The organism is Wohlfahrtiimonas populi (genome assembly GCF_002006795.1).
GTDB classification, from domain to species: domain Bacteria; phylum Pseudomonadota; class Gammaproteobacteria; order Cardiobacteriales; family Wohlfahrtiimonadaceae; genus Wohlfahrtiimonas; species Wohlfahrtiimonas populi.
On the sequence record NZ_MVDN01000007.1, the window covers coordinates 57,672 to 115,342 of the forward strand.

At 37.6% G+C, this 57,671-nt stretch carries 52 protein-coding genes, 4 tRNA genes and 3 pseudogenes (2 of these 59 cut by a window edge); 53 read left to right on the forward strand and 6 right to left on the reverse strand.

The genetic code is table 11. The features are described from left to right. Positions 1 to 2,319, forward strand: the 3' portion of a protein-coding gene (locus BZK16_RS09005) for a pilus assembly protein (RefSeq protein ID WP_077928564.1). It extends 1,230 nt beyond the left edge of the window; 2,319 of the gene's 3,549 nt are visible here — the last part of the coding sequence; its start codon lies off the left edge, out of view; the stop codon is at positions 2,317 to 2,319. 66 nt (positions 2,320 to 2,385) lie between these two features. On the opposite strand, the gene radA is transcribed toward BZK16_RS09005, so the two are convergent. Further along, positions 2,386 to 3,765, reverse strand: a complete 1,380-nt coding sequence (gene radA / locus BZK16_RS09010) for a DNA repair protein RadA (RefSeq protein ID WP_077928565.1) — start codon at positions 3,763 to 3,765, stop codon at positions 2,386 to 2,388. A 595-nt stretch (positions 3,766 to 4,360) separates the two neighbouring features. On the opposite strand from radA, the gene hfq reads away from it, so the two are divergent. From hfq to BZK16_RS09045, 7 genes are all read left to right on the forward strand, one after another. Then, positions 4,361 to 4,627: an RNA chaperone Hfq gene (gene hfq / locus BZK16_RS09015; RefSeq protein WP_077928566.1), complete on the forward strand. Its 267-nt coding sequence runs from the start codon at positions 4,361 to 4,363 to the stop codon at positions 4,625 to 4,627. A 47-nt stretch (positions 4,628 to 4,674) separates the two neighbouring features. After that, positions 4,675 to 5,964, forward strand: a complete 1,290-nt coding sequence (gene hflX, locus BZK16_RS09020) for a ribosome rescue GTPase HflX (protein WP_077928567.1) — start codon at positions 4,675 to 4,677, stop codon at positions 5,962 to 5,964. Between the two features lie 18 nt (positions 5,965 to 5,982). After that, positions 5,983 to 7,341, forward strand: a complete 1,359-nt coding sequence (gene hflK / locus BZK16_RS09025; protein WP_233145252.1) for an FtsH protease activity modulator HflK — start codon at positions 5,983 to 5,985, stop codon at positions 7,339 to 7,341. A 20-nt stretch (positions 7,342 to 7,361) separates the two neighbouring features. After that, a complete protein-coding gene (gene hflC / locus BZK16_RS09030; protein WP_233145253.1) occupies positions 7,362 to 8,342 on the forward strand; it encodes a protease modulator HflC in 981 nt (326 codons plus the stop codon). After that, positions 8,267 to 9,502, forward strand: coding sequence for an adenylosuccinate synthase (locus BZK16_RS09035; protein WP_233145263.1), 1,236 nt, complete (start codon positions 8,267 to 8,269; stop codon positions 9,500 to 9,502). Before hflC ends, BZK16_RS09035 begins: the two co-directional genes overlap by 76 nt. Positions 9,503 to 9,714: 212 nt before the next feature. Then, positions 9,715 to 11,076 (forward strand): phosphomannomutase/phosphoglucomutase, encoded by a 1,362-nt coding sequence (locus BZK16_RS09040; RefSeq protein WP_077928569.1) that lies wholly within the window; start codon positions 9,715 to 9,717, stop codon positions 11,074 to 11,076. A gap of 2 nt (positions 11,077 to 11,078) precedes the next feature. Beyond that, on the forward strand, positions 11,079 to 11,669 hold the full coding sequence (locus BZK16_RS09045; protein WP_077928570.1) for a Smr/MutS family protein: 591 nt from the start codon (positions 11,079 to 11,081) through the stop codon (positions 11,667 to 11,669). Position 11,670: 1 nt separating this feature from the next. Here the strand turns inward: BZK16_RS09045 and BZK16_RS09050 are convergent, their stop codons facing one another. Further along, positions 11,671 to 12,396 (reverse strand): IclR family transcriptional regulator, encoded by a 726-nt coding sequence (locus tag BZK16_RS09050; RefSeq protein WP_143691163.1) that lies wholly within the window; start codon positions 12,394 to 12,396, stop codon positions 11,671 to 11,673. Positions 12,397 to 12,568: 172 nt separating this feature from the next. Between BZK16_RS09050 and BZK16_RS09055 the strand changes: the two genes are divergently transcribed. From BZK16_RS09055 to trmD, 26 genes and pseudogenes are all read left to right on the forward strand, one after another. Continuing rightward, a complete protein-coding gene (locus BZK16_RS09055) occupies positions 12,569 to 13,609 on the forward strand; it encodes a DUF481 domain-containing protein (protein WP_077928572.1) in 1,041 nt (346 codons plus the stop codon). Between the two features lie 126 nt (positions 13,610 to 13,735). Further along, positions 13,736 to 14,119, forward strand: coding sequence for a hypothetical protein (locus BZK16_RS09060; protein WP_077928573.1), 384 nt, complete (start codon positions 13,736 to 13,738; stop codon positions 14,117 to 14,119). A gap of 19 nt (positions 14,120 to 14,138) precedes the next feature. Beyond that, the gene (locus tag BZK16_RS09065) at positions 14,139 to 14,981 is read left to right on the forward strand and encodes an AraC family transcriptional regulator (protein ID WP_233145254.1); all 843 of its coding nucleotides are present in this window, start codon (positions 14,139 to 14,141) and stop codon (positions 14,979 to 14,981) included. After that, positions 14,971 to 16,707 (forward strand): ABC transporter ATP-binding protein, encoded by a 1,737-nt coding sequence (locus BZK16_RS09070; RefSeq protein ID WP_077928574.1) that lies wholly within the window; start codon positions 14,971 to 14,973, stop codon positions 16,705 to 16,707. The genes BZK16_RS09065 and BZK16_RS09070 overlap by 11 nt, the downstream gene beginning before the upstream one ends. A gap of 1 nt (position 16,708) precedes the next feature. Next, positions 16,709 to 18,629: pseudogene (locus BZK16_RS09075) on the forward strand (ABC transporter ATP-binding protein). A gap of 76 nt (positions 18,630 to 18,705) precedes the next feature. Continuing rightward, a complete protein-coding gene (locus tag BZK16_RS09085; RefSeq protein ID WP_077928577.1) occupies positions 18,706 to 19,245 on the forward strand; it encodes a chorismate--pyruvate lyase family protein in 540 nt (179 codons plus the stop codon). Between the two features lie 73 nt (positions 19,246 to 19,318). Beyond that, positions 19,319 to 21,157, forward strand: a complete 1,839-nt coding sequence (locus tag BZK16_RS09090) for an SLC13 family permease (protein ID WP_077928578.1) — start codon at positions 19,319 to 19,321, stop codon at positions 21,155 to 21,157. 7 nt (positions 21,158 to 21,164) lie between these two features. Continuing rightward, complete coding sequence (locus BZK16_RS09095; protein WP_077928579.1) at positions 21,165 to 22,325, forward strand: iron-containing alcohol dehydrogenase; 1,161 nt, start codon at positions 21,165 to 21,167, stop codon at positions 22,323 to 22,325. A 56-nt stretch (positions 22,326 to 22,381) separates the two neighbouring features. Then, positions 22,382 to 22,909, forward strand: coding sequence for an acyloxyacyl hydrolase (locus BZK16_RS09100; RefSeq protein ID WP_077928636.1), 528 nt, complete (start codon positions 22,382 to 22,384; stop codon positions 22,907 to 22,909). A 30-nt stretch (positions 22,910 to 22,939) separates the two neighbouring features. Continuing rightward, positions 22,940 to 23,482: an isochorismatase family protein gene (locus tag BZK16_RS09105; protein WP_077928580.1), complete on the forward strand. Its 543-nt coding sequence runs from the start codon at positions 22,940 to 22,942 to the stop codon at positions 23,480 to 23,482. 190 nt (positions 23,483 to 23,672) lie between these two features. Beyond that, positions 23,673 to 24,584 carry a Dyp-type peroxidase gene (locus BZK16_RS09110; RefSeq protein ID WP_077928581.1) on the forward strand — a complete coding sequence of 304 codons (912 nt, stop codon included), beginning with the start codon at positions 23,673 to 23,675 and terminating at the stop codon, positions 24,582 to 24,584. A gap of 150 nt (positions 24,585 to 24,734) precedes the next feature. Then, positions 24,735 to 25,076 (forward strand): ribosome hibernation-promoting factor, HPF/YfiA family, encoded by a 342-nt coding sequence (gene hpf / locus BZK16_RS09115; protein WP_077928582.1) that lies wholly within the window; start codon positions 24,735 to 24,737, stop codon positions 25,074 to 25,076. A gap of 56 nt (positions 25,077 to 25,132) precedes the next feature. Next, positions 25,133 to 25,636: a hypothetical protein gene (locus tag BZK16_RS09120; protein WP_077928583.1), complete on the forward strand. Its 504-nt coding sequence runs from the start codon at positions 25,133 to 25,135 to the stop codon at positions 25,634 to 25,636. After that, positions 25,623 to 26,996 (forward strand): UDP-N-acetylmuramoyl-L-alanine--D-glutamate ligase, encoded by a 1,374-nt coding sequence (gene murD, locus BZK16_RS09125; protein ID WP_077928584.1) that lies wholly within the window; start codon positions 25,623 to 25,625, stop codon positions 26,994 to 26,996. Before BZK16_RS09120 ends, murD begins: the two co-directional genes overlap by 14 nt. 5 nt (positions 26,997 to 27,001) lie before the next feature. Beyond that, positions 27,002 to 28,189: a putative lipid II flippase FtsW gene (gene ftsW / locus BZK16_RS09130; RefSeq protein WP_077928585.1), complete on the forward strand. Its 1,188-nt coding sequence runs from the start codon at positions 27,002 to 27,004 to the stop codon at positions 28,187 to 28,189. Continuing rightward, complete coding sequence (gene murG, locus BZK16_RS09135) at positions 28,164 to 29,240, forward strand: undecaprenyldiphospho-muramoylpentapeptide beta-N-acetylglucosaminyltransferase (RefSeq protein ID WP_077928586.1); 1,077 nt, start codon at positions 28,164 to 28,166, stop codon at positions 29,238 to 29,240. The genes ftsW and murG overlap by 26 nt, the downstream gene beginning before the upstream one ends. Before the next feature lie 25 nt (positions 29,241 to 29,265). Further along, entirely contained in the window at positions 29,266 to 30,699 is a 1,434-nt protein-coding gene (murC, locus tag BZK16_RS09140) for a UDP-N-acetylmuramate--L-alanine ligase (protein ID WP_233145256.1), read from the forward strand. Between the two features lie 222 nt (positions 30,700 to 30,921). Further along, positions 30,922 to 31,848 carry a D-alanine--D-alanine ligase gene (locus tag BZK16_RS09145; RefSeq protein WP_077928587.1) on the forward strand — a complete coding sequence of 309 codons (927 nt, stop codon included), beginning with the start codon at positions 30,922 to 30,924 and terminating at the stop codon, positions 31,846 to 31,848. 7 nt (positions 31,849 to 31,855) lie between these two features. After that, positions 31,856 to 32,698 (forward strand): cell division protein FtsQ/DivIB, encoded by an 843-nt coding sequence (locus BZK16_RS09150; protein WP_077928588.1) that lies wholly within the window; start codon positions 31,856 to 31,858, stop codon positions 32,696 to 32,698. 24 nt (positions 32,699 to 32,722) lie between these two features. Next, a complete protein-coding gene (ftsA, locus tag BZK16_RS09155) occupies positions 32,723 to 33,346 on the forward strand; it encodes a cell division protein FtsA (protein ID WP_456300695.1) in 624 nt (207 codons plus the stop codon). 38 nt (positions 33,347 to 33,384) lie between these two features. Then, positions 33,385 to 34,251 carry a cell division protein FtsA gene (gene ftsA, locus BZK16_RS09160; protein ID WP_233145257.1) on the forward strand — a complete coding sequence of 289 codons (867 nt, stop codon included), beginning with the start codon at positions 33,385 to 33,387 and terminating at the stop codon, positions 34,249 to 34,251. Between the two features lie 58 nt (positions 34,252 to 34,309). Next, positions 34,310 to 35,437, forward strand: coding sequence for a cell division protein FtsZ (gene ftsZ / locus BZK16_RS09165; protein ID WP_077928591.1), 1,128 nt, complete (start codon positions 34,310 to 34,312; stop codon positions 35,435 to 35,437). Beyond that, positions 35,438 to 36,364, forward strand: a complete 927-nt coding sequence (gene lpxC, locus BZK16_RS09170) for a UDP-3-O-acyl-N-acetylglucosamine deacetylase (protein ID WP_077928592.1) — start codon at positions 35,438 to 35,440, stop codon at positions 36,362 to 36,364. Between the two features lie 129 nt (positions 36,365 to 36,493). Next, complete coding sequence (rpsP, locus tag BZK16_RS09175; protein WP_077925067.1) at positions 36,494 to 36,745, forward strand: 30S ribosomal protein S16; 252 nt, start codon at positions 36,494 to 36,496, stop codon at positions 36,743 to 36,745. 66 nt (positions 36,746 to 36,811) lie between these two features. Continuing rightward, positions 36,812 to 37,324, forward strand: coding sequence for a ribosome maturation factor RimM (rimM, locus tag BZK16_RS09180; protein ID WP_077928593.1), 513 nt, complete (start codon positions 36,812 to 36,814; stop codon positions 37,322 to 37,324). After that, entirely contained in the window at positions 37,308 to 38,003 is a 696-nt protein-coding gene (trmD, locus tag BZK16_RS09185; RefSeq protein ID WP_077928594.1) for a tRNA (guanosine(37)-N1)-methyltransferase TrmD, read from the forward strand. Before rimM ends, trmD begins: the two co-directional genes overlap by 17 nt. A gap of 1 nt (position 38,004) precedes the next feature. Here the strand turns inward: trmD and rnz are convergent, their stop codons facing one another. Then, entirely contained in the window at positions 38,005 to 38,979 is a 975-nt protein-coding gene (rnz, locus tag BZK16_RS09190) for a ribonuclease Z (protein WP_077928595.1), read from the reverse strand. A 125-nt stretch (positions 38,980 to 39,104) separates the two neighbouring features. On the opposite strand from rnz, the gene BZK16_RS09195 reads away from it, so the two are divergent. From BZK16_RS09195 to BZK16_RS09205, 3 genes are all read left to right on the forward strand, one after another. Further along, positions 39,105 to 39,902, forward strand: a complete 798-nt coding sequence (locus tag BZK16_RS09195) for an endonuclease (protein WP_077928596.1) — start codon at positions 39,105 to 39,107, stop codon at positions 39,900 to 39,902. A gap of 90 nt (positions 39,903 to 39,992) precedes the next feature. Then, positions 39,993 to 40,835, forward strand: a complete 843-nt coding sequence (locus tag BZK16_RS09200; RefSeq protein WP_077928597.1) for an ABC transporter substrate-binding protein — start codon at positions 39,993 to 39,995, stop codon at positions 40,833 to 40,835. 188 nt (positions 40,836 to 41,023) lie between these two features. Beyond that, positions 41,024 to 41,863, forward strand: a complete 840-nt coding sequence (locus tag BZK16_RS09205) for an ABC transporter substrate-binding protein (RefSeq protein ID WP_077928598.1) — start codon at positions 41,024 to 41,026, stop codon at positions 41,861 to 41,863. 91 nt (positions 41,864 to 41,954) lie between these two features. On the opposite strand, the gene pepQ is transcribed toward BZK16_RS09205, so the two are convergent. Together pepQ and BZK16_RS09215 are read right to left on the reverse strand one after the other, a co-directional pair. Beyond that, a complete protein-coding gene (pepQ, locus tag BZK16_RS09210; protein ID WP_077928599.1) occupies positions 41,955 to 43,271 on the reverse strand; it encodes a Xaa-Pro dipeptidase in 1,317 nt (438 codons plus the stop codon). 51 nt (positions 43,272 to 43,322) lie between these two features. Next, positions 43,323 to 44,204: an acetamidase/formamidase family protein gene (locus tag BZK16_RS09215; RefSeq protein ID WP_077928600.1), complete on the reverse strand. Its 882-nt coding sequence runs from the start codon at positions 44,202 to 44,204 to the stop codon at positions 43,323 to 43,325. 221 nt (positions 44,205 to 44,425) lie between these two features. Between BZK16_RS09215 and BZK16_RS09220 the strand changes: the two genes are divergently transcribed. The 13 genes and pseudogenes from BZK16_RS09220 to BZK16_RS09275 all read left to right on the forward strand — a co-directional run bounded on the left by BZK16_RS09220 (position 44,426) and on the right by BZK16_RS09275 (position 52,929). Next, positions 44,426 to 45,172 carry a YebC/PmpR family DNA-binding transcriptional regulator gene (locus BZK16_RS09220; RefSeq protein ID WP_077928601.1) on the forward strand — a complete coding sequence of 249 codons (747 nt, stop codon included), beginning with the start codon at positions 44,426 to 44,428 and terminating at the stop codon, positions 45,170 to 45,172. A gap of 5 nt (positions 45,173 to 45,177) precedes the next feature. Beyond that, a complete protein-coding gene (ruvC, locus tag BZK16_RS09225) occupies positions 45,178 to 45,663 on the forward strand; it encodes a crossover junction endodeoxyribonuclease RuvC (protein WP_198932450.1) in 486 nt (161 codons plus the stop codon). Beyond that, the gene (gene ruvA, locus BZK16_RS09230) at positions 45,663 to 46,262 is read left to right on the forward strand and encodes a Holliday junction branch migration protein RuvA (protein WP_077928603.1); all 600 of its coding nucleotides are present in this window, start codon (positions 45,663 to 45,665) and stop codon (positions 46,260 to 46,262) included. The genes ruvC and ruvA overlap by 1 nt, the downstream gene beginning before the upstream one ends. 80 nt (positions 46,263 to 46,342) lie before the next feature. Continuing rightward, complete coding sequence (locus tag BZK16_RS09235; protein WP_233145258.1) at positions 46,343 to 46,945, forward strand: ATP-dependent zinc protease family protein; 603 nt, start codon at positions 46,343 to 46,345, stop codon at positions 46,943 to 46,945. A gap of 6 nt (positions 46,946 to 46,951) precedes the next feature. After that, positions 46,952 to 47,512: pseudogene (locus tag BZK16_RS15005) on the forward strand (UUP1 family membrane protein); the annotation flags it as partial. A gap of 324 nt (positions 47,513 to 47,836) precedes the next feature. After that, a pseudogene (locus tag BZK16_RS15010) lies at positions 47,837 to 48,799 on the forward strand (7TM domain-containing protein); the annotation flags it as partial. Position 48,800: 1 nt separating this feature from the next. Continuing rightward, positions 48,801 to 49,778: an alpha-L-glutamate ligase-like protein gene (locus BZK16_RS09245; protein WP_077928605.1), complete on the forward strand. Its 978-nt coding sequence runs from the start codon at positions 48,801 to 48,803 to the stop codon at positions 49,776 to 49,778. Positions 49,779 to 49,784: 6 nt separating this feature from the next. Then, positions 49,785 to 50,927: a CCA tRNA nucleotidyltransferase gene (locus BZK16_RS09250; protein ID WP_077928606.1), complete on the forward strand. Its 1,143-nt coding sequence runs from the start codon at positions 49,785 to 49,787 to the stop codon at positions 50,925 to 50,927. A gap of 64 nt (positions 50,928 to 50,991) precedes the next feature. Next, positions 50,992 to 51,068, forward strand: a tRNA-Pro gene (locus tag BZK16_RS09255). Positions 51,069 to 51,097: 29 nt separating this feature from the next. Then, a tRNA-Arg gene (locus tag BZK16_RS09260) sits at positions 51,098 to 51,174 on the forward strand. Between the two features lie 29 nt (positions 51,175 to 51,203). Then, positions 51,204 to 51,279 (forward strand) — tRNA-His (locus tag BZK16_RS09265). 41 nt (positions 51,280 to 51,320) lie between these two features. Next, positions 51,321 to 51,397, forward strand: a tRNA-Pro gene (locus BZK16_RS09270). Between the two features lie 125 nt (positions 51,398 to 51,522). Further along, positions 51,523 to 52,929: an MFS transporter gene (locus tag BZK16_RS09275; protein ID WP_077928607.1), complete on the forward strand. Its 1,407-nt coding sequence runs from the start codon at positions 51,523 to 51,525 to the stop codon at positions 52,927 to 52,929. A 72-nt stretch (positions 52,930 to 53,001) separates the two neighbouring features. On the opposite strand, the gene BZK16_RS09280 is transcribed toward BZK16_RS09275, so the two are convergent. Continuing rightward, positions 53,002 to 54,288 carry a Glu/Leu/Phe/Val family dehydrogenase gene (locus BZK16_RS09280; RefSeq protein ID WP_077928608.1) on the reverse strand — a complete coding sequence of 429 codons (1,287 nt, stop codon included), beginning with the start codon at positions 54,286 to 54,288 and terminating at the stop codon, positions 53,002 to 53,004. 195 nt (positions 54,289 to 54,483) lie between these two features. On the opposite strand from BZK16_RS09280, the gene BZK16_RS09285 reads away from it, so the two are divergent. The 3 genes from BZK16_RS09285 to serA all read left to right on the forward strand — a co-directional run. Continuing rightward, positions 54,484 to 55,278 (forward strand): hypothetical protein, encoded by a 795-nt coding sequence (locus BZK16_RS09285; protein ID WP_077928609.1) that lies wholly within the window; start codon positions 54,484 to 54,486, stop codon positions 55,276 to 55,278. 94 nt (positions 55,279 to 55,372) lie between these two features. Next, positions 55,373 to 56,773, forward strand: a complete 1,401-nt coding sequence (gene thrC, locus BZK16_RS09290) for a threonine synthase (protein WP_077928610.1) — start codon at positions 55,373 to 55,375, stop codon at positions 56,771 to 56,773. Positions 56,774 to 56,790: 17 nt separating this feature from the next. Continuing rightward, positions 56,791 to 57,671, forward strand: the 5' portion of a protein-coding gene (serA, locus tag BZK16_RS09295) for a phosphoglycerate dehydrogenase (RefSeq protein ID WP_077928611.1). It continues 346 nt past the right edge of the window; only the first 881 of its 1,227 coding nucleotides appear in the window; its start codon is at positions 56,791 to 56,793; its stop codon lies beyond the right edge, outside the window.

Sequence of the window (57,671 nt, forward strand, 5' to 3'; positions counted from 1 at the left end):
TCTTCTATCATCAGAAGTACAAGTAGTACGTTAGCAACGAATGATCGAAATAATGCTGATGTGCTAGATGGTCGTCCAGCTATTTCAGGTGGTAATATTGATTTGTCAACTGTTGGAACGATTCGTTATGATACAACGTATAATTTTAGACAGCGAATTGGTAATATTCGTGCAGTTGTACCATATATCAGTGAATATAAAGAGATTACGGGAAGTAAGAAAAAAGAGCCTGTGGTTTCGACTTTAGAGCTGTGGAATACTAATACAACAATTAAATCTAACCAAGGGCGCTATTTGACGTTCATAGATTCGGGTAAAGGTAATAACGGCACTAAGTTTACATACTTAACAGATGCAAGTGTAAATAAGCAGTTTAGTAGCATTTTCGATGCCACTAATTATGGTGTGAAATTTGATAAAAGTTACATCGATTGGTTAGTGGACTTTGAAAAAACAACTCATCCAAATCAATTGAGAGGGCGATTGCAGCCAATGGGTAGTATTACAAACTCTGACTTAGCTTTGGTGAATAAAGATGCATTGAATATCAATGTTGTTAAAGAAAAAATGTCAAGAAATTTAAGTAAAGAATTGGTTGGATACTTAAAATATAAAGCAAAGTATCAGCCTACAAATTTATTGATCGTGACGGATAATGATGGATTTATCAATTTTATTAATGCACAGCGAGGATTAACTGGTAATGAGAAAGCTGGTGCTCGTAATACAGCTTACTTCCCACAGCTATTGGCTCATCGATTAGATGAAATTGCTAAGGATAATAGAGAAGCAACTTTAGTGATGGAAGGCAAAACAAATTTAACAGATGCGAAAGTGTATCAACAAACTGTTGGCGATATTTATGCAACGATAGGTTTGACTGCGATGGGTAGTGGAGGAAAAGGATTAGTAGGTTACAGAATTTATGCGGCTTCTCAAGACTCTGTAGATCGCTCAGTTGCTCCTTCCAATAATGCTGCTGATACCATTGATAAAGTATTGCCATTATTTGAAATTACCAACCAAGGGCCAGAACAATATAGAACGAAAGGTTTTGAAAACTTGGGTTATACATATTCGGGCTTTGAATTTTTTAACCGCCTTGTAGATCAAGGCAATAACAAACGTGGGCAGTCAGTTGCAATTTTCGGTAATGGTTTCGGTGTTGATCAATCAGTTTTATATTTCATTGATGCTTATACTGGCGAAAAGTTACAAGAAATTATTTTAAGCAAAAATGGTGGTGGAGCAGCAACACCTTCAATCATTGTACGTAATGATCCAGCTAATAATGGTCAAGTTTTAGATCGTATTTATGTGGGAGATTATTCTGGAACTTTATATAAAATAGATTTTAATGGCCAAGATTTTACAGATCAAAATGCTGTTAGGGTAACGGCTTTATTTAAGGCTTCAACTAGCCCAAATAATTTAGGGCAATCGGCAATTTCTGTTAAACCATTGGTGATAAAAAATAAATCATCAGGTTTATATAATATATCGTTTGGTACGGGAATTGCAGTAAGCAAAGAGTTGGATCGAGGCAAGAATTCATTGGTTGAACATAGTATTTACAATATTATAGATCATAACCGTACTTCAGTAGATTCAACTGCAACAGTTGCAGAGTTAGCGAAAAATGATGTGGCATTGAAACCACTTTTATCTCAAAATTATTTAAAAGTCGGCAAAGTTAGTTATAAAGATGGAGCTAATATTGATTATTTATCAGAAAATAAATATCAATTAGATATTGAAACTCCTAAAGCTTCTGGTTCAGAGTCAAATGTGAATCAATATGGATGGAGTATGAGATTGTTGGCCGATGGTTCTACTTCAGGTGAACGTGTTATACAAAATCCTAAGTATGATGCGAGAACAGATGCTGTAGTATTTGCAACATGGGGAATACATGAAAGGGATCTTTCATATTCTGTGGGTAATGTTTATGATCCATGTTTGGCGGATGCAGCCTTTGGTAAATTGTTATCATTCAATGTGAAAACAGGTGGTTCATCTGGTAAAAAAGGTATCATGAATCAAGGTACAACCAATACCGCGCCTGGTGGTGTGACGGGTGATGATATTGTCAGTGATCCTGAAGGCAATAGCACTACAGATTTAAGCCAATTGGATAATGATTTGCAAAATGAAATTATAGACATTGTAGGTAAAGATGATAGTGCATATACAACTGATCCTGATAATTTAGGTTATGAATGCTCTGGGGATATTTTGGGGCAGCTAGAGTGTGAGGGCGGAGAACGACCTAAATTAGATTTGCATAAAGGTCGCGTTAGCATTCAAAAAATTCTTTAAAGCTATAATAAAAAATCCCGTATACTGCGGGATTTTTTATATATTACGTATTGATTATAAAAATAATTATCGACTCATTTCAGATAATGCATCAATGACTTCTGCTAATTTTGAAACAGAGACAACTTTAAAACCATTTTGTGTTTGGCGTGGTGCATTGCCTTTAGGGATAATTGCTTGCTTAAATCCATGTTTGAAAGCTTCTTTCAATCTATCTTCACCATTAGGAATTGGACGAATTTCCCCAGACAAACCCACTTCACCAAAAATGATTAGATTAGAAGGTAGGATTTTATTTCTAAAGCTTGAGTATGCTGCTGCAATCACAGCTAAGTCAGATGCAGTTTCCGTAACTTTTACGCCACCCACAGCATTGACATAAACATCTTGATCATTCATTGCAATACCTGCATGGCGATGTAATACTGCCAAGAGCATCGTTAATCTTGCTTGTTCAATACCTAATGTGACGCGGCGAGGATAATTACCAAAGGATTGATCCACTAAAGCTTGAATTTCTACTAATAATGGGCGAGTGCCTTCTTTGGTTACCATGATGACACTGCCTGCGCTTGGCTCTTCATTGCGAGATAAAAAGATTGCGGAGGGATTATTAACTTCACGCAAGCCTTTATCTGTCATTGCAAAAATACCGAGTTCATTCACAGGCCCAAAACGGTTTTTATAAGCACGCATAACTCGGAAACGTGAACCCACTTCACCTTCAAAATATAAAACTGAGTCCACCATATGCTCTAAAACTCTAGGGCCAGCAATTGCTCCTTCTTTTGTGACGTGACCCACTAAGAAAATGGCTGTATTTGTACGTTTTGCAAATCGTGTCAAAAGCGCTGCACTTTCTCTCACTTGTGCAACATTACCAGGTGCAGAACTAAGAAATTCGGTAAATATGGTTTGTATTGAATCGATGACCATAATTTTAGGAGATAGTGCCTCAGCAGTTGCGATGATTTTTTCAACAGATGTCTCTGATAAAATTTTAAGATCACTCTGTTCCAATGATAAGCGTTCTGCACGTAGGGCGATTTGGCTTGGTGATTCTTCACCTGTGACATAAAGAACATCTAAAGTTTGGCTAAAATGCACCATAGTTTGTAAAAGGATAGTTGATTTGCCAATCCCAGGGTCACCACCAATGAGTACGACAGAGCCCGTAACTAAGCCATCACCTAAAACACGGTTAAGCTCTGTTAACCCTGTATCATATCGTTGATGTTCTTCTTTTTTAATATTATTTAAGGTTTGGATGGCATTGCTACCAGCTGTACCAGCATAGCCTGATAAACGAGAAGATGAAGGTAAAGTTTTTTCAACCATAACTTCTTCAATACAGTTCCATTCTTGGCAGTCTAAACACTGGCCTGACCATTTTTGAGTGATGCTTCCACAGGACTGACAGACAAATTTTTTTTTGTTTTTACTCATAGAATGTTAACCTAGTCTACTAATCGAGGAATGGATCATAACAATTTTAGAACGGTAAGTTCTATAAGGCTGTAAAAAAAATCTATCAAAATTAGTTATTTCATAAAATTAAGTCTATATAATTACTCTACGTTTAGGGATATTTACAAAAAAAATATAATATAACTTGACGTATAAGAAAATGGATCTAAGATGTCATATCCCTTATTTTGTAGATTAGTGACGTCTCAATTAAGGGGGCTTTGATAATAATTAAATGTTTAAATATGTAAATTAATGCTAATTAGTTGTAATATTTTGAATATATTGTATTTCAAAGTCTGATATAAAATAGTAAAGATAATAACTGAATTATTACGGATATGTTCTATACTTTTTTATCATCGATGTGAAAACTGTATAAGTATTGATCTAGCTCTGCATTGATTAAAAAAAATACTAATTAACTTGCCAGTATTAGTTGTTTTAATCAATAACGCGCTCCATATCATTTAAAGTATGTTTATAGGTGATTGGTATGCAGATACAGTCGAAAATAAAAGATGTAACAAATTTTCTCAACAAAATTAATTAATTATTAGTGAAGGATATAACAATGGCAAAATCACAATCTCTACAGGATCCATTCTTGAATGTGCTCTGTAAGGAAAAAATTCCCGTATCAATCTACTTGATTAACGGTATCAAATTACAAGGACAAGTTGAGTCTTTTGATCAGTTCGTAGTTTTATTGCGTTCAAACGTTAGCCAAATGATCTATAAGCATGCGATTTCTACAATCGTACCTGCACGTAGCATTCGCGTTAGCTTTGATGGCGAAGAAGCAGTATCTGAAGAATCAGAAGCTGAAATTACTATTTAATTAGGATTTCATGGTAGAATTGAGCTTTTGTACGAATCATATTTAGAATGTTCGAAAACGAAAGCCAATCAAATCAAGGAGACCAAGCAATCTTGGTCTCTTTACAATCTCAAAACTCACATTCAGAAGAAATCAGTGAATTTCAAGAGCTAGTTAAAGCTGCTGATGTCAGTGAACTTACTTTGATCAAAGGAAAGTTGCTTGCGGCTAATCAAAGATATTTCTTAGGAACTGGTAAAGTTGAGGAAGTCCGTGAAGCAGTTGTTGCCTTAGGCGCAAATGTTGTCATCGTAAATCATGAACTTTCACCCAGTCAAAATCGTAACTTAGAAAAATATTTAAATGTCCGTGTGTTAGATCGTACGGCACTCATTTTAGATATATTTGCACAGAGAGCAGAGAGCTTTGAAGGTAAACTTCAAGTTGAGCTAGCACAGCTCACCCATATCTCGTCTCGATTAGTGCGAATGTGGACTCACTTAGATAGTTTACGTGGCGGTAGCGTAGGATTACGTGGCCCCGGTGAATCTCAATTAGAGATGGACAAACGTATGATTGGTCTAAGAATTAAACAATTGAAAAAGAAACTAGAAAAAGTTCAGCAAGTTCGTCATCAAGGCCAAGCTTTGCGTGATCGCTTATGCGTGCCTGTGATTGCGTTAGTTGGTTATACGAATGCGGGTAAATCTAGTTTATTTAATCGTTTAACGGATGCTGAAACATACGTGGAAGATAAGCTGTTTGCAACGTTGGATCCAAAACATCGCACATTATTTTTAGATAATATTGGTGATGTTGTAATCGTGGATACAGTTGGCTTTATTTCTAAATTACCACATGAATTAGTGACAGCATTCCATTCAACATTACAAAGCGCTGTAGATGCAGACTTATTATTAGAAGTTGTCGATGCATCTGATCCTGAACGAGAATTCAAAAACGAACAAGTGGCACAAGTATTAGAAGAGATTGGCGCGGATAAAGTGCCAAGGATTCTTGTGAACAATAAGATTGATTGCTTAGATGATGTTGTGCCGCATGTTACTTACAATGATGAAGGTATACCTCAATCGGTTTGGATCTCTGCAGAAAAAGATTTGGGGATTCAATCACTAAAAGATTCTATTGCTGTTTATTTTAAAGAGAAACATATTTCAAAAAATATTATTTTACCACCTTCAAAAGGTAGATTACGTGCTAAGCTATTCGAGTTAAATGCGGTAAAAAATGAGTCTATCAATGAGAATGGCGAATTTGTTATAGAGTTATTTATGCAAAAATCAGATTGGGATCGTTTAGTGAAACTAGATGATGATGCCCAAAAATACCTCAATTAGAGATTTTAGATGCAATTTATGGCAAAAATTGGTAATTTATTTCCACTTTTGTCTAAAACATTCTTGAATTTATTTAAGGGAAAAATGAAAGAGAGTACTTTGGAAATGGCTTGGAATGAGCCAAAAGATCGAAACAATACTGGTGGACAACAAGAGCCATCACGTGATCAAGAGCAAAAGCCGAAACAGGAAGATATGCCTGATTTGGATGTTTTGTTAAAAGATCTCAAAAATAAAGTTTTGGGTAAATCAACTCAAAATAAAGGTAATGGAAATGGCAACCCAAATGGTGGCAATAATAATCGCACGCCTAATATCCCTTTTGGTGGTGTGAGTGGAAAATTAGTTAGCTTCGGTGTTGTTGGTGCATTTCTTTTATGGATGTTAACTGGAATTTATATTGTTGATACAGGGAATAATGCCGTTGTATTGTTCTTAGGTAAAGAGCAAGCAGTAACAGGCCCAGGTATGCATTGGCGTTTTCCGTCGCCAATAGGTGAACATCGTATCATCAACGTAGAAAATCGTTTTTCTGCAACAATTGGTGGTCGCAATGAAACAATGATGCTAACTAAAGATGAAGCAATTGTAGATGTACGTGTTGAAGTTCAATATGAAATTAATCGTGCGGATCCAGCTAGCTATTGGTTTGCATCAACTAATCCTGATGAAGTTTTGCGTGATGTTGTAGAAAGTGCACTGCGTGAACGCGTCGGCCAAACAAGTTTGGATGCAATTTTAACATCTGGCCGTGCTCAATTAGTGGCTGAAGTTAAAGTTTTGGCTCAAGAAGTATTGAATCAATACAATATTGGCTTAAATATTACTAATGTAAACTTGGTAGATGCACAAGCACCAAAACCAGTTCAAGCAGCCTTTACAGATGCAATTAAGGCACGTGAAGATGAACAACGTATGATCAACCAAGCTGAAACATATGTAACAGATGTATTGGGTCGATTAAACGGTGAAGTAGAGCGTGAATTGGCAAAAGCAGAAGGTTACAAGCAAAGTGTGATCGCGAAAGCAGAAGGTGAGGCGAATCGCTTTACTTTATTGAACCAAGCATATGCACAAGCACCTTCCATTACTCGCCAAAGATTATATTTGGATACAATGGAAACAATCTTTAAAGATACAAATAAAGTCTTGATGAATACAAACAGTAATAATTTGATGGTATTACCATTGGATCAATTATTGAAAGGTAAATCTCAAGCGGATTCGGCAAAAGCTTCAGAATCAAGTACTGGCACATCTTCGCAAAAATTACCTGCGATTGGTAGCTTAGTAACACCTTCAACAAGCCAAAATAGTCTATCTCAACAAGAAACTACTCAAGAACGTGCTATTCGTAGCCGTCGCGATGGTCGTTAATTTAGGAAGTAGGACAAAGCATGAATCAGAAATTTACACCAATCGTTATTTTATTAGCTGTTGTAGGATTTTTATTAGCTAATTCAATCTATGTTGTTAAACAGTGGGAGACTGCGATTCGCTTGCAGTTCGGTGTTGTTCAAGAGAATAACATTGGCCCAGGTTTGCACTTTAAAGTGCCATTCATTAACACTGTTAGAAAATATGATCGTCGTTTGCAAACACTAGAAACAGATCCAGAGCCTTTCTTGACATTGGAAAAGAAAAACTTGATCGTGGATACATTTGTGCAATGGCGTGTGGCTGATCCAAAAGTATTCTATGAACGTGTTCAAGGTAATGCAATGCGTTTGAATAGTTTATTGAAGCCAGTTGTACAAGATAACTACCGTGCAGAATTTGCAAATCGTAATCTTCAAGAAGTGGTTGCAGGTTTTGATGGTACAACTAACAAAACTGTTCGTTCTGTGATTCAGAATGACATTTTGAACAATATTCGTGAAACAGGCCGTCAATACGGTGTTGAAATCGTAGATATGCGCATCAAAGGTGTTGAGTTGCCTGAGGATGTTAAGCAAAGTGTTTATGATCGTATGAATACAGAGCGTGAACGTGCAGCAAAAGAGTTCCGCGCACGTGGTGAGGCAACTTACATTGAGAAAGTTGCAAATGCAGATAAAGAGCGTGAAATTAGGTTGGCAGATGCTTATAAGCGTGCTGAAATTTTACGCGGTGAAGGCGATGCAGAAGCAACAAGCATTTATGCAAAAGCATTTTCTGCAAATCCAGAATTTTATGAATTTAATCGTAGTTTAGAAGTCTATCAGAAAGGTATTAAAAAGGATGGCGACATCTTAATTNNAAACAAATGGGTAAGAATGTCATTGTCGTTGGCACTCAATGGGGTGATGAAGGTAAAGGTAAGATCGTTGACCTTCTCACAGAAAAAGCTACAGCAGTTGCTCGCTTCCAAGGTGGCCACAATGCTGGTCATACATTAGTGATTGACGGTAAGAAAACAGTTTTACGTTTGATTCCATCAGGTATTTTGCGTTCTCACATTACTTGCTACATTGGTAATGGTGTTGTGTTGTCTCCAGTTGCTCTATTGAGCGAAATGGATGAGTTGTTGTCAAAAGGCGTTGATGTTGATAAGCGTTTGAAAATTTCAGAAGCTTGTCCATTAGTGATGCCTTATCACATAGCGATTGACTTGGCGCGTGAAGAAAAATTAGGCGTAAACAAAATTGGTACAACAGGTCGCGGTATTGGTCCAACTTATGAAGATAAAGTTGCGCGTCGTGCGATTCGTGTTGCAGATCTTTTCTATCCAGAGCGTTTCAAAGAGAAATTGACTTTGGTGATGGATTACCATAACTTTGTATTGAAAAACTACTTTGGTAAAGAGCCTTTGTCAGTTGACGCTGTATACAATGAAATCATGGCATTGGCGCCACGTATTTTGCCAATGGTGACAGATGTATCAGAAGAGTTGAACGCACTTCGTAAAGAAGGTAAAAGCGTAATGTATGAAGGTGCTCAAGGTACTTTCTTAGACATCGATCACGGTACATATCCATTTGTAACATCAAGCAATACATCAGCAGGTGGTGCAGCAGTTGGTACTGGTGTTGGTCCATTGTATTTTGATTATGTAATGGGGATCGTTAAAGCTTATACAACTCGCGTAGGTTCAGGTCCATTCCCAACAGAATTGTTGGATGAAGTGGGTCATGGCTTAGCAGAACGTGGTCATGAGTTTGGTTCTGTAACTGGTCGTGCACGTCGTTGTGGCTGGTTTGATGCACCTGTATTGCGCCGTTCTGTAGAAGTGAACAGTATTTCTGGTTTATGCTTAACAAAATTAGACGTTTTGGATGGTATGGAAGAGATCAAAATCTGTATCGGTTATGAATTAGATGGTAAGCAAATTGATTATCCTCCTTATGGTGCTGATCGTTTTGCAGCTTGCAAACCAATTTATGAATCTCATGCAGGTTGGACAGAAAGCACAGTGGGCGTTGCTTCATTTGAAGAATTACCAGTGAATGCACAGAAATACATTAAGCGCATTGAGCAATTGATTGGTGCGCCAGTGGATGTAATTTCAACAGGCCCAGATCGTTCTGAGACAATCGTATTGAAAGACCCATTTGCATAATGGTTTAAGTTAATCAAAATTGAAAAAGGGTTATGTAAATAGCCCTTTTTTATTTAGTAAAAAATATCTAGTTTGACTTGTGATAATTTAGATACAACAATCGCTTTAACTGAGCCTAAAACCTATTTTGCCCGTAGGGCGAAATAGGAAGAATGATTAAAATTTAAGGATTTAAAAGGCGATTGGATGGTCAATAAAACTGTGAGATTGATATGAATGAAATGAAATGCTTTAAAGCGTATGACATTAGAGGTATTGTACCAACAGAGCTGAATGAAAGTTTTGCCTATGATTTAGGTCGAGCTTATGCTTCTGAGTTTCAGCCCAAAAATGTTGTTTTAGGACATGACATTCGCGAATCGAGCTTGATGTTATATTTATCATTGATGAATGGTCTATTGGATTCAGGTGTTGATGTTATCTTGCTGGGCTTATGTGGCACAGAAGAAGTGAGCTATCAAACCTCTGCCTTAAAAACTGATGGTGGCATTATGGTGACAGCAAGTCATAATCCTATGGATTACAATGGCATGAAGTTATCTTTGAAAGATAGCGCGCCATTGGGGCAAGATACAGGTTTATGGCGTTTAAAAGATCGAATGATGCAGCAGCAATTTTCTGCACTGACATTTGATGGCAAAACCACTGAATATGATGATAAATCTGCTTACATTCAGCATCTACTCAGCTATGTTGATCTCACTAAAATTAAGCCTATAAAAGTAGTTGCCAATACTGGTAATGGCTGTGCATCTTTAGCTTTAGAACAATTGATTCCACATTTACCGATTGAATGGATCAAAATGAATTATGAGCCAAATGGCTCATTTCCAAATGGCATTCCTAATCCTTTATTGCCAGAAAATCGTTTAAGTACATCGCAAGCAGTGATTAAGCATCAAGCTGATTTTGGTTTGGCTTGGGATGGTGATAATGATCGTTGTTTCTTCTTTGATCATGAAGGTAATTTCATTGAAGGCTATTATTTGATGGGCTTGGTTGCTCAACAGATGTTGATGAAATATCCTCAGAGTAAAGTTGTGATGGATACGCGTTTGACTTGGAATACTGAAGCCATTGCGCACCAATACCAAGGTGAAGCGATTATGTCTAAAGGCGGGCATTCTTACATTAAACAAACAATGCGAGAAGCGGATGCTGTTTATGGCGCAGAAATGAGCGGGCATCATTATTTCAAAGCTTTTGCTTATTGTGATTCAGGTATGATTCCTTGGCTGCTCATTGCGGAGTTATTATCCAATTCTGATCGATCACTGAAATCATTGGTGGAAGAGAGTATTCAAGCTTTTCCATGCAGTGGCGAATTGAATTTTAAAGTTTCAGATTCGGATGAAGTTCTGCGTTATTTGGAGAATTATTTTGTGGAAGATCAGCCAGTGAAGCAAACATTGGATGGTTTAACATTAATTTTCCCTGAATGGCGTTTTAATGTGCGGGCATCGAATACGGAGCCATTATTAAGATTAAATATTGAAACACGTGGCGATATCGCTTTGTTGAAAGAAAAGCAGACATTGTTAGAGCAGTTGATTCATTTATATGTGATTGAATAGTTATGACAGATGATTACCAAAAAACACTAAAGTCACTGAAGAAAACGATGCGAAAGCAGGAAGAGCAAAAGAAAGCTTTGAAGCCTGTGAAAAAATTTGAGCCAAAAATTTTGGATTTTGCAGAGTTAATGAAAGATGTGAAGCGCATTGAAAGTGATACTGTGATTTTGCAACCTGATCGTCATCCCATTCGTGTGAAGCCAATCGTTGAAGAGGTGGAATATCAATATTTCTATGTGGGTGAATCTTATTTAGAGGCGCCAAAAAGCCATTCTAAAAATGGGCAGGGCAATCGTGATATTCAAAAGCTACTGGAATATAATTTTTCTATTGTGTCTAATTTAGATCTGCATGGTGTGAAATTGGATGGTGTCGATGAATTGCTTACTGAGTTTTGCTATTACGTGCAATCCAAAGGTGTTTGTGGACGAATCATTCATGGTAGTGGCTTAGGATCTAAACATTCAACGCCAGTTTTGAAAAACAGAGTACGTGCTTGGCTCGCTGAATATCCTGAAGTATTAGCATTCACAGAAGAGAAAAATAATGATGGTTCTGTGTTGATCCTGCTTAAAAGAAAAGGTTATCTCTAACCTAATCTTGGTTGATCAACAGCGTGATAGATTTCGCTGCTTTTAGTATCATTGCAGTTAAAACTTGTTGATGATCTTTGCCACGGAAATAAGGTGCCATTAATGTCACAACTGCGATCACGGATTGATAGCGAAAAATGGGTGCGGAAATGCCCAAAACGCCTTCATCAATTTCACCAACCGTAATGCCATAACCTTGTTCGATGATTTGATTCAATTCTTGATCCAAAGCTTTTTGCTTGCCTGCATTATTGGGAAATGCACGTTGAACGATACCATCTCGAACATCTAAAGGTTTATGTGCTAACAGTGTTTTACCACTAGCACCAGAAATTAAATCATTGGATCGGCCAGTTAAGAAAGAACAACGCAATGCTTGTGTACTTTCCACCATTTTAATGCAAATCGTTTCTGTGTAATCAGCAGCGATGATGGCAGCAGATTCACCTGTAGCTTCTGCCAGTTCACGTAAAACTTCATCACATTCGGGGCCAAATATTGAATAAGCTTGGTGCAATTGCTGACCTTTCAAGCTTTGTGCACCCAAAGTATAGGCACCATACAATTTAGATGGCGTTACGAATTCCCATGACATGAGAATATTCAATATTCTATAAACTGTGGATAATGGAATATTTAACTCGCTCGCAATATTCTTAGGGAAGGCTGGGCGTCCACAAGATGCGATATAAGACAATATGTTTAATAAACGATCAGTGCTTTTCATGATATTTTCTCCATAATAAACAATAACAATGAAAATATATAATGGCAAAAACTATTCTCATTGAATGAGAAAGTTAATTTATTGGTGCAATGTTATAGAGTTTTTATAACGAAGATGCCATTAACGTTCTATAATTATCCAACGAGTTAAACTGTGATTGAATGAATCGGATATGCGAAAAATACTTTATGTTGTATTAATTGGAATGATGGCAAAAGTGGCGATTGCAGATGAAGTTTATCTTAAAAATGGCGATCGTTTAACAGGTACAATTATCTATTTTGAAGGGCAATATCTCTTCATTAAAACGGAATATGCAGGTACTGTAAAAATCAATAATGATAAAGTGCGCACGTTTTCTGTTGCCAATCCTGTGAATATTAAGCAGAATCTATTTTCCTCCAGTATTGTGGCGGAAGAAGCCCATTTAAAAAATTATAAATCCAATAAAACAGGGCAATCTAGAAAAGTTTTGGTGATTCAAAATGGTGATGGCGTGACAGAAATTCCCATTACTGATGAATTATCATTGGCTAAAATTAATGGATCATCTCCAAAGAAAGAGCCATTAACATATTCAGGTACAGTGAATTTCGGTGCATATATTGATACCGATACTTCTAAAACATCCCGTTATAACTTTGATGGCGTTGTGGGTATGAAGTATGACTTTTGGCGCCATGCTTTAAAGGGCAAGTTTTATCGAAAAACTGAAGATGAAAAAACAAAAAGCTATTATTACAATTTAGATTATTCAGCAGATAGATTCTTTTCAAAATCATTCTTCTGGCAGGGAGCAATTGCTTATCAGTATGATTGGTTAGAAGATATTCGAGAAAATAAATCTATTGGTACAGGTCCTGGTTGGCAAGTTTGGGAAAATGAAGACTCTGCACTTTCTCTTGCTTCATTGGTGAATTACCAAATGTTGGATTATCGTGATGGTGGACACAGCGAAAATCCGCAAATGGCATTGAAGTGGGATTTTTACCAATATTTTGGTGATCGAGCTTTTAAATTCACGACCTCTGGTGAAGTTGGGCGAAGTTTTAATCGAGATGTATTGCTGGATCTCACAGCGAATGCCAACTTATCTTATAAACTCACTGAATCTATACTATTGAATACAGGTATTTCATACGAGAAGGTTCGTGCGAAAGATGGTAATTCCCGTAATAAAAGCATCAACTTAGGCATTGGTTATCAATGGTAGGTTTATTCACAAAATGATATTTGGCTGAGTTGAGATATTTATTGTCTGAACGAGCTAATTACAAAACTTCAAAAAAATATATGATATCAATTCTTATTTAAGAGTTTTTATTATTTTGGAGTGCTTGTGAAAGTTGATGCAATAGAATTCCCGTTTGTGCGGGTGGATTATATCAAAGGCCCCAATGAAATCATTGAGGATACATTATCTGATTTGTCTGATTTACTAAAAAGACAACAACCATTCGTTTTTATGGGTGAAGGTTCACCGAAAAAAGAAAACACGAATGAAGAGGAACGCAAAAAAGTTGCCCTCTGGATGAAAGCAAATCATGTGGATGTTCAGCGCTGGATTAAAGGCCATGTGCATGTCATTACTGAGCCAGATAAGTTCGAAATGATGCAAGAATTTTCAGTTATTTTCAAAAAATTTTGGGGTTACCCAATGATCGTTGTGCGCACGCAAGAAGAAGCGTTGGCTGAAGCAACATTATTGTTGAAAACCGAATAATCATTGGGGAGATGTTTTTGTGTTTATAAATCACTATGGGATTGCGGCTGATTATCCTGATAAGGTAGATCGTCCTGTATTTGTGATGGGTCTAGGATTAATTAACGAAAATTGGGAGATTCCATTCCATCGCCATTTTAAATCCCAGTTAATTTTTGCAAACTCTGGTGTTGTCACTTTGGAAATGCCAGATAGCATTTGGAATGTGCCATTTCAAGGCGCTGTTTGGATTCCTTCTAATTTAACTCATCGTGCGAAGATTAGTGGCAATGCAAAAGGCTTTGTTGTGTTTGTAGAGCCTGATGCGATTGACGGGTTACCACAATCGTGTTGCACAATTGCTATCTCCCCTTTGATTCGAGAATTGTTGCAACGAACTGCAACGTTACCCGAGTTATATGATGAGAATAGCTCAGAAGGGCGATTGATGACGGTGCTATTGGATGAAATTAGCACAGCGCCTTCGGCTAGCATGAATTTACCTATGCCAAAAAATCCGCGTTTACGCAAAATGGCAGAAGCAATGCTAGATGATCCTGCTAAAAAACTAACATTGGATGAATGGGCTCATTCTATCAATATGAGTGAGCGCAATTTATCCCGAGTATTTGCCAATGAAACAGGTTTAAGTGTGAACCGTTGGCGCAGGCAAATGCATGTGATCAAGACAATGTCCATGTTGGCAGAAGATATGCCTATTCAATTGATTTCTGATGCATTGGGTTATGAAAATTCTAGTGCCTTCATTACGATGTTCCGTAAAGCCGTTGGTGTCACACCAAAGCGCTTCATTATTGAGCATAACGAATTCAGTCGTAGTAACCCTTTGTATGTTCCAACCGGGAGTTTTTATGAGTATTGATGCATCTACACAAAAAAATAAAAGCCCAATGAGTTTAGTTTTATTGCCAATTAAAGGGCAATTGACTGTAGCTTCTTTATTAGCAGCCATTGGTATTATGCTAACGATGGTGCCTTTAGTTGGCATTGCAAAGATTGCCAATATTGCTTTAACTCATTTTGATAGTGAAGCCGTTTGGCAAATTGTGACTGTGAGCTTGATCTGCCTATTTGCAGGTTTAATCATTAATACATTGGCGGAATATTATGTGCATTGTGCAGATAATCGTTTAACGCATCGCTTACGTAATGATGCGATTAAGCGCTTATCGCAAGTGCCATTAGGTTGGTTTACAGGCAGAGCATCAGGCGATGTTAAGCAAGCAATGCAAGATGATGTGGGGGCTTTGCATGATTTGACTGCGCATTTTTTCACAATGATTGCACGCGCTGTTGCTGTAGTGCTTTTCTCCGCAATTTATCTATTTTGGATGAATTGGCAGTTAGCGATTTTGACATGCATTCCATTCGTCAGTTTCTTTATTTTGTATGGTAGAGCATACAAAGCAGGCGCTGATTTCATGGGGGATTTTATCAAAGGTATGGTGAGAATTGATAATGCAGTTGTAGAATTCATCAGTGGGATTCCTGTAGTGAAAGCATTTGGTGCTGCAGGGCGAGCGCATAGTAGTTATCGTGAAGCCGTGGATGAATTTGCTAAAGCATTCCGCAATATGATCGGTGCGACCACAGGCTCTGTTTCCAGTGCCAATGCTGTGATGAATCCTGTCACAGTATTAGGCTTCATTTTAGCGATCGGCTTATTGTTCATTGCAATGGAGTGGATTGCGCCGACTGAAATTATCCCATTTTTGCTGATTGCACCGGGTATTTGTGCACCAATGTTGATGATCTCTTTCATCACACATGGTTTACGTAATGCAACGAGTTCGGCAGAACGATTACATGGTTTGTTGAACACACCAACTTTAGAGCAACCTGAAATATTGGCAGAAAAGCCTAAAAATACAGTGGTGAAATTTGAACATGTGAATTATGGCTATGATGCTGAGCATTTGGTGGTGAATGATTTTAATCTCACATTGAAAACAGGCACAGTGACGGCGATTGTGGGTGCATCTGGCGCAGGGAAATCCACGATTGCAAGGTTATTGCTGAGATTCTTTGATCCCACAGAAGGAAAAATTACATTGGGTGATGTGGATTTGAAAGATTTTCCTTCACAAGCTTTATATCAAAACATTGGCTTTGTATTGCAGGAAGTTCGCTTAATTCACGCAAGCATCCGTGACAATATTGCGCTCGCAGCACCAAATGCAACACAAGATGAAGTAGAAGCTGCCGCTAAAGCTGCCAATATTCACCAGCGCATTATGGCATTACCGAATGGTTATGATTCTGTGATTGGTGAAGATGCCATTTTGTCAGGCGGTGAACAGCAGAGAATCAGCATTGCACGTGCGATTTTATTAGATCCTCCAATTTTAGTTTTAGATGAAGCAACAGCCGCTGCGGATGCTGATAATGAAGCGATCATTCAAGAAGCTTTATCTCGATTTGCTGTGGGCAGAACATTGCTCATCATCGCCCATCGTTTAGATACGATCATGTATGCAGATCACATTGTTGTGATGGATGAAGGCAAAATCATCGAAGAAGGATCACATTCCGAATTACTCAAGTGCGATGGCAAATATGCACAGTTATGGGCACAAGGAAAATATTAATATGTGGAAGACATTCATACATTTGTTGGGTAGTGATGCAAAATTACTGCATCAATACATCATTAAAACTGTCATTTACGGCATTTTGAGTGGATTAACCATTACAGCATTCATTCCTGTTGTGATGTATACATTGCAAGCTGAAACGAAGGTTGCAGCCATGTGGTTGGCATTGTTATTGATCGGCGTGATTGCTTGTTGGCAATGGCGCAAAGTGACAGAGAAAGCTGGCATTAAAGTGGGCGAAGCTGTATTGAAAAATGCTCGCCATCGCCTTGGTGATCATGTAGCAAGCTTACCAATTGGCTGGTTTAATCCTGAAAATACTGCAAGATTGAATCACATCATTACGAAAGGCATGATGGAAGTTGCTCAATTACCTGCGCATTTAATTACGCCAATTGTGAGTGGTTCAATCGCACCTTTAGTTTTGGTGATTGCGCTGTTTATTTTGCATACATCGTTGGGATTGATTGCTTTGATCAGTTTGCCAATCATTGTAGGCACTTTAATCTTGGCAAGTCGATTGGGTGAAAAAGCTGATCGTGATTTTAATGATCGTTCAGCAGAAACAAGCCAGCGCATTGTGGAGTTTGCACAAGCACAATCAGTCTTGCGCGCATTCAGTAGCCAAGGGAATAGTAGTCGATTTTTAGCAAAATCCATAGAAGATCAGAAAAATGCTTCAGGGAAATTGATCATCATGACAACTTTGTCCATCATCATGGGTAGTTGGGTTGTGCAATCAGTGTTTGCAGTGTTGTTATGTACAGCGGTGGTTTGGTTGAATCAATCCATGATGATTGCCGAGCCTACTGAAATTATCTCGGTGATTGTGGCATTGGTTTTGATCATTCGTTTCATTGATCCAATGCAGGATGTTGCAAACTATGGTGAAGCATTGCGCAGTGCAAAAGGGCATTTAAATGCAGCAGGCGAAATCTTTATGATTAAGCCATTGCCAGCGCCAATGGTGGAAAAAGAGCCGAAAGAGTTTGGCATTACTTTTAATAATGTAACATTTGGCTACGTTGAAAATGATCCTGTGTTGGATAAGATCAACTTGGAAATTAAAGAAGGTTCAATGGTTGCATTGATTGGTGCTTCTGGCTCTGGTAAAACAACACTGGCGCGATTGATCGCACGTTTCTTTGATATTACAGATGGTTTACTCATGATCGGCGATGTGAATGTTCGCAATATGACTGAAAAAACATTAACGAATACCATTAGCCAAATTTTCCAAGAAAGCTATCTATTCCAAGGCTCAATTCGTGACAATATTTTGATGGGCAAACCTAANAACACTGGCGCGATTGATCGCACGTTTCTTTGATATTACAGATGGTTTACTCATGATCGGCGATGTGAATGTTCGCAATATGACTGAAAAAACATTAACGAATACCATTAGCCAAATTTTCCAAGAAAGCTATCTATTCCAAGGCTCAATTCGTGACAATATTTTGATGGGCAAACCTAATGCAACAGAAGAGGAGTTGCAAACAGTATTATCACAAGCGGGGTTAAATGAAGCGATTGCAAGATTGCCAAATGGGTTGGATACATTAGTGGGCGAAGGTGGTGCGCGATTATCTGGTGGGGAAAGACAGCGAATTAGCATTGCTCGAGCATTGATTAAAGATGCGCCAATTTTATTGGTGGATGAAGCAACTGCGGCACTGGATGCAGAAAACCAAGCAATCATTGCTGAAACATTAGCTCGCTTACGTGGTTCTAAAACTTTAGTAGTGATTGCGCATCAATTATCTACTATTCAAATGGCAGATAAAATCGTGGCATTAGAGAATGGCAGAGTGAAAGAGCAGGGTACGCATGATGAATTGATGCAAAATGCACAAGGAATTTACGCGCACTTTATTCAACAAAGAGAGCAAGCTAAAGGTTGGCGAATAGTTTAATTTTATAGCGCGCTATATAATGGTAGGGATGATATATTTCATCCCTATTTTTATGGTTAAAGGATTATAGATTGTGATGAACAATGGTTGGTACGATGCGATTCATTTGACAGAGTTATTAGAAGAGCATGAATATAATATTTCTCAATATCAACCATTGTTAGAGGTTCAATCCTTAACGCAAGGATTGGAAAAGTTGAATCCTAATTTTAGTGTTGAATTACTGAATTTAGCTGAAATCTCTGCACCAAATTATGCCAATATTTTGCCTGAATCAACGCAACATTATTTCAGCCGTCGAGTGATTTTAAAATTGGATGATCAACCTGTGATTTGGGCTGAGAGCTTGTGTGATATTCAAAGTGACTTTTGGCGAGAATATCTTAATTGTGGCACGCAATCCTTAGGTAGAAAATTATTCAGTGGCGATGAGATTGAACGCACACCATTTTTTTATAAAGCATTTTCTGTAGAAGAATTACCATTCGATTTATTGAGTGATTATCTCAATATGAAATTCTTGATTGCACGCCAATCAGTATTTACTTATAAAAATGAAAAACTCTGCTTAACTGAGTGGTATTTACCGAATTTAAGGCAATTTCTAGCAAATTAAAAATAAAGCATGAAAGGCAAAAATAAATAACTATAATGCAGAATAATGTTTATCGAATAAAAGAAAAATAACCATGTCTCAAGAACTCATTATAGTTTTGCTCCTTCTATTAGCAGCAATCATCGCATTTATGATTAATAAACCACGAATGGATGTTGTGGCTGTCTGTGCGCTATTAGCTTTGCCCGTTACTGGCAGTGTGACTTTGGATCAAGCCTTGGCAGGATTCAGTGATAGCAGTGTTTTGATTGTTGCTGTGTTTTTCATCATTGGTGATGGCTTGGTGCGAACGGGTGTTGCCTTTAAAGTGGGCGACTGGCTCGTTCGCCAATCTAAAAATAGTGAAACAAGATTAATCGTCTTATTGATGATCTCCGTAGCGCTATTAGGTTCGGTAATGAGCTCTACAGGCATTGTGGCGATTTTTATCCCAATCGTATTAAGTATTGCGACAAAAATGAAGGCAGATACACGAAGATTGATGATGCCATTAAGTTTCGCAGGCTTAATCAGTGGCATGTTGACGTTGGTATCCACCGCACCAAACTTAGTTGTTTCAGCACAATTACAGCAAGCAGGGCATAAATCTTTTGAATTCTTTTCTTTTACGCCGATCGGTTTAATCATTCTATTTGTGGGCGTATTTTATATGCTATTCGCCCGCAGATTTTTAAGTAAAAATAGTGCTGAAAATGATGGTAAACCAAAAGATGCACGTGTGCATATTGAAGATTTGGTGAATCAATATAATTTGAAAGGTCGCAATCACCGTGCACGCATTGGCGAAGGTTCACCATTAGCAGGCAAACGTTTATCCGAATTGCATCTGCGAGAAAAGCATGGCGCGAATATTATTGCGGTAGAACGTCGTTTAAGCCGTATGAAAAATGTTGTATTGGATGCGGTTTCGGATCGTGTTTTGCAGGAAAACGATATTTTATTATTTGATTTCTTCTATCCAGAGCAAATCAATGAATTTTGCCTAGAGTTTAAGTTGATGTCATTGCCATTATTAAGTAGTTATTTCAATGAACATTCCCGTGAAATTGGGATGGTGGAAGTAACCATTCACCCTGATTCTAAATTGATTGATAAAACTGTTTTAGAAAATGCGTTTAGATCCAATTATAACTTGAACGTGATTGGTATGAAGCGCAAAGGTGAGATTCTAGAGAGTGAATTATTGAAGGAACGATTGAAACAGGGCGATACTTTGTTGGTTATTGGTATGTGGAAAGATATTCGTCAGTTACAAACCATGAAAGATGATTTCGTTGTGTTAACAATCCCTGCGGAGATTGACGAAGTTGCGCCTGCAATGGATAAAGCACCGTATGCAATTGGTGTATTGGTTGTGACTGTTGCATTGATGATTGTTGGCGTTTTCCCAACGGTTTTAGTGGCAATCTTTGGTGCGCTATTAATGGGCGCATTTGGTTGTATCACGATGGATAGTGCTTATAAATCTATTCATTGGCCAAGTATTATTTTGATTGTGGGGATGTTTCCATTTGCATTAGCTTTGCAAAATACAGGTGGTGTGGATTTAGCTGTTAAATTCCTGTTAGAAATTGGTGGTGATGCAAGCCCTAGAATTTTATTGATGATGCTATTTGGTGTGACAGCATTGATTGGTTTATTCATTTCCAATACTGCAACGGCAATTTTATTGGCGCCTATTGCTATTCAAACAGCTGCAACTTTGGGTGTTTCACCTTACCCATTCGCTATGACAGTTGCGTTGGCTGCTTCTGCTGCATTTATTACGCCAGTGTCTTCGCCTGTGAATACATTGGTGGTTGCACCGGGTAACTATACATTTGGAGACTTTGTGAAAGTTGGCTTGCCTTTTGCTATTATTGTGATGTTCATTGCTGTGATTTTTGTACCGATTTTATTTCCAATGGGGTAAATGAATTATGAAAAACTTTATCTACGCAAATCCAACCAAAATCATTTTTGGCAAAGGCATGATTGCCAATATTGCTTCTGAGATTCCTGTAACTAGCAAAGTGTTAATGCTATATGGCGGTGGTAGCATCAAAGCCAATGGCATTTATGATCAAGTGATGAATGCGCTGCAAAATCATGAAGTGCTAGAATTTTCAGGGGTTGAGCCAAATCCACATTATGAAACTTGCCTAAAAGCAGTTGAGATGATCAAGAAACATGACATTGATTTTCTCTTGGCTGTGGGTGGTGGCTCGGTATTGGATGCCACTAAATTCATTGCCGCTGTTGCGCAATTTGTTGGGCAAAATCCGTGGGATATTTTGGTCAAACATGGCAATAATATTGAAACAGCTTTGCCATTTGGTGCTGTGATTACATTGCCTGCAACAGGTTCTGAAATGAATAGCGGTGGTGTGATTACACGTGCTTCTACAGAGGAAAAACTTGCATTTTCGAGCTCAAATACATTTCCACAGTTTTCTGTGCTAGATCCTGAAACTACGTACAGTTTGCCAAGAAAGCAAATTTCTAACGGTATTGTGGATGCATTCGTGCATGTTGTGGAGCAGTATTTAACAACAGGCACAGAGAATAATCCCTTGCAAGATTATATGGCTGAATCTATTTTGAAAGTGTTGGTTCACGAAGCGCCAACGTTAATGCAAGATGATCATGATTATGAATCCCGTGCAAATTTCATGTGGGCAGCAACTTGGGCATTGAATGGTTGGATTGCTTGTGGCGTTGAGGAAGATTGGTCAACGCACATGATTGGTCATGAATTAACGGCATTATATGGCTTGGATCATGCGCAGACTTTGGCAATTATTTTGCCAGGTTTATTGCAAGTGATGAAAACTCAAAAAGCTAAAAAGATTAGCCAGCTCGGTAAAACAATATTCAATATTCATGAAACTAATGAAGATGCTCAATTGGATTCAACGATTCAAGCAATTGAACAGTTTTTTCATTCAGTTGGTGTGAAAACGTATTTATCTGATTATGGCTTAAATGCTGAATCCATTACACCAATTGTGGATCGTTTTAGAGAACGTGATTGGAAGTTAGGTGAGCGAGGAAATATTATGGCAGATCAAGTGAATGAGATTTTAAAGTTACGATTATAAAATTTTAGGATAATTCTTGGTATGATGGATTGCATGTCTCAATGGATCATAACAATATGAAATTACTAGATTTAAGGAAAATAATAACCTGTGTTTTATTGACAACGTTAACATTAAGTACAGCAAAAGCTTGGGAAATAGAAGTGTCAGCAGGCACAACAGATGAAAGCCAAACAGTTTTAAGGTTCGGTTTCAATCAAGAATGGGATGCGCGATTTTTAGATTCATCATTAGGGTATTTTTCTGGCTATTGGAGCTTAGGATTAACTTATTGGGAAAAAGGAATATATGGCAAAGATGTCGGTTCAATCTCTTTTAGCCCAGTATTCACCTATAATTTTTACACCAATAATGGTTTAGAACCATTTATTGAATTAGGCATTGGTGTTGCAGCTTTTTCTAAAACCAAAGTGGGTGATCAGAATTTAGGTAGCGTTTTAAATTTTGAAGATCGTATTGGTTTTGGCGCAAGATTTGGTGATCATACATTGGGTGCGCGGGCGATTCATTATTCGAATGCTGGATTAAAAAGACCCAATGATGGGATAGAAAACTATTCCATTTACTATTCATATAAGTTTTAATAATGGTTTCGACCAAAAGGAGAATGAGGAATGAAATACGCAAACCCAATTTTAGTGTTCGTAGATGTTCAAGAAAAATTGAATAATGTGATTCATGATAAAGATGATCTGATCCCTCGTTTAGAGAAACTATTAAAAGGGCTAGAATTGCTGAATGTTCCTGTGCTTTGGTTGGAGCAATATCCAAAAGGTTTGGGGACAACAGTTGAATCCTTGAAAGAGATTTTAAAAGCTAGTAGCTACTCACCAATCGTGAAAAATACATTTAGCGCTTGGGGAAGCGTGGAGTTCCAAGAACAATTGAAAGAATCAGGTGCGGATCATATTTTATTAGCGGGAATGGAATCTCACATTTGTGTATTCCAAACGGCAAGGGATTTGTTGCTTGAAAACTATGATGTGGATGTGATTGTGGACTGTGTTTCTTCACGCACAAAAGAGAATAAAGATCTTGGGATTGATCGCATGATTGGTTATGGTGCAGGCACAACAGGCTTAGAATCTTTACTGTTTGAATTATTGGAAACCGCAGATCATCCAGCATTTAAAGATATTAGTCGTTTGATTAAATAATATTTATTAAATATTTTGAAAAGGCTGAAGGTTCAGCCTTTTTTATTATCAGAGATATTTTATAAAAATCTTGATTAAAAGCAGTTCTATCACAGTTATTGATTAGATTCGCTGGTAAAATGGAGAAAGATCCCCATTTCTGTATTAGGATTATCAACAAAATTTATATTAAGTTAGGGAGCATTGGATAATGAGTGAATTGAATTATCAAGATGGCACAGTATTAGAAAATAGAGATCATGCGATTTTTATTGAAGCAAATTTTAAAACTGATGATTTAGATGCAATTAAAGATGCGATTGGCGATTTTAGTGCGCGCCTTCGTTCATATAAAACGCGCTTTGGTCACATGGGGTTATCTGCCGTTTTAGCATTTGGTCGTGATGCTTGGACAAAGCTCTCAGGTGACGCAGAAAGTGCAGAAGAGCTACATGATTTACAAACAATGGCAAAAGGTATGGTGCAAGGCACTCAGCGTGATATGTTTGTTCATATTTTATCTTATGAACACAAAATGAATTTCACATTAGCGCAAGATTTCGTGAGCTGTTTTAAAGATTTGATTACGATCGAAGAAGAAGTGCATGGATTTCGTTGGTTAGAAGCACGTGATTTAAGTGGCTTTGTGGATGGCACAGAAAACCCTAAAGGTTTACAGGATCGTGCAGACGTTGCAATCATTCCTGATGGCAAAGATGCTGGCGGAAGCTACGTGATCGCACAGCGTTGGGTGCATGATATTGATAAGTTCAATACATTTGATTTGGCGAAACAAGAAGGCACATTTGGCCGTACTAAACATGATGATATTGAAATGGCAGATGAAGATAAGCCAATTGGTGCACATACAGAGCGTGTTGTGATCGAACAAGATGGTGAAGAATTAGAAATCGTGCGTCAAAGTTTGCCGTATGGCTATGCATCTTCTGAGAAAGGATTATATTTTGTGGGTTATTGTGCAAAATTATCATCCATTGATGCAATGTTGAAAAATATGTGTGGTGAAAATGATGAGCATTTTGATCTCATGTTTGGTTATACAAAAGCGGTAACAGGCAGCTATTTATATGTGCCGTCTATGGATCAATTGGATAATTTATAATATTTGTCATATTTGAATGAATATTAAGCGAAACAGTGAAGTTTCGCTTCTCATTTCACAAAAACTGTATTAATGTAAACCCATAGCAAGTAGTTGTAGAAAAAGAATTTAGAATAGATTGTTTCAACTCGATAGATAAGGAGTAGCTATATGAATATTAATATAACTGGCGATGGTTTAGAGTTAACACCTGCACTACAAGAACACGTGAAAGAACGTTTAAATAAAATTGAACGTCATCGTGATCAAATCACACAAGTGGACGTTGTTTTATCAGTCACAAATAAACGTCAAAAAGCTGAAATTACTATGGTAGTGCCACATTCACCAGATATTAATGCTGAGTCAACCACTGATGATTTATACATATCTATTGATGAAGCTGTGGATAAATTAAGCAAACAATATTTGAAGATGAAAGACAAAGCAATGACGCTACAACGTCAGCGCCAAGAGCATGACAAAGAAGAACTAGAGGAAGTTGCAGAATAATCATTGCACCTTCAAAACCTTAAAAATGGTAATCTATTTTTAAGGTTTTTTTATGCGTGAAAGAAATGAAAAAAATTAATATTAGTTTAGCGTTATTGTGCTTTGTGATTGTGTATATTGCATGGCATATTACTTATCGAAATGAATCAGCAGTCGTTAATACAGTTGATAATTTGGCTGTAGAAAATAGCCAATCAGAAAAATTACCATTCAAATGGATCAGACAGAATTACATAACAAAAAATAATGTTGAAACTTTAGTTGAAGAAAAAGAAGAGTGTTTTAGTTTATATGAATTAAAAACATTATATTCTGCTGACGAAGATGTTAAAAATTTACAACAGTTTTGTGAAAGTACAGTTGAAAACGCTGTAGATGGGTATAAAATTTCAGCATCTTGTAAAAATCAATCAGCAACTTTTTATGTAGATGTTAAATTAACCACCATGCACCATAAATTGCATGAGTGGCAACAAACAATTTTTGATATTAACCATACAATGATCCAACAAGAAAGGGTCACTTTCCAACAACAGGGAACATGCAATGTTACCAATTGATTTATCAGCAAAACATCTCGTGATCGGATTTGGCATCACAGGTTTATCCGTCGTAAAAACATTAGATTATTTGGGTGCTCAGCATATTTGGGCAACGGATTCTCGTGATAATCCACCCAATAGTGATGAAATTAAAACGATTGCGACAGAGATTTTTGAAGGTGGATTCAATCATGATTGGTTAGATCAATGTGATTATTTATGGTTAAGCCCAGGTATTCCTTTAGCAACACCTGAATTGCAAGATTGCTTAAAGCGTTTACCGAAAGATCATGTGGGCGGTGATATTGAATTATTTGCTCGTTTGACTCAGAAAGATACAATTGTTGGAATTACTGGCACGAATGGTAAAAGCACTGTGACAACATTAACTGCGGATATTTTATCAGCAGATAGAGAACATGTATTTGTGGGTGGGAATTTAGGTGAACCTGCTTTGAATTTATGGTTGGAAGTTCAGCATAAAAATATTCAAAACCCCATATACGTTTTGGAACTATCAAGTTTTCAATTGGAAACCACAGATAATCTCAATGTAGATGTTGGCGTAATTTTGAATTTAGCACCTGATCATTTGGATCGCTATAACGGTTTTGATGATTATGCAAATGCAAAATTCAAGCTATTGGATATGGCAAAGCGCTGGGTTGTGAATTATGAAGATCAATACCTGATGAATCATATAGCAAGTCGTAGGGTTCAAAAGCCAACGACAGGCTTTGCATTGAAACAAACAGTAGAATCAGGTTGGCAAATGAGTTGGCAGGACGGATTGCCTGTAGCGATTTCTAATCAGTCAATTTCAATACCATTGAATGAAATCAGTATTGGTGGATTACATAATTATGCCAATGTGATGGCGTGTTGCTGTATTGCAGATGATTTGCAAGTGGGTGAACAATCACTAAGACAAACCATTAAAACTTACCAAGCATTGCCACATCGTTGTGTATTAGTGAAAGCAATCAATGGTGTTCGTTATTATAATGATTCTAAAGCAACGAATTTACCTTCAACAGTTGCAGCAATTGAAGGATTCTTAGAACCAAAATGGTTGATTTTGGGCGGTGTCACAAAAGATCAGGATTTTTCTGAATTAATGACATTACTGGATAGCCCAAGCATGTTGGGGGTTTATTTGATTGGGAAAGATATCTCTGCGATTGCACCACATATTCCTGCAAGTTGTGAATCCCATTATGTGGAAACGTTAGAAAAAGCATTGCAAGCAATTCATGCACGTGCCAAAAATGGAGAAGTAGTTTTATTTTCACCAGCATGTGCAAGTTTTGATCAGTTCAAAAATTTTAATGATCGAGGCGATCATTTTATTCGTTTAGTTGAAGTATTAGAGAATTAGTCTGCATGTTTAAAGAGCCTTTAAATCCACAATCCAAAGTCCATTTAGATGCATGGCTATTATCTGTTGTGTCAGTATTATTAATGGTTGGTGTATTGATGGTAACATCCGCATCATCATTTACAGCAGAAAAATATGGTGTAAGTATTTATCATTACAGTATTCGCCAAATGATTTATATTGCGATTGGTATTGTGGGCGGATTGATTGCTTTCAATATTTCATTGAAAGCTTGGTATGAAATATCTGGCAAATTCTTATATTGGGTTGCAGCGCTGATGTTGATTCTGGTGCTCATTCCTGGTATTGGGCGAGAAATTAATGGCGCAATGCGTTGGATTCCATTAGGAGTTATTAACTTTCAGCCTTCTGAAATGGCGAAACTATTTGCGTTCATCTATATCGCAGGTTTTTTATCACGCCACAATGACAAAATCAAAAATGAGATGCTGTATTTGATCACGCCATTATCTGCATTAGGTTTATTAGGTGTATTTCTATTATTGGAACCTGACTTTGGTTCAACGGCTGTATTAATGGGCGTTGGATTGGCGATGATCTTTATAGCAGGTGTTTCTGCATGGCGATTTTCCATCATGATTATGATGACAATGATGGGAATGATATCATTAGTTTTAGTTGCGCCTTATCGTGTGGCGCGTTTAAAAACATTTTTAGATCCATGGGAATACCAATTTGGTGAAGGTTTCCAGCTAATCAATTCATTGATGGCAATTGGCCGAGGTGAGTTGATGGGCACAGGCATTGGTGAAAGCATTCAAAAATTAGGCTATTTACCAGAAGCGCACACTGACTTTATTTTTGCAGTTTATGCTGAAGAAACTGGGCTTCTGGGTGTTGCATTCTTAATTTTTCTATTGCTTGTATTGATTTCTCGTGCATTTATGATTGGTAAACGTGCAGAATTTTGTAACATGAAGTTTGGCGCTTATTTAAGTTACGGCATTGGGTTATGGATTGTTGGGCAAGCATTCATTAATCTAGCGGTTGCGATGGGGCGATTACCAACCAAAGGTTTAACATTACCGCTGTTAAGTTATGGTGGTTCTAGTATGATTACAGTGCTAATTGCCATTGGTATATTGTTTAGGATTGATATCGATTCTAAACATGAATTACATAAAATGAATGAAAAGGCTAAATTGAATGAATCAGAACCCACAAACAGTTGATGTTGTCATTATGGCAGGAGGCACAGGCGGACACATTTTTCCTGGACTTGCTGTTGCCAATCGTTTGCGTGAGCAAGGTTTATCTGTTGCATGGCTAGGTGCACATGGTTTAGAAACAAAGTTAGTGCCTAAGCATGGTATAGATCTCTATTCTTTATCCATCAAAGGATTACGTGGCAATGGCTTAAAAGGCTGGTTAACGTTACCACAGAAATTATTAAGTGCTGTTTCTGAAGCTAAGGCCATTTTAAAAAAACTACAACCTAAATGCGTGATTGGTTTTGGTGGATTTGCATCAGGGCCAGGTGGTATCGCTGCAAAAATGTTGAACATTCCTTTGATCATTCATGAGCAAAATGCTGTGCCAGGTTTAACCAATCGTTGGTTGGCAAAAGTAAGCACACATGTATTAACAGGTTTTCCATTGCCAGAATGGGCTAATAGCCAATATGTGGGCAATCCTGTACGTGATGAATTATTCAAATTACCATCGCCCAAAGAACGTTTTCATGATCGAACAGATGAATTGAGAATCTTGGTAGTAGGCGGTTCGCAAGGTTCACGCTTTGTGAATACAATTGTGCCTAAAATTGTTTCAGGCACTTCGAGAAAAACTTTGGTGTGGCATCAAACGGGTGAAAAGCTTTTCTCTGAAGCAGAGAAAAGTTGGGTGGATGTGAATATTCAACCTTATCGCTTAGCGCCATTCATTGATAATATGGCAGAAGCTTATGCTTGGGCTGATATTATTATTTGCCGAGCAGGTGCTTTAACATTAGCAGAATTAACAGCCGTTGGTTTAGGCAGTATTTTAATTCCCTTACCAACAGCAGTGGATGATCATCAAACTAAAAATGCAGAATTTTTAGTGAAAAGCCAAGCAGCTTATGGCATTAATGAAAAACAGTTTAATCAAACAGAGATTGTTGAGATATTGAACGACTTAACACTTGAACGACGCTTGGAAATGGCGGAAAATGCCTATAACAATGCAAAACCCAATACAGTAGCAGAGATTGTCAGCACAATTGAAACAACTTTTGGATGCTAAAATTTAAATTAAAAAGGATGTTATCTTGACACAAACAATGCACTACAAACGCGCAGGTAATATGCGTCGAATTAATCGAATTCATTTCATCGGAATTGGTGGCTCAGGCATGTGCGGCATCGCCGAAGTTTGCTTGAACTTAGGTTATGAAGTTACAGGTTCTGACATCAGTTTATCTTCAACCGTAGAACATCTCATTGCTTTAGGTGCGTTGGTTAAAATTGGCCATGATGCATCTTATGTAGATGGTGCAGATGTGATTGTTGTGTCTACAGCTGTTCAGAGTGATAACCCAGAAGTTGTTGCAGCAAAAGCTGCTGGCATTCCAATCATTGCGCGTGCGCAAATGCTTGGTGAATTGATGCGTTTCCATTACGGTATTGCAGTTGCAGGTACTCATGGTAAAACAACAACAACAAGCTTATTGGCAGCTATCTTAGAAGAAGCAGGTTTAGATCCAACATTTGTTGTGGGTGGTCGTGTTAATAAAGCGAATTCCAATAATATATCTAGTTCACAATTAGGCTTAGGTGAATATTTTGTAGCAGAAGCAGATGAATCGGATGCTTCATTTTTGCATTTGCGTCCAATGGCTGCGATTGTGACAAATATCGATAAAGATCATATGTCCACTTATGCAGGTGATTTTGAAACATTGAAGAAAACTTTTGTGGATTTCTTGCATCACTTACCATTTTACGGTTTGGTTGTGTTGTGTATCGATAACCCTGGTATTCGCCAAATTATTCCTTCTTTGCAGCGCCCATTCTTAACCTATGGTGAATCTGAAGATGCAGATTTCCAATTGTTAAAATATCATTCAGATAAATTGAGTACTGAATTCGTAGTGAAAACACCATTTGGTGTGAGTGAATTTACAGTAGCATTACCTGGTAAACATAGTGCATTGAATAGTATTGCAGCTATGGCAATTGCGACAGATTTAGGAGTTTCAGCGCCTGCAATCCGTCGTGGTTTAATGAAGTTTAAAGGTGTTGGTCGTCGTTTCCAATTGCACCCTGATGTTCCATTAGCTGCAGGCGGTACAATTTCTGTGATGGAAGATTATGGTCACCATCCAACTGAAATTCAAAGTGTTATGAATGCATTGACAGAAGCCTATCCAAAGAAACGCATTGTATTAGTATTCCAACCACATCGTTATTCACGCACAGAAGAATTATTTGCTGAATTTGTGGATGTATTGAAAGAATATCCAAATATGATTTTAACGAATATCTATCCAGCAGGTGAAAAACCAATCGATGGCATTAGTACAGCTAAATTGATTGAAGCAATTGAAGAGAAATCAGGCCATAAAATTTGTTTTGCACAAGAGCTATCTGATGTTCGTAATTGTTATCAATTAATGGCACAAGATAATGATTTAGTTGTGATGATGGGTGCAGGTAGTATTGGTAGTGTTGCAGCAAATTTCTATAAAGGAGGACCATTATAATGACAACAATTGATCCTAAATCATTTGGTAAAGTTGCAGTTTTATTGGGTGGTACATCATCAGAGNAGAGAAATCAGGCCATAAAATTTGTTTTGCACAAGAGCTATCTGATGTTCGTAATTGTTATCAATTAATGGCACAAGATAATGATTTAGTTGTGATGATGGGTGCAGGTAGTATTGGTAGTGTTGCAGCAAATTTCTATAAAGGAGGACCATTATAATGACAACAATTGATCCTAAATCATTTGGTAAAGTTGCAGTTTTATTGGGTGGTACATCATCAGAGCGCCAAGTATCTTTATGGTCAGGTGAAGCTGTATTGGCTGCATTGTTGCGTAAAGGTGTGGATGCTCATGGCATTGATACACAAGAAGTCAACTTAGCAACATATCTTGTAGAAAATAAATTTGATCGTGTGATGAATAGCTTGCACGGTGGATTTGGTGAAGATGGCACGATTCAGGCCCTATTAACGTATCTAAAAATCCCATACACAGGTAGTAATATGTTGGGTTGTGCAATTGGTATGGATAAATTGCATACTAAAGCAATTTGGCATGCTAAAGGTTTACCTGTTTTGCAAACATTTGAATTAAAAACAGAAGAAGATGTTGCGCGTGTTGCAGAAATGGGTATTTTTCCATTAGCGGTTAAGCCAAGTGCAGATGGTTCAAGTGTTGGCGTGAGCAAGGTTGAGCGTAAAGAAGATTTATTGAGTGCTTGGCAAAATGCACAGGGCAAGAGTGGTACAATTTTTGCAGAGCCTTGGATTGTGGGTAAAGGTGAATATACTTGCGCCATTTTGAATGGCAAAGCATTGCCTTTAATTCGCATGGAAACAGATTTAACGTTCTATGACTTTGATGCAAAATATTTGCGCGATGATACTCGATATTTCTGTCCATGTGGTTTGGATACAGAAATCGAAGCAAAAATTCAGAAAATTTGCGAAGATGCATTCCATGCAGTATCTGGTAAAGGCTGGGGCAGAGTAGATTTAGTATTAGATCAAGAAGGTTTGCCATGGTTATTAGAAGTCAATATGTCACCAGGTATGACTGGGCATTCATTGGTACCAATGGCTGCGAAGGCAACAGGCGTAGATTATGACTCACTATGCATAGAAATTTTAAAAACATCACTATAATTATTGAATGAAGCAAGCAAGACATAAGTCAGTTCAGAGTAAGAAATCGACTGAGAAAGATAATGAGCAAGTAATCGGCGCGACCAGTTGGTCGCGTCGTCGTAAGCGTGGTGTGCGCCATAAAAAACCATTTGACTGGAAGGCTTTTTTTGCAAAATCTTGGCATTACAGTCGTTTCACATTGCGAATGCTACTATTGGCATCATTGTTTTTGATTCCTTATATGGGCTGGCAATACATTTCCATGAATAATATTTTTCCTATTCAGAATGTGCTGATCCATTCTGAAGAGAAATATTTGGTGGGTGAGCGTCAACAAAAATTATTGGATCCTTTATTGGGTCAAAATTTTGTGAGTTATGATTTAGAGTTGTATCGTCATGAAGTTGCTAAAAATCCATGGGTTAAATCTGTTGAAGTAACACGTCGTTGGCCAGATCAAATTGAGCTATTTATTGAAGAGAAAAGACCAATTGCTATTTGGAATGATCTGTATTTGATAGAAGCTGATGGCACAATTTTTGAGCCAGACTTAATACCATCGGAAACGATGATTAGCTTACAAGGCAATGCTGATCAAAAAGATAAATTGCTGGATGGAATGTCAATTATTCAAAAATACATTCAATCAGTCGGGTTAAATGTTGAAAAAATTATTCTAGATTATCGTGGCGCTTGGACAATTGTGCTGGAAAATGATGTAGAATTGTATCTTGGTGCACGATTTTTTGAAGAAAGGCTCAGAAGATTTGTAATGCACTATCCTTCATCTATTCGTTCGAAGATTGATAGTATCATCGCGATAGATTTTAGATATGATCATGGATATGCTTTAAAGTGGAAACGGTAAGAGATTATGGTGAATAATAATCGTATGACAGAAGAAAAAGAACCAGGTTTAGTCGTAGGGCTAGACATTGGCACAAGTAAAATTCTTGCGGTTGTTGCTGAAGTTCATGATGATAGAGTAATAGTGAGAGGCTTGAGTTCTCAAAAAACTTATGGTGTATCTGGTGGAACAATTTCTGATATTGAACAAGTATCAGGTGCGATTAAAGATGCAATTAAATCACTCGAAAAGCAAGGTCAATGCGAAGTTTTCTCTTTATCAGCTTCTGTGACTGGTGAACATATCAGTTGTGATGAATCAGCAGGAATGGTGCCAATTAATCGTAAAGAAGTGACATATAAAGACAAAGAAGAAGTTTTAAAAAATGCTCGTGATCTCGCAATTCCTCAAGGCAGTGAAGTGATTCACGTGATTCCGCAGGAATATGAGATTGATAAGCAAAAAGGCATTACAAATCCCATTGGAATGACAGGTATTCGTTTAGATGTGAAAGCACTTGTTGTGACTGCATCTTCTAATGTGTTGAATAATACGCGTAAATGTATTCAAAGATGTGATTTTGGCGTAGATAATTTTGTATTCCAAGGTGTTGCATCATCTTTAGCTGTGTTAACAGAAGATGAANTAAAGACAAAGAAGAAGTTTTAAAAAATGCTCGTGATCTCGCAATTCCTCAAGGCAGTGAAGTGATTCACGTGATTCCGCAGGAATATGAGATTGATAAGCAAAAAGGCATTACAAATCCCATTGGAATGACAGGTATTCGTTTAGATGTGAAAGCACTTGTTGTGACTGCATCTTCTAATGTGTTGAATAATACGCGTAAATGTATTCAAAGATGTGATTTTGGCGTAGATAATTTTGTATTCCAAGGTGTTGCATCATCTTTAGCTGTGTTAACAGAAGATGAAAAACGTTTGGGCGTTTGCTTAGTGGATATTGGTAGCGGCACAGTGGATTTAGCCATTTATATTAATGGTGCTTTGAAAGATGTGTTCAGTATTCCATTTGCAGGTGATCGTGTAACGATGGATATTGCGGCGATTATGCACATGAGCACAGATGTTGCTGAAAGCTTTAAAGTGAAATTTGGTTCTTGTCGTTCAGATATGATTCCTCATGGTGAAATGGCAGAATTACCAATGCATCATGGTGTTAAACGCATCTCTCGTGTAGAATTATCAAGTATTATTGAAGCACGTTATGAAGATTTCTTTGGCTTAATTCGCCAAGAACTTAAGCGTAATTATTATGATCATATGCTAGGTGCTGGTTTTGTCTTTACAGGTGGCGGTGCTTTAGTTGAACACATTGAAGATGCTGCGGAAGATTACTTTGATTTGCCGGTGCGTGTTGGGTTTGTTAAAAATGTTGAGGTTTGTAAAGAATTAGCTGATCAGCATATTGACATTCGTGACCCTAGGTATGCTAATGTAATAGGATTATTAAAGACTCAGCAAGAACATTACTTGCACAGTCAAAGAAGAGACGGGGAAGAACCAAAAGAAAGTTTCTTTCAGAAGTTTAAAAAAGGGTTAAAGCAATATTTTTAAAAAGTATGAAAATTTTGCTATAATGGCGTGAATTTTATTTTTTTATGGGGTTTTATAGATGCCAGTTTTTGAATTACACCAAGACTTTGAAGACCAAAAACCAATTATAAAAATTATTGGCGTTGGTGGCGCTGGTGGCAATGCTGTAACTCATATGGTGGATTCTGGTTTAAAAGGTGTGAACTTTTTATCCGCAAATACAGATTCTCAAGCACTTAAGAAGACAAAAGCAGAAGTTATGATTCAATTAGGATCATCTTTAACAAAAGGCTTGGGTGCTGGTGCAAATCCGGAAATTGGTCGTCAAGCAGCTTTAGAAGATAAAGAACGCATTAAAGAAGCGCTTGATGGTGCAAATATGGTATTTGTTGCTGCAGGAATGGGTGGTGGTACTGGTACTGGTGCTGCACCTGTAATTGCTGAAACTGCACGTGAAATGGGTATTTTGACAGTTGCTGTTGTTTCTAGACCATTCAGTTTTGAAGGTAAAAAACGTGAAAATGCTGCAAATGCTGGTTTAAAAGTATTGGCTGAACACGTAGATTCATTGATTACAATTCCTAATGAACGTTTATTGACAGTATTGGGTAAAACAGCAAGCTTAGTTGAAGCTTTTGCGGCTGCAAACAATGTGTTATATAATGCTGTACAAGGTATTTCAGAAAGCATCATTAAGCCAGGTTTAATTAACTTGGACTTCAATGACGTTAAAACTGTAATGAGCCAACAAGGTATGGCAATGATGGGTGTTGGTTCTGCTTCTGGTGATAACAGAGCAAGAGAAGCAACACAAGAAGCAATTGCTTCACCTTTATTAGACAATATTAATTTAGCAGGCGCTAAAGGTATTCTTGTGAATATTACTGGTGGCGCAGGCTTATCAATCGGTGAGTACCATGAAGTTGGTCATATGATCAGCGAGTATGCGTCAGAAGATGCAACTGTAATCATTGGTACAGCGATTGAAGAAGAATTGGGTGATGAGTTACGCGTTACAATTATTGCAACAGGGTTAGATGCACCAAGAGATACAACGACGGCGACAGCTTCTCGTCGTCGTGCTGTTCAGCATGAAGAAGATGATTATGAAGCAGGTCGTAAATCTGAACGTCGTGGTTCTCAACAAGATAAATTATTTGGTGAGATCTTAGATATTCCAGCATTTTTGAGAAAGCAATCAGACTAAATGATTAAACAAAGAACTTTAAAACAAAAAATATCAACAGTTGGTATCGGCTTACATTCAGGGAAGAAAGTTTCTCTGACGTTAACGCCTATGCCAGTGGATTTTGGTATTCAGTTTAAACGTAGTGATATCGAAAATAGTACTGCCTTCACTGTCTCTGCTGAAAGTGTGATTGACACTATGCTTGCAACAAAAATTGCAAGTAATCCAGAATCTAAAGAAACTGTATCAACTGTTGAACACTTAATGGCTGCATTGGCAGCTTTTGGTGTAGATAATGTATTGATCGAAGTGAGTGCAGCTGAAGTTCCTATTATGGATGGTAGTTCTGCACCTTTCGTTTACTTATTACAATCAGCAGGTGTTGTTGATCAAGATGCGCCAAAGCGTTTCATCAAGATCAAGAAAACTGTTTCAGTGAAAGAAGATGATAAAGTTGCAAAGTTAGAGCCATATAATGGTTTTGCTTTGGACTTTACAATTAAATTTGATCATCCTGTGTTGAATCGTACAGGCGATCATGTTGATTGTGATTTTTCTGCAAAAGTTTTCATTGAAGAATTTTCTCGTGCGAGAACATTTGGTTTCATGCGTGATTTTGAAAGAATGCGTGAATTAAACCTTGGTCTAGGCGGCAGTTTAGATAATGCGATCGTTGTAGATGATTATCGCATCTTAAATGAAGGTGGCTTACGCTATCCTGATGAGTTTGTTCGCCACAAGCTTTTAGATGCTGTGGGTGACTTATATCAATTGGGCTTTCCAATTTTAGGTAAGTTTGTGGGTTATAAAGCAGGACATAGGTTAAACAATCTTTTGATTCGTGAATTAATGAATCGTCCAGATGCTTATGAATGGGTAACTTGCGAAGAAGAAGAGTTCTCAATTTTAACTCAATTTACTTTACCAACTTTTGTACACGCTTAAATATTTTCTTTTTCGAACTTTTATAGTAGAATAAGACGTTATTTTTTGTGCTTCTAATGTATCGTGTCTCTATATTGTAAAAGAAGTGCTGTGTTATTTAATTACTTATATTTTTAGGATTTTTATTTTATGGTTACAATTCGTTTAGCACGTGGTGGATCTAAGAAGCGCCCTTTCTATCAAGTAGTAGCTGCAGATAGCAGAAACGTAGCAACAGGTCGTTACATTGAGCGTTTAGGTTTCTTTAACCCAATCGCTGCTGGTCAAGAAGAGCGCGTGCGTCTTGATATGGATCGTTTTAACTACTGGGTAGGCGTTGGTGCACAACCTACTGACCGTGTTAAACAAATTATTAATGAGTTGAACAAGAAAGCTCAATAATTTAGTTTTTAATATAAAAATACCTCATTCTGTCGAGTGAGGTTTTTTTTTGAAGGTAATTTGTATATGGACAATACTGGCAAAATCGCTGTAGGTAAAATCAATGGTTTTCAGGGCCTCAAAGGTTATGTGAAAGTCTTTTCTGAAACTCGACCAAGAGATGCAATCTTTGGTTACGATCATTTGTTTGTATTTAGAAACAATGCTTGGCAGAAATTACAAGTTGAAGATACAACTTATGCTGGTAAAAGCTTGACGATCAAGTTTAAAGGATTCATTGATAGAACAGCTATTGAGCCATATTATGGTTTAGAATTATTCATTGAAAACTCACAATTAGAAGAGTTAGAGGAAGGTGAGTTTTATTTGGCTGATTTAATGGGTTTAACAGTTAAAAATGAAGCTGGCTTCATTTTTGGTGAAGTGACTGAGTTTTTAGAAACAGGTGCAAATGATGTATTGGTTGCTAAAAAAAATGGTCAAGAGTGTTTAATTCCATTCACAGTTGGTCATACAGTGATTAAAGTAGATTTAGAAGCTAAAGAAATTTTAGTGGATTGGGATGAAGATGATATTTGATGTCATAACACTTTTCCCTGAATTGATTGAGAATTATTGTGAGCTTGGCGTGGTTGGCCGAGCTCATCAGAAAGGCAGCATTGAAACACAATGCTGGAATCCTCGTAAATATACAACAGATATTCATCACACTGTAGATGATCGCCCTTATGGTGGTGGTCCTGGCATGGTGATGAAGTATCAGCCATTGAAAGATGCTTTTGATGAAATTAGCCAAGTTCGTGAGAATCGTGGTTATCGCATTTATTTATCGCCACGTGGTCAATTATTAGATCAAGCATTAGTTCAAAAGCTACAAGAGCAATCTCACATTGTTTTGTTGTGTGGTCGTTACGAAGGTGTGGATGAGCGAATTATAGAAAGTGAAATTGATTTAGAGCTTTCTGTGGGGGATTATGTTCTCTCAGGTGGGGAATTGGCTGCAAATATTGTGATTGATTCTGTATCACGTTTATTGCCTGATGTTTTATCCAATCATGAATCTTTTGAACAAGATTCTTTCAGTGATGGTTTGTTAGATTGCCCACATTATACGCGCCCAGAAGAGATTAATGGCATGCGAGTACCAGATGTTTTGTTATCTGGTAATCATAAGAAAATTGCTGAGTGGCGTAAGGAAAAATCTTTGGCGGATACATTAGAGCGCCGCCCAGATTTGATTGCAAAATTACAATCTTAATTTAGATCTCTACGCGCATGAGATCCTGAGTGATGTAGCTTTCAGGGAAAATCTCGCGGCATTCAGCGACTAATTTATCTTGATCTTCTTTATGAAAATAACGAGAGCTGATGTGAGTAAAATATAATTTTTTCACATTAGCGTTCTTGGCTGTCGTTGCTGTTTGTGCCGTTGTGGAATGTGCACGTTCTAAAGCCAGTACTTCAAATTCTTGTGAATATGTGGCTTCATGCAAAATGAAGTCAGCATTTTGCGCGATAGTCACGGCATTTTTACAAGGATATGTATCACCAAAAATAACAATTGTTTTGCCTTTTTGTGGATCTTTCAAATAATCTTCAGGTTGTAAGACTTGACCATCTTCTAATGTTACAGTTTGTTGATCTTTCAATTGTTGATAAACCGCATGATCATGTACACCAATTTGATGCAATGCATTCACATCTAATTTACCAATACTATCTTTTTCTTCAATGCGGTAAGCAAAGGATTGCACACGATGTTGCAATTCTATGGCTGTAACTTTAAAGGTTTCATCTTCAAAAACTAAAAATGGTTGGCTAGGATCATCATTGGCTGTTAATTCTATGACTTCAAATGGAAACATCATGAAAGATTCTGTAGTTTCAATCACAACATCTAGGATTTTCTTGATGCCTTTTGGGCCATAAAGTGTCAATGGTTTTTTAGAACCGCTCATAGATCGGCTTGTTAAAAATCCAAACAATCCAAAAATATGATCACCATGTAAATGCGTGATGAAAATCTTGGAAATTTTTGGCAAGGTAATATTGGGTAATGGTGATTGTTCTTTCGATTCTTTGCGTTGTAATCGCTGAATTTGATGGCTTGTTGCTTCACCGCAATCGAATAACCACATTTCTTGTCGTTCTTTGGTTAAGTCGAGGACATTACTCGTCACATTTCGTTGAAGTGATGGTTTGCCTGCGCCTGTGCCTAAGAACGTGATATTCATAAATTATTTTCCCCAAGAAATTTATTCATGGAGTATAACAGATTTATATTTGCTCTGCAGATTGAGGAAGCATGACTTTATCTATATAGTGTGGCGTTTTATTTAGTAATTTAGATTTAGTAAAGATGGCCAAAAAGCAAATTTCCCAACGGGATGTCAATCGTTTAATTAAACAGTTAAAACGAGATCCAATTCGTACAAGTATCATTATTTTAATCACATTAATTGGTTCATTCTTTGGTGGGAAATCCATCATCGAACAGAGTGATAAAGGCAGTTCTCGTGATGTTCAAACTTTTGCTAAAGCTAAAACAGAGTTAATCAAAATTTATCAAGAAAATCCTTTGCAGAAAGAGTTTTATTGCGGTTGTGATTTTCAATTCAAGGATCGTAAAAGCGAGTTAGATTTAGCGAGTTGTGGTTATAAAATTCGTAAAGATGAAGTGCGTGCGAATCGTATTGAATGGGAACATGTAATGCCAGCTCACAACTTTGGTAAACAGCTGCGTTGTTGGAAAGAAGGTGGTCGTAAAAATTGTGGTGGCATTGCGCAATTCGATATCATGGAAGGTGATATGCATAACCTTCAACCAGCAGTTGGCGAAGTGAATGCGGATCGTTCCAATTTCCGCTTCAGTGAGTTCACGAAGAAGTTTAATCAATATGGTAAATGTGAATTTGCAACAGATTTCAAAAAGCGCCAAGTGCAGCCACGTAAAGAAGTTAAAGGGATGATCGCTCGTACTTATCTCTATATGGAACAGCGATATGACATTGTTCTAGCTTCTCAAGAGAAAAATCTAATGCAAGAGTGGAATCGTTCATATCCAGCGAAGCAATGGGAATGTCGACGCAATCAAATTATTGCAAGAAAGCAGGGGAATGATAATCCATTCATCACTGAGCAATGTGTGATCAAGTAAATCATAAAAGACTAAATAGATGGACTTCTATAATTAAATGCGAATAATAATCATTTTCATTCGTATTTAATTATTATTAGAGGTTTTGATATGCGTAAATTATTATTGGCAACACTTTTAGTGGGTAGTTTTGGCAGTGCAATGGCAGATCCTAAAGGTGTTGTGATGGATTTTGGTGCTTTAGATACGATTGAAGCTTTAGGTGGGAGTGCATCTGTGAGTGCTTTGCCAAAAGAATTTGCACCAGAATATTTAGAAAAATATAAAACCGCTGATTATAAGTTATCTGGCGATATGTTTAAGTTAGATATGGATTTAATTCGCCAAGAAAATCCAGATTTTATTATTATTTCTGGTCGCCAAGGTCGCTCTGCTGCTGAATTACAATCGATTGCACCTGTGATTAACTTCTCGGCAGGCAATGATAATTATATGGAATCTGTTCAATATAATATTTTGGCAGTTGGCAAGGCAATTGGCAAAGAAGCAGAAGCAAAAGCTGCATTAGAAAAGTTGGATGCGAAAATTAAATCGGCACAAGAGAAAAGTGCCGCATCGAAACAGAAAGCAATCGTTGTGATGCACAATGATGGCAATGTTGGTTTAATTAATCACAGTGGTTATGCAACTTTGGTACATGATGTTGCGGGTGTAAAACGAGCAGATGAAAAGAAACATGAAGGCCGTGTTGCAGCGGATGCTAAATATTTAACAGAGGTAAATCCAGATATTATTTATGTGGTGGATAGAAGTGCTGCAATTGGTGCAAAACCATTGGATGAAAACTATTTTAAAGCTAAAGAATTGGCAGAAGTGAAGGCAGTAAAGGATGTTAATGTTATCTATTTGACACCAAAATTATGGTATTTATCGGGCAAAGGTTTACAAAGCATCGATTTGCAAGTTGAAGAAGTGATGACGCCGATTAAGTAGATTGCGTTGAAGTAATCATGATCAAAATGAGGGCCATAATAAATTTATTGTGGCTTTTTTATATGGCTGGATTTGTCTATATTTTGTAAATAATAAAAATATTTTATTTATTAATGGACTTCTGATAAAAGATGTGAATAATAATCATTTACATTTGTAATTACTATTCAATTAACAGAGGATATGATATGCGTAAATTATTATTGGCAACACTTTTGATTGGCAGCTTAGGCAGTGCAATGGCAGATCCTAAAGGTGTTGTGATGGATTTTGGTGCTTTGGATACGATTGAAGCTTTGGGTGCTGGTGAAGCTGTGATCGCTGTAGCAAAGAATAGTGCGCCAGAATATTTAAATAAATATACTGCAGAAACATATCAATCAACAGGTGGTTTGAAGGATGCAAATCTTGAGTTAGTTGGTTCTTTAAAGCCTGATTTTATCGTGATCTCTGGTCGTTTGGGTGGATCAATCGATGATTTCCAAAAAATTGCACCAACAATTAATTTCTCTGGTAGTGAAGATTACTTAGGTTCAGCAAAAGCAAACATTATTGCTGTAGGTAAAGCAGTAGGTAAAGAAGCTGAAGCGAATGCTGCTTGGGATAAGTTAGATGCAAAAATTAAAGAAGTTGCAGCAAAAAACTCTGCATCTCCTAAGAAGGCAGTGGTTGTATTGCACAATGATGGCAAAATCGGCGTATCAAACAGCAGCGGTTATGCAACAGTAGTGCATGAAGTTGCAGGCATTAAGCGTGCAGATGAGAAAAAATATGAAGGCCGTGTTGCAGCTGATACTAAATATTTCACAGATACAAATCCAGACATCATTTTCGTAGTGGATAGAAGTGCTGCAATTGGTGCAACACCAATGAAAGCAGATTATTTCCAAGCACCTGAGTTTGCAAATGTGCAAGCTGTGAAAGATGGCAAAGTAATCGTATTGAACCCTAAGTTATGGTACTTATCAGGTCGTGGTTTGCAAAGTATCGAAATGCAAATTGATGAAGTGACTAAAGCAGCAGAATAAGATTCAAAACCTATAGAATCAACAAAACAAAAGCCACAATGAATGATGACATTGTGGCTTTTTTGCATATTAAGCCTTCTTTTGAATATATTTAAAAGTGTTCCGCACCAATTTCTTTGAATGCTTCTGCTGTTAAGTTACGTGGTTCATCATCTTGAATCACGATGTTATCTTCATCGCGAATACCGCCATAAGGCAAGAATTCATTGATCAATTCAATATTCATATATTGAGCTTTATCCGCATCTAACAACGCTTCGCTGATCAATGTATTGTTAAAGTAAACACCAGGTTCAATTGTTAATACCATATTGTTTTGCAATTGCTGAGTTAAGCGAAGATTTTTGAAAGTCTCATTTGTTTCTTTCAATGATTTTGCAATGCTTGGCGTATCGTGTGTATTTAAACCCAATAAATGCCCAATGCCGTGAGGGAAGAAGATTCTCACTAAACCTTTTGTGATCGCATCTTCAACTTCGATATCAATCAAGAATTCATGTTTGATCAATAACTCACCAATCAATTCCAAAGCGTAGCTGTGAATATCCATGTAAGAAACGCCAGCTTTACATTGTGCGATTAATTCTAGTTTGATTAAGCGCATATCTTCTAGGATTGCTTTGAATAACTCATTAGAATCATGACCAGCATGTGTGCGCGTAATATCTGAAATGTAACCTTCAAAAGATGCACCTGCATCAATCAAAAAGCTGTATAGCATTGCAGGCGGTTCTTGATCCAATTCTTGGTAATGCAAAATGCTACCATTTTCATTGTAAGCAATGATGTTGCCATAAGGCATTTCAGATTCACGCATGCCAGTCACATCTAAATAATCTAAATTCATTTGGAATTCGCTGATGTATTCAGACAAAGACTCACGAACTGCAACGTGAGCAGATGCTGCGCGTACAGAGGCGATTCGCATGCATTCGATTTCAAATTCAGTTTTGATTAAGCGCCAGCTGTCGATCTCTTGCTTTTGTTCTAATGAAGCGCGATGAGAGTCATCATGATCAAATAAATCAGGACCTAGCCATAACCAATTTTTAGTTTCTATTTGATTAATTAAGCTATTTTTAAGATCATCCAATTGAGCGTGTGCTTCAACGGTGAACATTTGTTGCCATTCGCCCAATTCTTCTTTCACTTTTAACCAAAAATCTTTTGGGCAATAGTTTAATAATGTGCGATCTGTTTTAGTGATGATTAAATATTGATGTGTACCAATCGCTTCAGGAATCCAATAACGGAAACTTGCAGGCATTCTATGAGGGATTTCAATATCATCATCGTAGAAAAATTTTGGTGCGCCAGAAGATAAAACTAAAGCATCTAGTTGATGCTTTTCTAGAAATGCAGCAGCTTTTTGTTGTAGTGTTTCAATATGTGCTTGATAAAGAGACATGTCTTTTTCCTTAAAGCAGTGAATTAATGAGGAGATGATAGCAAAAAGTCATCAAAGCAATTGAGGTAAAATGCTTTTGGGTACAACAAATCGTGCTGTTAACAGTGGATCAACCAATTGAGATATTTCTGCGTTGCCAGCAATGCTCGCTAACATGGCAGATTCATGTAGAGATAATTTTGTTGATCTATGAATGGCTTCGATTGCTAGTTTGGTTGCCAATTGGATCGCTTCATCAATGGTTGGTTTAGAAACAATGAATGCAAAAGCATCTTTGGTTTCTATGATGGGATGTGGAATGGATTGATCATGAATAACATCTAAAGTCACAGTGACTTTCCCTGCAATTTCAATACCAGTGCCACCAACTTCACCATCGCCCATTGCAGCATGTAAATCGCCCAATGCAAATAATGCGCCATCCACTGCAATCGGAAGATAGAGAATAGAGCCCGCAGTGATCAATTTAGTGTCCATATTGCCACCATGAGAATCTGGTGTTCCTGTTGGAATTGCATCGCCTGCTGGTGCAACACCGATCACGCCGATCATAGGATTTAATGGGATTTTAATATCATCACTAAAATGTGCGATATTTTGATCCACTTTTACTATCTTTTGTGCAATGGCTTCAAAGGGCATGATGCCAAATCCTGGGCCAACAGCAATGACACCAGTCTCTGCCAATTCAATAGAGTGAATGATGACTTTTAAAATATCACCTGCTTTTGCATCTTTCACATAAATTGGGCCTGTAGCAGGATTAATATGGTTCCAATCAATGCCAGAAAGAGAATTTTGCTCATCCACTTGATTGCTAAAACAATCCAACGTAGAAATTTCGATGGTTTCGCCTGCATTGACTGTGAGTTTTATTGGATTATTCTTATCAAAATCATAAATCGTGGCATTGTTGGGGCAAATGGATTGCATGATTCTCTCCTTTTAATGGTATTTGATTGTATTGGATGAATTATATGTACCATCATTCAGAGATCATAGATAGCTGTTTTGAATGAATTTTATATAAAAAAGCTGTGATTCGGCGATATCCTACATTGGATTATAAATATTGGAATTCTTTATGATAAAATGCCATCTTTTATCAACAAGTTTTAACTTGAAGTATTCAGTAGGTCATTAAGGAGCTTTCAATGGCAGGTCATAGTAAATGGGCAAACATTCAGCATCGTAAAGGTGCTCAAGATGCAAAACGCGGTAAGATTTTTACACGTTTTATTCGTGAAATTACAATTGCAACACGAATGGCGGCGAATGGCGACCCTGCAAGTAATCCACGTTTGCGTATGGTGATCGATAAAGCTTTGGCAGCAAATATGACTAAAGATACTATCGACCGTGCGATTAAACGTGGTTTGGGCGGTGATAGTGATACAGAACAAGAAGAAATTCGCTATGAAGGTTATGGTCCAGGCGGTATTGCTGTAATGGTTGACTGTTTATCTGATAACCGTAACCGTACAGCGGGCGAAGTTCGTCATGCGTTCAGCAAATGTGGTGGTAACTTAGGTGTTTCAGGCTCTGTTGCATTCCAATTTACAGAAACAGGCGTTTTATCTTATCCTGAAGGTTCTGATGAAGAAGCAATCACAGATGCGGCGATTGATGCAGGTGCTGAAGATATTGTTGTGAATGATGATACATCTATCGATGTGTTAACAACTCCACAAACTTATGCAGAAGTTTATAGCGCGATGGTTGAGAAAGGCTTGAAGCCCGAAGAATCTGAAGTAACAATGCGCGCTGCAAACAACGTATCATTATCTTTAGATGATGCAAAACAGATGATTAAAATGTTGGATATGTTAGAGAATTTAGACGATACACAAAACGTTTACTCTAATGCTGATATCTCTGCTGATATTCTTAGCCAACTGTAATTAATATTGTGATTATTTTAGGCATTGACCCAGGTAGTCGAATCACTGGTTATGGTGTGATTGAATGGGTCAATCGAAAAGCTCGATATATTGATAGTGGTTGTATTCGTATGGATGTCAAAGCAACCACTGGCAATCGTTTAAAGACAATTTTTGAAGGATTAGATCAACTCATTGGTTTATATAAACCTGATCAATTGTCGATTGAACAAGTATTTATTCACAAGAATCCTCAATCTGCTTTGAAATTAGGGCAAGCGCGTGGTGTCGTTTTATGCGCAGCTGCTTTAGCAGGATTGGAGATTCACGAATACAGTGCCACAAGAATTAAACAAACCGTTGTTGGTAATGGGCATGCTACGAAAGATCAAGTGCAACATATGGTAGAGCATTTGTTAAAATTGAATGGCAGGCCACAAGCAGATGCTGCGGATGCATTAGCAGCAGCATTAACACATGGATTTCACTTACCATTGGTAGGAGTTAAGTAATGATCGCTCGTTTAAGAGGGCAAGTCTGGGAAAAGTTACCGCCAAATATTGTTGTCATTGATGCAAATGGCGTTGGTTATGAAGTTGAGGTGCCAATCTCAACTTTTTCTATGTTGCCAGCTGTAAAAGTTGAAGCATCTTTGTATATTCAGCAAATCGTGCGTGAAGATGCCAATCTATTATATGGTTTTTATACATTGGAAGAAAAAGAAGCTTTTCGTATTTTGATTAAAGTTTCTGGCATTGGCCCGAAAAGTGCAATTGTGATTTTGTCAGGTTTATCTGTGACTGAATTGTATGAAGTTATTGCCAATGAAGATGTCACACGTTTAACGCGAGTACCAGGAATTGGTAAGAAAACAGCTGAGCGTTTAATTGTTGAGTTGAAAGATAAGATTAAAGCAGTTTCCATGATCTCGTCAGGAGATTTATTGGATACAGGACCTGTACATAATCCAGTGAATGATGCCGTTTTAGCATTGACAACATTGGGTTATAAAACAAGTGATGCTGAGAAGATGATTAAGAAAATTGCCAAGCCAAATATGGCTGTGGATGAGCTGATTAAGATCGCTTTGCAGTCTTTGATGAAAAAGTAAATTATCGATTTACATTTAAATTTAGTGCTATTCTTTTGCGCAAAAATAGGGTGCACTTTATTGGATATATAAGGATTAGTATGAAAAATATGAGAGGAATGCTTTTGTTATCTTTAATGACGCTTCCTGTTTTTGGTGCAAGCTATGCTGAAGATGCCGTTGAAACAGCAGAGCAAAAGCCTGCTGCAGTTCAAGTAGCTGAAGAAGTAAAAGTTGTAGAAAAGCCTGTTGTTGAGAAGAAAATCTATGGCCATGATGAGATGGTGATCTTGCCACAGTTGGGCAATATGTCTTTGCATGCCAAGTTAGATACAGGTGCAAAAACAGCATCTTTAAATGCATTAGACTTGAAGATTTTCACAAAAAATAAAGAAAAATGGGTGCGCTTTCAAGTGGAAAGTGGTAAAAAATACTATGAGTTTCCAATTAAGCGCATGAGCCGCATTAAGAAACGTAGTGGTGAAATTGATTCACCGAATGATGAAACCTCAGCAGAGCGCCCAGTAATTGAGCTAGAAATTTGCATGGGTGATCAGAAGAAAAAGCTAGAAGTGAATTTGACTGATCGTGCGCATTTTACATTCCCAATTTTAATTGGCAAAATTGGTTTAACAAAATTGAAAGCAATTGTTGATCCGTCAGCATCTAAGCTTTCCACTCCTATTTGTCCAACAACGAAATAATTAATTATGAAATCCTTAACACTTCATCTGAAGATTTTAATTGCTATCTTATTGGTAATCGGTTTAGGTTCAATTGTTTATCAAGCACTGATTTTGAAAATTCCATTGACTGAGAATTCTCGAGGGTCGATGTGGACAATTGATACAAAGATCAGCTTTGATGTTCGTGGTTCTAAGCCAGTCACATTGCGTATGTTTATTCCTTCTAAAGGCAATGGCTTAAGCACTGTTATTTTAGAAGATGATAATGTATTGGCAAGAAACTATGGTGTGACAAGAGAAACTGATGCTTTAGGTAATCAGCAATTAGTTTTGTCTTCACGTAGAGCGTCTGGTAACCAAACATTGTATTACCGTTTATTAGTATCAGAAGAAGCAGGTGAAGCGGAAACTTATATTGGGCCAAAAGGCATGGTTTATCGTGATCCAATTAAGTTAGAAGGCGCTGAAAAAGTTGCAGCTGATTCCATGGTGGCAAGCATTCGTGAGCAATCATCTGATACAGCAACATTCATTTCAGAAGCAATTCAAACATTGAATGATTCGAGAAATGACTATGCAAAAACATTGTTAAGCAATGATTTCTCTATACAGAATCGTGCGAAAGTATTGGAAGTTTTATTATCTCAAGCGCGCATTCCAATCCAGTTTGTTCATACATTGAAATTAAGCATTGGTTCTAACCAAAAGCCACAAACATTCATCCGTAGCTACATTGAAATGGATAAAGATGGTAAAGAGAAAGTGGGCGAGTGGGTTTACTTCGATTTAACATCTGGCCATCGTGGTTTGGCAAATGATCGTTTGATTTGGTGGGTGGGCAATGATCCATTATTAACAGCATCGAATGATGTTAAAGCAAGTGTGAATTTTAGCTTGGATGATCGTGAGCTAACATNAGCGCGCATTCCAATCCAGTTTGTTCATACATTGAAATTAAGCATTGGTTCTAACCAAAAGCCACAAACATTCATCCGTAGCTACATTGAAATGGATAAAGATGGTAAAGAGAAAGTGGGCGAGTGGGTTTACTTCGATTTAACATCTGGCCATCGTGGTTTGGCAAATGATCGTTTGATTTGGTGGGTGGGCAATGATCCATTATTAACAGCATCGAATGATGTTAAAGCAAGTGTGAATTTTAGCTTGGATGATCGTGAGCTAACATCTAAAGGCATTATCTCTAATAAAGTTAACAATGCGGAAGCTAGTAGCTTTTTGACATATTCTTTGTACAGCTTGCCGATTCAAGTGCAAGAAACTTATTTAACAATGATTGTGATTCCATTTGGCGTTCTAGCGATTTTAATCTTTAGAAACATCGTGGGCGTACAAACATTGGGTACATTTACACCAGTATTAATTGCTTTGGCATTCCGTGAAACAGGCTTTGTATTTGGTTTATTCTTATTCACTGTAATTGTGGCAATTGGTTTGGCAATACGATCCTATCTGGAGCATTTGAAACTGCAAATGTTGCCACGGCTTTCTGTTGTGTTAACTTGCGTTGTGATTCTGATCGCTGTCATTAGCTTGATGAGCCATAAATTAGGTTTGGATCAAGGCATGTCTGTAACATTATTCCCAATGGTTATTTTAACCATGACAATCGAGCGCTTATCAGTTACGTGGGAAGAACGTGGTGGTAGCTTTGCATTCAAAGTTGCATTAGGCACATTCTTCACAGGTGCAATCGCATTCTATGTGATGAATATTGAATGGTTGACGTATTTTGCATTCACATTCCCTGGCATTTTATTTGTATTGATTGCGTTTATGTTAGTCATGGGGCGTTATCGTGGTTATCGTTTAACTGAGCTTGTTCGCTTTAAAGCGTTAGTGAAGGAAGGCTAATATGTTTGGTGGTTATATTCAAACATGGAAGTTCCTCAAAGAGCGCGGTATTATGGGGATTAATCAGCGTAATGGTGATTACATCCTCAAATATAATAATCGTAAATATTATCCTGTGGTGGATGATAAAATTCTGACAAAGGCTAGGGCGATTGAGGAAGGTATTCATGTGCCAGAGCAATATGGCATCATTGAAACTGAAAGCGAAATCACGCATAAACTTAAAGATATCTTGGCTGGGCATAAAGATTTTGTGATCAAACCAGCGCAAGGTGCAGGTGGTGATGGGATTATCGTAATCGCGGATCGCTTCGATGAAAATCGCTTTAAAACGATTTCAGGTAAATTGATCACAATGTCAGAAATTGAATATCAAGTTTCTAATATTTTGACGGGCTTATATTCATTGGGTGGCATGCGAGATCGTGCTTTGATTGAGTATCGCGTAACACCAGATCCGATCTTTAAATCCATCAGCTTTGAAGGTGTGCCTGATATTCGTATCATCGTTTTGATGGGCTATCCTGTGATGGCTATGTTGCGTTTACCTACAAGACAATCTAGTGGTAAAGCAAACCTTCATCAAGGCGCAATTGGTGCAGGTATTAACTTGCGCACGGGTTCAACACTGCGTGGTACGTGGCTGAATGATAAGATTGATAAACACCCAGATACCAATCATTCCATCAACGATTTGATTGTGCCTTATTGGGATGAATTTATGTCATTGGCTAGCCGTTGTTATGAGCTATCAAAGCTCGGTTATATCGGTGTGGATATGGTTTTGGATCAGGAAAAAGGGCCTTTAATCTTGGAATTGAATGCTCGTCCTGGCTTGAATATTCAGATTGCTAATGATTCTGGTTTAGCACTTCGTAATCAAAAAGTTGAAGCTCGCTTAAAGATGCTGAAAGAGCAGGGCATTACTGAAAACTTTGAAGAGAGAATTGCATTCTCTAAAGCTGAATTTGGATTTTAGGAAATTATGAGCTACCAAATATATAAGGTAGGCGGAGCAGTTCGTGATGAACTGCTCGGCAAAGATGTGAAAGACATAGATTGGGTGATTGTTGGCGCAACATCCAATCTTTTGTTATCTGAAGGATATTTACAGATTGGGAAAGATTTCCCTGTATTTTTGCATCCCAAAACTAAGGAAGAGTATGCCTTAGCACGCACAGAGCGTAAGCAAGGCCATGGTTATAGCGGATTTGAGGTCTTTGCAACGCCAGATGTCACATTGGAAGAGGATCTATTGCGCCGTGATTTAACCATCAATGCAATGGCAATGGATGGTCAAGGTAATATTGTTGATCCTTATGGTGGGCAGAAAGACTTGGATAATCGAGTGCTTCGTCATGTTAGCAGTGCCTTTGAAGAAGATCCTTTACGAGTTTTGCGTTTAGCTCGCTTTTATGCGCGGTTCTATGATGAAGATTTTACGATTGCAGAGGAAACTCAGTTACTTGTTCATAAGATGATTGAAAGTGGAGAGCTTTCTCATCTGATCACAGAACGTATCTGGCTAGAAACGCATAAAGCCTTGGGTGAAAAGCATGCTGTTCAATATTTCATTGTTTTACACGAATTGGGTGCGTTGAAGGTAATATTCCCAGCTTTAGATAACTGTTTTGATGATCAGTATACTGGACAGTTGGATAAAGCATTTAAAGCAGTTTCTTTAGCAATAGTACTGAATGCATCTATGCACATTAGAGTGGCTTTGCTATTAAATGTTTTAGAGAGCCAGAATGATGTTAAAGCTTTTGCAGCACAATATCGTTTATCTGTTCAAGAAAAAGTGATGGCTGAGAAATTTAAACAGTGGGGAAGTTGGTTTGATGACATTCCTAAAGAGGCAGAATCGTGGTTAGATTTGCTATTGGGTTTAGATTCTTTCAGAAAACCTGATCAATTAATGGACTTTTTGCAATGTGTCGAAATTTTTTCAGAAACTTTTGGCATGAAAGATCATTTTTTAAAAGATAAATTACGTTTAATTAAAGTTTATGAAAGCTTAAATGAAATTGATGTTAAGTCTTTGATTGAAAATGTCTCTCCTAAAGAGATACCTAATGTGATTAAGGCTGAAAGATTGATGGTGATTAAATATTTGATTAAAGATTGATCATCTGTTTGACAGGGTTGTTGTTTGGCTATATAGTAGCGCTCTCTTTTAGAGAACAAGACATCGGGGCATAGCGCAGCCTGGTAGCGCAACTGGTTTGGGACCAGTGGGTCGGGGGTTCGAATCCCTCTGCCCCGACCAATTTTTGAAGAGTAAGCTTTTGATTTAGAGCGCTCGTAGCTCATCTGGATAGAGCATCGGCCTTCTAAGCCGAGGGTAGCAGGTTCGAGTCCTGCCGAGCGCGCCATTCTCGATTACTCTTATAGCAGCACAATGGTGGACGTAGCTCAGTTGGTAGAGCCCTGGATTGTGATTCCAGTTGTCGCGGGTTCGATCCCCGTCGTTCACCCCATCTTTTCATAACTCATTCGATCATGAATGAGTTATTCTTGTCGGGGCATAGCGCAGCCTGGTAGCGCAACTGGTTTGGGACCAGTGGGTCGGGGGTTCGAATCCCTCTGCCCCGACCATCTTAAAATACACTCCAATTTAACTTCAAATATCTTTATTCTGTCATGGAATAACAGCCTAGTTTTGCCTATACTAATCAATAAATATTCTTATTCAATAAATTGTAATTTATGAGGTCGTGATTATGGGGCAGACGATTGTGTCTGAGCAAACCAAAAAAGTTTTACCTTGGATTTTAGGTATTACAATTTTTATGCAGATGCTGGAAACAACTATTCTAAATACAGCGCTGCCTGCCATTGCAAAAGATCTCAATGAATCTCCATTACAAATGCAAGCAGCGATTATCAGCTATACATTAACTCTGGCAATCTGCACGCCATTAAGTAGTATTATTTCTGATAAATTTGGCACGAAATACACATTCTTGTTGTCTGTCATCGTTTTCACGTTAGGCTCATTTCTATGTGCATTGTCGATGGATTTAACGCAATTAACATTGTCTCGTATTTTACAGGGCGTAGGTGGTGCGATGTCTATTCCTGTCGCACGTTTATCTATTTTTAAAACGTATCCTAAATCCCAAATTCTTAAGATCATTAGCTATGCAGTTACACCCGCTTTAATTGGGCCGATGTTAGGGCCGATTTTAGGTGGGTACTTGGTTCAATATATGTCATGGCATTGGATATTTTTAATCAATATCCCGATTGGTATGATCTGTATTGGATTAGCATTTTTCTATATGCCAGATTACAAAGCAGATAAAGTCAAAATTGATTTTTTTGGTTATATCATGTTTGCGGTTTCAATAGCATTGTTAATCTTGGGATTGGAATTTATTGCACGTAGAGATAATCAGCTGTTCTCAATGGTTATACTTTGTTTGGGTGTTTTATTATTGGTGAGCTATTGGATTTATGCTTATTACACAGAATCACCTTTGTATTCACCGTCGTTATTTAAAATACGCACATTTGTTGTGGGGGTGTTTGGTGGTATTCTCGCAAGATTGGGGATTTCGTGCATTCCCTTTGTTGTGCCTTTATTGCTACAGGTGGGGATGGGATATAGTCCTGAAATTGCAGGTTGGATTTTAGTGCCATTGGCATTGGCAAACCTCATCAATAAACCGATGGTGACAACAATTATGCGTTGGTATGGCTATAAGTCAGTGCTGATTGTTAATACATTCATTATTAGTATCATTATTATTGTGATGGGATTTGTTGCGCCAACTGTTCATATTTCTGTTTTAATCATTCTGTTGTTTATGTTGGGTTTTTGCAATTCTATTCAGTTTAGTGCTATGAATACATTAACAGTTGCAGATTTAACCGATGAAAATGTGAGTAGTGGTAATAGCTTAATGGTTGTGTTTCAACAATTATCGATGACTTTGGCAATTGCATTTGCTGCAATCTTTATGAATGTCTTTGCGGATGCGCCTGTTGCGATGTTTACTCAAAAAACAGAGCCATTTCAAGCGACGATGATTGTGATGGGGGTATTTACCTTTTTTGCGACTTTTATTTTTGTGATTTTGCACAAAACAGATGGCGATAATATGGCGAATCGTAATAAGTCATAATGATCAATTAAAAAAATCCCCTTTGAAAATTCTTCAAAGAGGATCTTTGTGAGAAATAAGATTAATTATATATTATGCCCAGCCACGTAACTGTACGGCATCTTTAACGCGCTGAATTGCAATCGTATAAGCGGCATCACGCATATCAATGTTTTTTTCTTCAGCTAGAGCATAAACTCTTTCAAATGCACTAACCATCATGAGTTTGAGTTTTGTCAGAACTTCTTCTTTTTCCCAATAAAAATTCGTGTTGCCTTGAATTTGCTCGAAGTAGCTACAAGTCACGCCACCTGCATTGCATAAAAAGTCAGGAATGAATGTGATGCCACGTTCAAATAATAACGCATCAGCTTCCAATGCTGTTGGGCCGTTGGCACCTTCGCAAATAACTTTAACTTTTGGTGAAAGTTTTGCAACAGCTTCTGCTGTAATTTGGTTTTCTAGGGCGGCAGGAATTAAAACATCAACATCCTGATAAAGCCAAGCATTACCATCAGTGATCTCGTGACCCAATGCTTTTGCTTTGTTTAAGTCGATGCTACCAAATTTATCTTTAATGCTAACCAGTGCAGCGATATCTAATCCATTTTTATTTTGAATGGTATAGCTTTTTTGATCTTTTTGATTCCAGCAAGAGATTGCAACTACTTTACCGCCTAACTGTGTATATAATTCCGCTGCATATTGCGCAACATTACCAAAGCCTTGAATGCTTGCTGTCGTTTCTTTGATATTAAGTTTTTTCTTTGCCAGTAGGGCTTCTAGGGTATAGATGACACCATAGCCCGTTGCTTCAGTACGACCTTGAGAGCCGCCTAAGCTGACTGGTTTGCCTGTGATCATGCCAGGGTAATGCCCGCCACTAATAGTTTCGTATTCATCTAACATCCAGATCATGTGTTGACCATTTGTCATCACATCTGGTGCTGGTACATCTGTGTTTGGGCCTAATAATTGATGCATTTGTCTGATGAATCCACGACAAATTCTCTCTTGTTCACCCAATGATAAAGTTTGAGGGTCGCAAATTACGCCACCTTTACCGCCACCTAATGGTAAACCAACAACTGCACATTTCCATGTCATCCACATGGATAATGCACGTACTGTATCTGCACTTTCATGTGGATGGAAGCGCAAGCCGCCTTTTGCAGGGCCCAATGCTTCGTTGTGCTTCATACGAAATCCTTTGAAGACACGCGTTGTGCCATCGTCCATTTTAACTGGAATAGAAAAATGGATCTCTTTCATTGGTGAGCGAAGAAGATCTTTCATGCCTTCACTTAATTCCAAAGTCTTAGCGACATGATCGAATTGTTGCTGAGCATGAATGAAAGGATTGTATGTGTTGTTGCTCATTGTGTTTCCCCCTGCGTAATAATGTTACAAAACCTCTCGATTCTATTATTGATTTCTAGCTGAATGCAAGAAAAATTCAAAAAAAATATTTTTAAGCAATTTTGTTGCGTGAGCAAGCTATATATTATACAAGGGCAAAAATATATACTGTTGTATAATTCCTTCATCTAATAATTTAAGAACAATAGAAAAACTATGAAATTCTCTCAAATATTCAACTTTAAAGCCTTTGTTTACCATTTTATTTTTAGTTTTTTATTAATTGGCGGATTATCTTTTTTTATCGTCAGTTTATGGTATCCAGATATTTGGGCGTCAGAACTAGGTGGTTATAAGTTAGTTGTGATGATGTTGCTATTAGATTTAGGTGTAGGTCCTCTATGCGTAGGTTTATCTTATAAGCCACATAAAACAAAGAAGGCGAATTTTTTCGACATCACAGTGATTACGTTATGTCAGTTAGCATTTTTCTCATGGGGTGCTTGGACTGTCTCAATCTCTCGTCCTGTTTATATTGTGTTTGATACAGATCGCTTTGAAATGACTGTGGATCAGGATATTGATCGTACTAGATTACCTGAATCAGGTATGTTCAGTACTTTACCTTTGTTAAGAGGTGTACAAATGGCGGTTGTTGATTTAGAAACAACTGTGCCAGATGAGAAAGAGCGTATTAAGGTGAGTAACGATACGCTCTTTGGCATGGATCCTTCTAAGATGCCAAAGTATTATGCACCCTATGAAGGTAGTAATATTCAGAGAGTATTAAAAATGGCTAAAGGTTATGAATATTTTACTAAAAATACTGAGGCTAAATCACTAGCAGATGGCATTATTCAAAAACATAAAATAACCGAAGATCAGTTTAAATGGTTGCCGATCCGTTATTTCTCACCACAAGATCAAAGCCAATTATTTATGACAGTTGTGATTGATTCTCAAACAGCTGAGATCATTGATTATATTTTATTGGACCCTTACGAGATTTAAAATTTTATTTTTAGCAGTTGATCTTGATGATCCTCTTCTTTATGTGCTTTAATCAATCCCATTCTTTATTTATTAGCTTTGAATGGAAAATATCATGCAATTTGTGAGCACAAGAGGGGAGAGCCAACATTTAGATTTTTCTGATGTTGTATTGGGTGGATTGGCGACAGATGGCGGTTTGGCAATGCCTGAAAATATGCCGAAAATTGATCAAGCAACATTGAAAGAGTGGAAAAATCTGAGCTATACAGATTTAGCGTTTAATGTTATTTCTCTATTTTCTAAAGATATTCCAGCAGAAGATTTAAGAAAAATTATCAATGCAGCATATACCGAAGAAAAATTTGGTATTGAAGAGATTGTTTCTCTTTCTGCATTGGATGAAGATTATGTTGTAGGCTTATCTAATGGCCCAACATTTGCCTTTAAAGATATGGCAATGCAATTTTTAGGTGAATTATTTCCTTATTTGCTTGAGAAAAAAGATCAGCATTTGAATATCGTGGGTGCAACATCTGGCGATACAGGTTCAAGTGCAATCCATGCAATGCGAGGCAAACCAAGAATCAATGTATTCATGTTGAGCCCAAATGGCCGTATGAGCCCATTCCAAACAGCGCAAATGTATTCAGTGCAAGATGCAAATATTTTCAATTTAGCAGTTGAAGGTGTTTTTGATGATTGCCAGGATTTAGTCAAAGCACTGAATAATGATGCTGCATATAAAGCAAAAAATGCATTGGGTGCTGTTAACTCTATCAACTGGGCAAGAATTTTAGCGCAGATCGTTTATTACTTTAAAGCTTACTTGGCTGCTGTTAAAGAAGTGGGTGAGTCGGTGGATTTTGTGATTCCATCAGGTAACTTTGGTAACATTTTTGCAGGCATTTATGCACGTGCAATGGGATTGCCAATCCGTAAATTAATTCTCGCGACGAATGAAAATAATGTTTTGGATGAATTCTTTAAAACTGGCATTTATCGCCCTCGTGCCTCGAAGGATGTTCATTTAACGTCAAGCCCATCCATGGATATTGCCAAGGCAAGCAACTTTGAACGCTTTATCTATTTATTGTTAGGTGCAGAAAAAACTCGCCAGTTATGGCAACAAATTGATGAGCAAGGTTATTTTGATTTAACCAAAGATCCTATTTGGCAAGATCGTCAATCTTGGGGGATTGAATCAGGCCAGAGTTTACATGAAAATCGAGTCGAAACGATTCGTAAGGTGTATGATGCGTTCAATGTAGTGGTTGATCCACATACAGCGGATGGTATTTTTGTCGCAGCTCAATATAAAGATGCAGGGATTCCTCAATTATATTTAGAGACTGCTAAACCTATTAAATTTGCAGAAACAGTTAGGGAGGCGCTTGGATTTGAACCTGAGCGTACAGCTGATTTTGCAAATATTGAGGCATTACCACAACGCTTTGAAGTATTGCCTGTGGATGTCGATGTGTTGAAGCAATATATTGTTAAGCAATTAAGCTAAAAGGACAGGAAACTTAAATGTATTCACTTGCAAAAGAGAAGATCAAGATTGTTTTATTGGAAGGAATTCACCCTTCTGCCGTTGAATGTTTAAATAAATCTGGTTATACCAACATCGTTTCGTATGCAAAAGCATTGGAAGGTGAAGAGCTAACAGAAGCATTGAAAGATGCACACATTGTAGGGATTCGCTCCCGCACACGTTTGACAAAAGAAGTGTTTGATAAAGCACCAAAGTTGATCGCTGTTGGCTGTTTCTGTATTGGTACAAACCAAGTGGATTTAGAAGAAGCTCGTGTACGTGCAATTCCTGTCTTTAATGCGCCATATTCCAATACTCGTTCTGTTGCGGAATTAGTGATTGCAGAAATGATCATGTTAATGCGTGGAATCCCCGAGAAAAATGCAGTATGTCATGAAGGTGGTTGGTTAAAATCAGCAACAGGTTCTCATGAAGTGCGTAACAAAACTTTGGGCATCATTGGCTACGGTCACATTGGTACGCAAGTAGGTATTTTAGCTGAAAACTTTGGTATGCATGTTGTATTTCATGATACTGAAACTAAGTTGGCTTTAGGTAATGCTGAATCAGTAGAATTGAAAAAATTATTGGAAATCTCTGATTTGGTGACTTGCCATGTCCCAGAAGATGCATCGACTAAAAACTTGATTAGTCGTGAAAATATTAAGTTGATGAAAAAAGGCGCTGTGTTGATTAATGCTTCTCGTGGTAGTGTTGTTGATATTGATGCTTTGGCTGATGCAATTGAGTCTAAACATTTGTCAGGCGCTGCAATTGATGTTTTCCCAACTGAACCAAAATCTAACCAAGATGAGTTTGTTTCAGCATTGCGTGGTTTTAAAAATGTGATTTTAACGCCACACATTGGTGGTTCAAC

Bases quoted from the DNA above. Each gene is read 5' to 3' on its own strand.
- BZK16_RS09275 (WP_077928607.1), top strand. From the start codon at position 51,523: ATGGGGCAGACGATTGTGTCTGAGCAAACCAAAAAAGTTTTACCTTGG.
- BZK16_RS09055 (WP_077928572.1), top strand. From the start codon at position 12,569: ATGCGAAAAATACTTTATGTTGTATTAATTGGAATGATGGCAAAAGTG.
- BZK16_RS09285 (WP_077928609.1), top strand. From the start codon at position 54,484: ATGAAATTCTCTCAAATATTCAACTTTAAAGCCTTTGTTTACCATTTT.
- BZK16_RS09150 (WP_077928588.1), top strand. From the start codon at position 31,856: ATGAAGCAAGCAAGACATAAGTCAGTTCAGAGTAAGAAATCGACTGAG.
- BZK16_RS09110 (WP_077928581.1), top strand. From the start codon at position 23,673: ATGAGTGAATTGAATTATCAAGATGGCACAGTATTAGAAAATAGAGAT.
- hpf (WP_077928582.1), top strand. From the start codon at position 24,735: ATGAATATTAATATAACTGGCGATGGTTTAGAGTTAACACCTGCACTA.
- trmD (WP_077928594.1), top strand. From the start codon at position 37,308: ATGAAGATGATATTTGATGTCATAACACTTTTCCCTGAATTGATTGAG.
- BZK16_RS09280 (WP_077928608.1), bottom strand. From the start codon at position 54,288: ATGAGCAACAACACATACAATCCTTTCATTCATGCTCAGCAACAATTC.
- hflK (WP_233145252.1), top strand. From the start codon at position 5,983: ATGGCAAAAATTGGTAATTTATTTCCACTTTTGTCTAAAACATTCTTG.
- BZK16_RS09215 (WP_077928600.1), bottom strand. From the start codon at position 44,204: ATGCAATCCATTTGCCCCAACAATGCCACGATTTATGATTTTGATAAG.
- BZK16_RS09050 (WP_143691163.1), bottom strand. From the start codon at position 12,396: ATGAAAAGCACTGATCGTTTATTAAACATATTGTCTTATATCGCATCT.
- BZK16_RS09245 (WP_077928605.1), top strand. From the start codon at position 48,801: ATGTTTGGTGGTTATATTCAAACATGGAAGTTCCTCAAAGAGCGCGGT.
- lpxC (WP_077928592.1), top strand. From the start codon at position 35,438: ATGATTAAACAAAGAACTTTAAAACAAAAAATATCAACAGTTGGTATC.
- hflX (WP_077928567.1), top strand. From the start codon at position 4,675: ATGTTCGAAAACGAAAGCCAATCAAATCAAGGAGACCAAGCAATCTTG.
- BZK16_RS09045 (WP_077928570.1), top strand. From the start codon at position 11,079: ATGACAGATGATTACCAAAAAACACTAAAGTCACTGAAGAAAACGATG.
- thrC (WP_077928610.1), top strand. From the start codon at position 55,373: ATGCAATTTGTGAGCACAAGAGGGGAGAGCCAACATTTAGATTTTTCT.
- BZK16_RS09250 (WP_077928606.1), top strand. From the start codon at position 49,785: ATGAGCTACCAAATATATAAGGTAGGCGGAGCAGTTCGTGATGAACTG.
- BZK16_RS09105 (WP_077928580.1), top strand. From the start codon at position 22,940: ATGAAATACGCAAACCCAATTTTAGTGTTCGTAGATGTTCAAGAAAAA.
- BZK16_RS09085 (WP_077928577.1), top strand. From the start codon at position 18,706: ATGAACAATGGTTGGTACGATGCGATTCATTTGACAGAGTTATTAGAA.
- BZK16_RS09145 (WP_077928587.1), top strand. From the start codon at position 30,922: ATGACAACAATTGATCCTAAATCATTTGGTAAAGTTGCAGTTTTATTG.
- murG (WP_077928586.1), top strand. From the start codon at position 28,164: ATGAATCAGAACCCACAAACAGTTGATGTTGTCATTATGGCAGGAGGC.
- BZK16_RS09205 (WP_077928598.1), top strand. From the start codon at position 41,024: ATGCGTAAATTATTATTGGCAACACTTTTGATTGGCAGCTTAGGCAGT.
- BZK16_RS09195 (WP_077928596.1), top strand. From the start codon at position 39,105: ATGGCCAAAAAGCAAATTTCCCAACGGGATGTCAATCGTTTAATTAAA.
- BZK16_RS09090 (WP_077928578.1), top strand. From the start codon at position 19,319: ATGTCTCAAGAACTCATTATAGTTTTGCTCCTTCTATTAGCAGCAATC.
- rnz (WP_077928595.1), bottom strand. From the start codon at position 38,979: ATGAATATCACGTTCTTAGGCACAGGCGCAGGCAAACCATCACTTCAA.
- radA (WP_077928565.1), bottom strand. From the start codon at position 3,765: ATGAGTAAAAACAAAAAAAAATTTGTCTGTCAGTCCTGTGGAAGCATC.
- BZK16_RS09040 (WP_077928569.1), top strand. From the start codon at position 9,715: ATGAATGAAATGAAATGCTTTAAAGCGTATGACATTAGAGGTATTGTA.
- ftsW (WP_077928585.1), top strand. From the start codon at position 27,002: ATGTTTAAAGAGCCTTTAAATCCACAATCCAAAGTCCATTTAGATGCA.
- rpsP (WP_077925067.1), top strand. From the start codon at position 36,494: ATGGTTACAATTCGTTTAGCACGTGGTGGATCTAAGAAGCGCCCTTTC.
- pepQ (WP_077928599.1), bottom strand. From the start codon at position 43,271: ATGTCTCTTTATCAAGCACATATTGAAACACTACAACAAAAAGCTGCT.
- BZK16_RS09235 (WP_233145258.1), top strand. From the start codon at position 46,343: ATGAAAAATATGAGAGGAATGCTTTTGTTATCTTTAATGACGCTTCCT.
- murD (WP_077928584.1), top strand. From the start codon at position 25,623: ATGTTACCAATTGATTTATCAGCAAAACATCTCGTGATCGGATTTGGC.
- BZK16_RS09095 (WP_077928579.1), top strand. From the start codon at position 21,165: ATGAAAAACTTTATCTACGCAAATCCAACCAAAATCATTTTTGGCAAA.
- BZK16_RS09220 (WP_077928601.1), top strand. From the start codon at position 44,426: ATGGCAGGTCATAGTAAATGGGCAAACATTCAGCATCGTAAAGGTGCT.
- ftsZ (WP_077928591.1), top strand. From the start codon at position 34,310: ATGCCAGTTTTTGAATTACACCAAGACTTTGAAGACCAAAAACCAATT.
- BZK16_RS09070 (WP_077928574.1), top strand. From the start codon at position 14,971: ATGAGTATTGATGCATCTACACAAAAAAATAAAAGCCCAATGAGTTTA.
- rimM (WP_077928593.1), top strand. From the start codon at position 36,812: ATGGACAATACTGGCAAAATCGCTGTAGGTAAAATCAATGGTTTTCAG.
- BZK16_RS09200 (WP_077928597.1), top strand. From the start codon at position 39,993: ATGCGTAAATTATTATTGGCAACACTTTTAGTGGGTAGTTTTGGCAGT.
- ruvA (WP_077928603.1), top strand. From the start codon at position 45,663: ATGATCGCTCGTTTAAGAGGGCAAGTCTGGGAAAAGTTACCGCCAAAT.
- BZK16_RS09100 (WP_077928636.1), top strand. From the start codon at position 22,382: ATGAAATTACTAGATTTAAGGAAAATAATAACCTGTGTTTTATTGACA.
- hfq (WP_077928566.1), top strand. From the start codon at position 4,361: ATGGCAAAATCACAATCTCTACAGGATCCATTCTTGAATGTGCTCTGT.